The organism is Vibrio sp. Vb1018 (assembly GCF_033338775.1).
In the GTDB taxonomy this organism is placed as follows: Bacteria; Pseudomonadota; Gammaproteobacteria; order Enterobacterales; family Vibrionaceae; genus Vibrio; species Vibrio alginolyticus.
The window spans coordinates 1-54,158 of record NZ_JAWOTI010000030.1; the positions used below are offsets into that span (position 1 = coordinate 1).

51 protein-coding genes, 2 pseudogenes and 1 riboswitch are annotated in these 54,158 nt (G+C 45.3%); of the genes and pseudogenes, 17 read left to right on the forward strand and 36 right to left on the reverse strand.

Annotation, left to right across the window (positions count from 1 at the left end; translation table 11 throughout):
- Positions 1 to 539 precede the first annotated feature (539 nt).
- Positions 540 to 995 carry an RNA-binding protein gene (locus R7Z10_RS21760; protein ID WP_017636066.1) on the forward strand — a complete coding sequence of 152 codons (456 nt, stop codon included), beginning with the start codon at positions 540 to 542 and terminating at the stop codon, positions 993 to 995.
- Here R7Z10_RS21760 and murI read toward each other — a convergent pair.
- Genes murI through btuB form a run of 3 tightly spaced genes read right to left on the reverse strand, consistent with a single transcriptional unit; the run spans position 958 to position 4,380 of the window.
- Positions 958 to 1,761 (reverse strand): glutamate racemase, encoded by an 804-nt coding sequence (murI, locus tag R7Z10_RS21765; protein WP_005389694.1) that lies wholly within the window; start codon positions 1,759 to 1,761, stop codon positions 958 to 960. The two genes, R7Z10_RS21760 and murI, sit on opposite strands and share 38 nt — an antisense overlap.
- 31 nt (positions 1,762 to 1,792) lie before the next feature.
- Positions 1,793 to 2,485, reverse strand: coding sequence for an ATPase (locus tag R7Z10_RS21770; protein ID WP_318105931.1), 693 nt, complete (start codon positions 2,483 to 2,485; stop codon positions 1,793 to 1,795).
- Positions 2,486 to 2,544: 59 nt separating this feature from the next.
- Positions 2,545 to 4,380, reverse strand: coding sequence for a TonB-dependent vitamin B12 receptor (gene btuB / locus R7Z10_RS21775; RefSeq protein ID WP_318105934.1), 1,836 nt, complete (start codon positions 4,378 to 4,380; stop codon positions 2,545 to 2,547).
- A gap of 55 nt (positions 4,381 to 4,435) precedes the next feature.
- A riboswitch (cobalamin riboswitch) is annotated at positions 4,436 to 4,636 on the reverse strand.
- Between the two features lie 184 nt (positions 4,637 to 4,820).
- Between btuB and trmA the strand changes: the two genes are divergently transcribed.
- Entirely contained in the window at positions 4,821 to 5,930 is a 1,110-nt protein-coding gene (gene trmA, locus R7Z10_RS21780) for a tRNA (uridine(54)-C5)-methyltransferase TrmA (protein WP_017636070.1), read from the forward strand.
- 66 nt (positions 5,931 to 5,996) lie between these two features.
- Here trmA and R7Z10_RS21785 read toward each other — a convergent pair whose 3' ends face one another.
- Both R7Z10_RS21785 and fabR read right to left on the reverse strand, forming a co-directional pair.
- Positions 5,997 to 6,362 (reverse strand): YijD family membrane protein, encoded by a 366-nt coding sequence (locus R7Z10_RS21785; RefSeq protein ID WP_005378634.1) that lies wholly within the window; start codon positions 6,360 to 6,362, stop codon positions 5,997 to 5,999.
- Positions 6,362 to 7,003, reverse strand: coding sequence for an HTH-type transcriptional repressor FabR (gene fabR, locus R7Z10_RS21790; RefSeq protein ID WP_005378632.1), 642 nt, complete (start codon positions 7,001 to 7,003; stop codon positions 6,362 to 6,364). The genes R7Z10_RS21785 and fabR overlap by 1 nt, the downstream gene beginning before the upstream one ends.
- A gap of 263 nt (positions 7,004 to 7,266) precedes the next feature.
- On the opposite strand from fabR, the gene sthA reads away from it, so the two are divergent.
- The gene (sthA, locus tag R7Z10_RS21795; protein ID WP_005389689.1) at positions 7,267 to 8,697 is read left to right on the forward strand and encodes a Si-specific NAD(P)(+) transhydrogenase; all 1,431 of its coding nucleotides are present in this window, start codon (positions 7,267 to 7,269) and stop codon (positions 8,695 to 8,697) included.
- Between the two features lie 57 nt (positions 8,698 to 8,754).
- On the opposite strand, the gene dinF is transcribed toward sthA, so the two are convergent.
- From dinF to lexA, 3 genes are all read right to left on the reverse strand, one after another.
- Entirely contained in the window at positions 8,755 to 10,104 is a 1,350-nt protein-coding gene (dinF, locus tag R7Z10_RS21800) for an MATE family efflux transporter DinF (RefSeq protein ID WP_017821292.1), read from the reverse strand.
- Positions 10,105 to 10,159: 55 nt separating this feature from the next.
- Positions 10,160 to 10,954, reverse strand: coding sequence for a class I SAM-dependent methyltransferase (locus R7Z10_RS21805; RefSeq protein WP_005378679.1), 795 nt, complete (start codon positions 10,952 to 10,954; stop codon positions 10,160 to 10,162).
- Positions 10,955 to 11,138: 184 nt separating this feature from the next.
- A complete protein-coding gene (gene lexA, locus R7Z10_RS21810) occupies positions 11,139 to 11,759 on the reverse strand; it encodes a transcriptional repressor LexA (protein WP_005378682.1) in 621 nt (206 codons plus the stop codon).
- Between the two features lie 368 nt (positions 11,760 to 12,127).
- Between lexA and plsB the strand changes: the two genes are divergently transcribed.
- The gene (gene plsB, locus R7Z10_RS21815) at positions 12,128 to 14,554 is read left to right on the forward strand and encodes a glycerol-3-phosphate 1-O-acyltransferase PlsB (protein WP_033907264.1); all 2,427 of its coding nucleotides are present in this window, start codon (positions 12,128 to 12,130) and stop codon (positions 14,552 to 14,554) included.
- A gap of 64 nt (positions 14,555 to 14,618) precedes the next feature.
- On the opposite strand, the gene ubiA is transcribed toward plsB, so the two are convergent.
- Together ubiA and R7Z10_RS21825 are read right to left on the reverse strand one after the other, a co-directional pair.
- Positions 14,619 to 15,473, reverse strand: coding sequence for a 4-hydroxybenzoate octaprenyltransferase (ubiA, locus tag R7Z10_RS21820; protein WP_005378684.1), 855 nt, complete (start codon positions 15,471 to 15,473; stop codon positions 14,619 to 14,621).
- Complete coding sequence (locus R7Z10_RS21825) at positions 15,474 to 16,013, reverse strand: chorismate lyase (protein WP_005378686.1); 540 nt, start codon at positions 16,011 to 16,013, stop codon at positions 15,474 to 15,476. It abuts the gene before it with no gap.
- 161 nt (positions 16,014 to 16,174) lie between these two features.
- Here R7Z10_RS21825 and R7Z10_RS21830 point away from each other — a divergent pair, with 161 nt between their 5' ends.
- Positions 16,175 to 16,585: a flagellar basal body-associated protein FliL gene (locus R7Z10_RS21830; RefSeq protein ID WP_005378687.1), complete on the forward strand. Its 411-nt coding sequence runs from the start codon at positions 16,175 to 16,177 to the stop codon at positions 16,583 to 16,585.
- 63 nt (positions 16,586 to 16,648) lie between these two features.
- Here the strand turns inward: R7Z10_RS21830 and glpG are convergent, their stop codons facing one another.
- From glpG to ftsY, 6 genes are all read right to left on the reverse strand, one after another.
- Positions 16,649 to 17,491, reverse strand: a complete 843-nt coding sequence (gene glpG, locus R7Z10_RS21835) for a rhomboid family intramembrane serine protease GlpG (RefSeq protein ID WP_017636076.1) — start codon at positions 17,489 to 17,491, stop codon at positions 16,649 to 16,651.
- On the reverse strand, positions 17,491 to 17,811 hold the full coding sequence (glpE, locus tag R7Z10_RS21840; protein ID WP_005378691.1) for a thiosulfate sulfurtransferase GlpE: 321 nt from the start codon (positions 17,809 to 17,811) through the stop codon (positions 17,491 to 17,493). Before glpE ends, glpG begins: the two co-directional genes overlap by 1 nt.
- Positions 17,812 to 18,304: 493 nt before the next feature.
- Entirely contained in the window at positions 18,305 to 19,162 is an 858-nt protein-coding gene (gene rpoH, locus R7Z10_RS21845; RefSeq protein ID WP_005378693.1) for an RNA polymerase sigma factor RpoH, read from the reverse strand.
- Between the two features lie 176 nt (positions 19,163 to 19,338).
- A complete protein-coding gene (gene ftsX / locus R7Z10_RS21850; RefSeq protein ID WP_005378695.1) occupies positions 19,339 to 20,307 on the reverse strand; it encodes a permease-like cell division protein FtsX in 969 nt (322 codons plus the stop codon).
- The gene (gene ftsE / locus R7Z10_RS21855) at positions 20,297 to 20,971 is read right to left on the reverse strand and encodes a cell division ATP-binding protein FtsE (protein WP_005378697.1); all 675 of its coding nucleotides are present in this window, start codon (positions 20,969 to 20,971) and stop codon (positions 20,297 to 20,299) included. Before ftsE ends, ftsX begins: the two co-directional genes overlap by 11 nt.
- A gap of 22 nt (positions 20,972 to 20,993) precedes the next feature.
- Positions 20,994 to 22,244: a signal recognition particle-docking protein FtsY gene (ftsY, locus tag R7Z10_RS21860; protein ID WP_115386362.1), complete on the reverse strand. Its 1,251-nt coding sequence runs from the start codon at positions 22,242 to 22,244 to the stop codon at positions 20,994 to 20,996.
- Positions 22,245 to 22,474: 230 nt separating this feature from the next.
- On the opposite strand from ftsY, the gene rsmD reads away from it, so the two are divergent.
- On the forward strand, positions 22,475 to 23,074 hold the full coding sequence (gene rsmD, locus R7Z10_RS21865; RefSeq protein ID WP_005378702.1) for a 16S rRNA (guanine(966)-N(2))-methyltransferase RsmD: 600 nt from the start codon (positions 22,475 to 22,477) through the stop codon (positions 23,072 to 23,074).
- 25 nt (positions 23,075 to 23,099) lie between these two features.
- Positions 23,100 to 23,366, forward strand: coding sequence for a DUF1145 domain-containing protein (locus R7Z10_RS21870; protein ID WP_005378704.1), 267 nt, complete (start codon positions 23,100 to 23,102; stop codon positions 23,364 to 23,366).
- Positions 23,367 to 23,423: 57 nt separating this feature from the next.
- On the opposite strand, the gene R7Z10_RS21875 is transcribed toward R7Z10_RS21870, so the two are convergent.
- From R7Z10_RS21875 to R7Z10_RS21890, 4 genes are all read right to left on the reverse strand, one after another.
- A complete protein-coding gene (locus R7Z10_RS21875; RefSeq protein WP_005389671.1) occupies positions 23,424 to 24,008 on the reverse strand; it encodes a YhgN family NAAT transporter in 585 nt (194 codons plus the stop codon).
- A 106-nt stretch (positions 24,009 to 24,114) separates the two neighbouring features.
- On the reverse strand, positions 24,115 to 24,336 hold the full coding sequence (locus R7Z10_RS21880) for a YecH family metal-binding protein (RefSeq protein ID WP_005378711.1): 222 nt from the start codon (positions 24,334 to 24,336) through the stop codon (positions 24,115 to 24,117).
- 69 nt (positions 24,337 to 24,405) lie between these two features.
- A complete protein-coding gene (locus R7Z10_RS21885) occupies positions 24,406 to 25,026 on the reverse strand; it encodes a lysoplasmalogenase (protein ID WP_005389670.1) in 621 nt (206 codons plus the stop codon).
- Positions 25,027 to 26,107: 1,081 nt separating this feature from the next.
- Positions 26,108 to 26,476 (reverse strand): hypothetical protein, encoded by a 369-nt coding sequence (locus tag R7Z10_RS21890; RefSeq protein WP_005378717.1) that lies wholly within the window; start codon positions 26,474 to 26,476, stop codon positions 26,108 to 26,110.
- Between the two features lie 327 nt (positions 26,477 to 26,803).
- Here R7Z10_RS21890 and R7Z10_RS21895 point away from each other — a divergent pair, with 327 nt between their 5' ends.
- Positions 26,804 to 27,133: a DUF2500 domain-containing protein gene (locus tag R7Z10_RS21895; RefSeq protein ID WP_047103983.1), complete on the forward strand. Its 330-nt coding sequence runs from the start codon at positions 26,804 to 26,806 to the stop codon at positions 27,131 to 27,133.
- Here the strand turns inward: R7Z10_RS21895 and R7Z10_RS21900 are convergent.
- From R7Z10_RS21900 to rhtB, 7 genes are all read right to left on the reverse strand, one after another.
- Complete coding sequence (locus tag R7Z10_RS21900; RefSeq protein ID WP_213886922.1) at positions 27,130 to 28,143, reverse strand: acyltransferase; 1,014 nt, start codon at positions 28,141 to 28,143, stop codon at positions 27,130 to 27,132. The genes R7Z10_RS21895 and R7Z10_RS21900 overlap by 4 nt on opposite strands.
- A gap of 283 nt (positions 28,144 to 28,426) precedes the next feature.
- On the reverse strand, positions 28,427 to 29,644 hold the full coding sequence (gene arsJ / locus R7Z10_RS21905) for an organoarsenical effux MFS transporter ArsJ (protein ID WP_005378722.1): 1,218 nt from the start codon (positions 29,642 to 29,644) through the stop codon (positions 28,427 to 28,429).
- Between the two features lie 255 nt (positions 29,645 to 29,899).
- Entirely contained in the window at positions 29,900 to 30,394 is a 495-nt protein-coding gene (locus tag R7Z10_RS21910) for a cyclin-dependent kinase inhibitor 3 family protein (protein WP_005378726.1), read from the reverse strand.
- Positions 30,395 to 30,406: 12 nt separating this feature from the next.
- Positions 30,407 to 31,408, reverse strand: a complete 1,002-nt coding sequence (locus R7Z10_RS21915) for an ArsJ-associated glyceraldehyde-3-phosphate dehydrogenase (protein WP_005378729.1) — start codon at positions 31,406 to 31,408, stop codon at positions 30,407 to 30,409.
- A gap of 42 nt (positions 31,409 to 31,450) precedes the next feature.
- A complete protein-coding gene (locus R7Z10_RS21920; RefSeq protein WP_005378730.1) occupies positions 31,451 to 31,786 on the reverse strand; it encodes a metalloregulator ArsR/SmtB family transcription factor in 336 nt (111 codons plus the stop codon).
- Positions 31,787 to 31,940: 154 nt separating this feature from the next.
- The gene (locus tag R7Z10_RS21925) at positions 31,941 to 33,164 is read right to left on the reverse strand and encodes an EAL and HDOD domain-containing protein (protein ID WP_005378731.1); all 1,224 of its coding nucleotides are present in this window, start codon (positions 33,162 to 33,164) and stop codon (positions 31,941 to 31,943) included.
- A 24-nt stretch (positions 33,165 to 33,188) separates the two neighbouring features.
- Positions 33,189 to 33,806, reverse strand: a complete 618-nt coding sequence (rhtB, locus tag R7Z10_RS21930; RefSeq protein ID WP_005378732.1) for a homoserine/homoserine lactone efflux protein — start codon at positions 33,804 to 33,806, stop codon at positions 33,189 to 33,191.
- A gap of 65 nt (positions 33,807 to 33,871) precedes the next feature.
- Here rhtB and R7Z10_RS21935 point away from each other — a divergent pair, with 65 nt between their 5' ends.
- A complete protein-coding gene (locus R7Z10_RS21935) occupies positions 33,872 to 34,882 on the forward strand; it encodes an alpha/beta fold hydrolase (protein ID WP_005378733.1) in 1,011 nt (336 codons plus the stop codon).
- Positions 34,883 to 35,126: 244 nt separating this feature from the next.
- Entirely contained in the window at positions 35,127 to 35,951 is an 825-nt protein-coding gene (locus tag R7Z10_RS21940; RefSeq protein ID WP_017636084.1) for a Cof-type HAD-IIB family hydrolase, read from the forward strand.
- A gap of 50 nt (positions 35,952 to 36,001) precedes the next feature.
- On the opposite strand, the gene R7Z10_RS21945 is transcribed toward R7Z10_RS21940, so the two are convergent.
- Positions 36,002 to 36,472 (reverse strand): EVE domain-containing protein, encoded by a 471-nt coding sequence (locus tag R7Z10_RS21945; protein ID WP_182039479.1) that lies wholly within the window; start codon positions 36,470 to 36,472, stop codon positions 36,002 to 36,004.
- Positions 36,473 to 36,519: 47 nt separating this feature from the next.
- Here R7Z10_RS21945 and R7Z10_RS21950 point away from each other — a divergent pair.
- Both R7Z10_RS21950 and R7Z10_RS21955 read left to right on the forward strand, forming a co-directional pair.
- Positions 36,520 to 38,069 (forward strand): annotated as a pseudogene (locus R7Z10_RS21950) (COG3650 family protein).
- Positions 38,069 to 38,665 (forward strand): tRNA-uridine aminocarboxypropyltransferase, encoded by a 597-nt coding sequence (locus R7Z10_RS21955; protein WP_042523926.1) that lies wholly within the window; start codon positions 38,069 to 38,071, stop codon positions 38,663 to 38,665. The pseudogene R7Z10_RS21950 and the gene R7Z10_RS21955 overlap by 1 nt, the downstream one beginning before the upstream one ends.
- Before the next feature lie 83 nt (positions 38,666 to 38,748).
- On the opposite strand, the gene R7Z10_RS21960 is transcribed toward R7Z10_RS21955, so the two are convergent.
- From R7Z10_RS21960 to R7Z10_RS21990, 7 genes and pseudogenes are all read right to left on the reverse strand, one after another.
- The gene (locus tag R7Z10_RS21960) at positions 38,749 to 41,235 is read right to left on the reverse strand and encodes an EAL domain-containing protein (RefSeq protein WP_213906367.1); all 2,487 of its coding nucleotides are present in this window, start codon (positions 41,233 to 41,235) and stop codon (positions 38,749 to 38,751) included.
- A gap of 138 nt (positions 41,236 to 41,373) precedes the next feature.
- On the reverse strand, positions 41,374 to 42,090 hold the full coding sequence (yigB, locus tag R7Z10_RS21965) for a 5-amino-6-(5-phospho-D-ribitylamino)uracil phosphatase YigB (protein WP_053350826.1): 717 nt from the start codon (positions 42,088 to 42,090) through the stop codon (positions 41,374 to 41,376).
- A gap of 8 nt (positions 42,091 to 42,098) precedes the next feature.
- The gene (xerC, locus tag R7Z10_RS21970) at positions 42,099 to 43,031 is read right to left on the reverse strand and encodes a tyrosine recombinase XerC (protein WP_064368853.1); all 933 of its coding nucleotides are present in this window, start codon (positions 43,029 to 43,031) and stop codon (positions 42,099 to 42,101) included.
- Positions 42,997 to 43,728: a DUF484 family protein gene (locus R7Z10_RS21975; protein WP_017636089.1), complete on the reverse strand. Its 732-nt coding sequence runs from the start codon at positions 43,726 to 43,728 to the stop codon at positions 42,997 to 42,999. Before R7Z10_RS21975 ends, xerC begins: the two co-directional genes overlap by 35 nt.
- A complete protein-coding gene (gene dapF / locus R7Z10_RS21980; RefSeq protein ID WP_005378744.1) occupies positions 43,722 to 44,552 on the reverse strand; it encodes a diaminopimelate epimerase in 831 nt (276 codons plus the stop codon). The genes R7Z10_RS21975 and dapF overlap by 7 nt, the downstream gene beginning before the upstream one ends.
- Positions 44,553 to 44,562: 10 nt before the next feature.
- Positions 44,563 to 45,816: a diaminopimelate decarboxylase gene (lysA, locus tag R7Z10_RS21985; RefSeq protein WP_005378745.1), complete on the reverse strand. Its 1,254-nt coding sequence runs from the start codon at positions 45,814 to 45,816 to the stop codon at positions 44,563 to 44,565.
- 61 nt (positions 45,817 to 45,877) lie between these two features.
- A pseudogene (locus R7Z10_RS21990) lies at positions 45,878 to 46,089 on the reverse strand (lipoprotein).
- Here R7Z10_RS21990 and cyaY point away from each other — a divergent pair.
- Positions 46,069 to 46,383, forward strand: coding sequence for an iron donor protein CyaY (cyaY, locus tag R7Z10_RS21995; protein WP_017636091.1), 315 nt, complete (start codon positions 46,069 to 46,071; stop codon positions 46,381 to 46,383). The pseudogene R7Z10_RS21990 and the gene cyaY overlap by 21 nt on opposite strands.
- Positions 46,384 to 46,452: 69 nt before the next feature.
- Here cyaY and R7Z10_RS22000 read toward each other — a convergent pair whose 3' ends face one another.
- Positions 46,453 to 48,981 carry a class I adenylate cyclase gene (locus R7Z10_RS22000; protein ID WP_054702152.1) on the reverse strand — a complete coding sequence of 843 codons (2,529 nt, stop codon included), beginning with the start codon at positions 48,979 to 48,981 and terminating at the stop codon, positions 46,453 to 46,455.
- Between the two features lie 346 nt (positions 48,982 to 49,327).
- Between R7Z10_RS22000 and hemC the strand changes: the two genes are divergently transcribed.
- The 4 genes from hemC to R7Z10_RS22020 are packed head-to-tail and all read left to right on the forward strand — an operon-like array spanning position 49,328 to position 53,407.
- The gene (gene hemC / locus R7Z10_RS22005; RefSeq protein WP_104979848.1) at positions 49,328 to 50,266 is read left to right on the forward strand and encodes a hydroxymethylbilane synthase; all 939 of its coding nucleotides are present in this window, start codon (positions 49,328 to 49,330) and stop codon (positions 50,264 to 50,266) included.
- A 2-nt stretch (positions 50,267 to 50,268) separates the two neighbouring features.
- Positions 50,269 to 50,997 carry a uroporphyrinogen-III synthase gene (locus R7Z10_RS22010; RefSeq protein ID WP_005383386.1) on the forward strand — a complete coding sequence of 243 codons (729 nt, stop codon included), beginning with the start codon at positions 50,269 to 50,271 and terminating at the stop codon, positions 50,995 to 50,997.
- A 17-nt stretch (positions 50,998 to 51,014) separates the two neighbouring features.
- Complete coding sequence (locus tag R7Z10_RS22015) at positions 51,015 to 52,226, forward strand: uroporphyrinogen-III C-methyltransferase (protein WP_005378751.1); 1,212 nt, start codon at positions 51,015 to 51,017, stop codon at positions 52,224 to 52,226.
- Positions 52,226 to 53,407, forward strand: coding sequence for a heme biosynthesis protein HemY (locus R7Z10_RS22020; protein ID WP_042523916.1), 1,182 nt, complete (start codon positions 52,226 to 52,228; stop codon positions 53,405 to 53,407). Before R7Z10_RS22015 ends, R7Z10_RS22020 begins: the two co-directional genes overlap by 1 nt.
- The last annotated feature ends 751 nt before the right edge of the window (positions 53,408 to 54,158 follow it).

The window sequence follows — 54,158 nt, forward strand, 5'->3', positions numbered from 1 at the left end:
CTCAATGAATACTGAACATTACATAAGTAATGTTTGAATTGACTGTGCTGAATCCGAAGATTCAATGGTCACTTCGTTTCATTGAAACCTAATTTGATACCGAGGTATCTAATTGGATTATCATCAACGAGTGCCCACACAGATTGATAGGTTCTTATTTTTAAAGAGCTTTTCTAACATTTTCAGCAACTTAGTTGCTCGTCGTTAGGGGGGCGTATCTTACTTCACACCGTGAGAGAGTCAAGCATTTTTTTCAAATTCTTTTTTCTCTCTTCTCGACTTGCTGTGTGACTTTCGTCTCACTCCGTGTCGGTGGATGCGCAGTATAGGGGGTTGAGAAATTAGTACAAGCGTTTTTTGCAAATAAAAAACCAACCGGTCACAAATTATCCAAAAGTGCGATATTTGCATATTTCTTCGTCACATTTGAGACATATCACAGCAATTGGTTGGAAAAACACCAACCATATACGTAAGATTCATGTGTCTATTCTGTTAATGGACAATCGATCTCTTTATCACTATGTGTAGTAATTAAAATGACGTCTAAAAAAAATCTGATTTTATGTGTTGGGCTGGCCATCGTTGGGGGAATCATCTTCTCTCAATTCATCATCCCACCAGCCTTGAGCTTCCTCATTGGTGTTATCGCTACTGCTTTTCTTTTTTCATTTTCTAGCAAAACACCTGTTCTTCAATCTTCGGATCCTGATCCTTCAACTAAAACGCTGTATGTCGGCAACCTTCCTTATAAGGCCAATGAGAGTCATGTTCGCGATTTGTTTGCTGAATATGGACAGGTCTATGCGGTACGCTTAATGAAAGATAAGCGTACTGGAAAAAGAAGAGGGTTTGGTTTTGTAGTGATGGCTGCGGCAGATGCCAAGCCAGCTATCGCTAAACTTAATGAAAAGGAATATATGGAGAGAACGCTAAAAGTGAGAATTGCGAACGATCCTAAACATCCGGATGGTGGTAAACCTGAACAGGATTAAAACCTAGCTTCTTTAAACAAATGTTCAGTGCATCTTCCTGCCAAGGAGTTGCACTGGCATAAATCGACTTACTTCCCTCTTCTGTATCCTCAATTTCATCACTTAATAGCAATGCTTTTACTCGACGTGCAATCGCTGCGCCTGAATCAATTAAAGTAACGTCCCCACCCAAAGCTTGATGAATCTCCTCTTTGATTAAAGGGAAGTGAGTACAACCGAGCACCGCAACATCGACTTTATCGCGAAGGGGAAGCAGGATATTTGTCAGTTCGTCGAGAGAAACGCTGTTGCCCCGCAATTTCTCTTCGGCCATATCTACCAAGCGAGTTGATCCCACCAGCTCAACTGGTTTACCTTGCGCAAAGTCCCGTATTAACTCGTGAGTATATTGGCGTGTTACTGTCGCCGGAGTGGCGATCAGCCCTACTCCTTTTGATGCTAAAAGCGATGCGGGTTTAATCGCAGGGACAACACCAACAACGGGAATCGATAAATTTTCGCGTAAGGAAGGAAGCACTATGGTGCTCGCCGTGTTGCAAGCAATGACAACAATGTCGACTTGGTGTTCTTCGACTAATGAAGAGACCAGTTGGTTAACTCGTGAAATGAGTACAGCCTGATCGAGTTCACCATAAGGGTAAGCCTGATTATCGAATAAGTATAAGTAGTCTAGCTGGGGCAATAGGCGATGTATCTCTTGGAATACAGAAAGGCCACCAACACCGGAGTCAAAAACTAGGACTTTTTTCTTACTTGCTACTCGCACGAGCCTTACCTAAAGAACAGAAACGTTGCGATCATACTGCGTAGATTTGTTTTGGCAATGCTTTAGCATGGTATCTTTGACGGCTGAATCTATCTCCAGATTCTACATCTCGCTTCGTCAACTCGATATGTCCTTGAAAAGATGGCGAAGACGTGACCAATGTGTGAAATTCACCATTTTCCCCACAGGGATCAATTTGACTTGGTAATGACTCTATTAGGGCTTTGTCATACCAGCGACCACACCATTCTGGAGGGAGAACTCTTCCGTCGATGGTGATTAACATCGTTTGAATACCACGCTCTATGATTTCCATCGCTAGTTTTTCGCTGCTCTCCCCTAATAGAGGAAAGACGCATTCCCAGCCAACAGGTTCAATATAGCTGCGTCGGTAATCGGCAATGCCATTACAAAACATATCACCAAATGCGACAGCTTCTATGTTCAGACCACTACTTTGTAATGCATTAACGATGGTCGATTGATAAATGTCGTTACTTGGAAAGATTTCAGGTAGCTCGATAGTAATGAGCGGAAGCGCAAGTAAGTCTGCTTGCATTTGTACGACTTCAAGCGGAGTTGCTTGGAAAGGGACTTCTTTCCCTACGTAAGTCGTGTACAAACCGACAACTTGATAATTTGGATTCTCGTTAAGGCGCTCAAGCGTTAATGTCGAATCTTTACCACTGGACCAACTGATCACCACTCGCTTGGGTTTCTTCATTCGATTTTCCACCACAAAATATTAAAAACCGCCCGAAGGCGGTTTGTGCTCATTCACGATTAGAATTCGTAGCCAACGTTGATATAGTACGCTCGCTCTGCAGCGGGGTAACCTTTTGCCATCTCATACTCTTCATCAAGTAGATTATCGATACGAGCGCTAATAGAGGTCGACTCATTCGGATAGTAAGTCACCGCCGTATCAACCAACGAGTAAGAAGAAAGCGTAATATCTTGTGAAGGCCAAGTGCTGTAATCCACATCTGAACGCTTACCGACGTACTGATAGCTAACCGACCAATCCACTTTATCGAAGCTCACTAAAGCATTCCACTTATACATTTCTTTAGCGCGGCGCTGCAACTGATGCCCTTTATCGTCTTCAGCATCTTTGTAATCTGCACTCAACTGGTGCTGCACAATCCCTGTATCAAACTCAGCAACAAGCTCCACACCTTGGATATGTGTTTCACCATCGACATTCAAATATTTGTATGTGGTTGGATGGTAATCGATAAGATTCGTGATTTTATAGTCATAACCCGTTACGGACCAAAAAACGCCTTGGACATCACCGCTGAATGCTAGCTCCCAAGCATCTGACTCTTCCGGCTTCAGATCTTTCTCACCGTATGTTGGGTCATACTGTTGATATAGGTTTGGAGCCTTAAACGCAGTACCAAAAGAGGCTTTAACCCCAAACTCTGGTACAAACTGGTAACCAGCCGCTAAACTGTAAGTGAACTCACTACCGTATTCTTCGTTATCATCAAGGCGAGCACTGCCCTCGAGCATTGCTTTATCAATACTAGTGGTTGCCATACCAAACAGAGCGCCATTAGTCCGATCAAACGTTTTATTCGCACTCTTGTCTTTATAAGACTCGTTGCGCCAATCAATACCACCAGCCAACGTCGTATTGTTGTTTAGCAAGTAACTGTTGGTCCACTGGACATTTTGCTGCTCAAGTTCATCTTCAGTACCTGAGTGTTTGCCTTTTGCTTGCTCATAGTTCCAAGACTTCTGTTTCTGTGCCGTTACTTGCAGTTCTGACATCACATTATCAGACTGATACTTACCGCCCAGAGTGACAGAAAGATCGTCTTTTTCTGCTTCGTAGTAACCGCGACTGCCGTAGCTGCTGTCATATTGATAAACATTTTCGTAAGCACGTAGGTTACCAAATGCAGACCACTGGTCATTGAAGTTGTGCACGTAACCTAGCAGACCATTCTTTGTATCAAAGCCATGGCGATCGCCGTCATTAACTCCCAGTACAGGACGAACGTTATAACCATCATCACTTTCACTACCAAGCGCGATATTTAGCTGGCCGCTCTCTGTGACTTTAATACCAGATGCCACACTCAATTCCTGGTAATCTAAGCTGCCTAAACCCGCACTTAACTTCGTTCCTTCTTCGTCAGCACGCGCAATGGTGATGATATTGATCACGCCACCAATCGCTTCTGAGCCGTAAAGTGACGCACGCGCACCACGCACGTACTCAATACGTTGAACGTAAGTAAGTGGGATTTGGTTAAAGTCCACAGCGCCCTTCGCTGCTCGTGCAAAACGTACGCCATCAACCAGTACTAAAACTTGGTCGGAACTGGTTCCACGAACAAATAAAGACGCTAACTGACCACGACCACCATTTTGTGAAACTTGAATTCCGGTAAGGCGACGCAATACATCTGGTAGGGTTTTCGCTTGAATGCGATCGATGTCTTGTCGAGTAACTACTTCGACATCTGCCAACGTACGGCTTTCGGCTTGCTCAAAACGGTTTGCAGTAACAACGATGGTTTCGTCAGTGGAGGTTTCTTGGGCCTGTAGATAAGAGACAGGTGAAAGCAGCGATGCCAAAGTGATCGCCAGTGCGGATTTTCTCATTGTATTGTCCTAAATCGCGTAATTCCTTCCGAGCCCTGTCATCATGACAGTCCAGTGCTGTGGCTCAGTTGTTGGCAGGTATTCGGACTCAAGAGCACGGGTGTACCGCCTACTTGCTCGACTTCCCACATAAACTAATGCAGTGTCTGATGAGCGTTCGTTCTCTTTTACCGCTGCGCGTCAGTTCTGGATTCACACCAGATTCCCATTTCAGCCATCTAGATTGCTAGATAGCACCAACTTGAGGCAAATATTATTCAGCTATTGATTATTTGTCCAGCCAATATTGCCCTTAGAAGTTGTAACGTTTTGATTGATTTTGCTTTCTACTCTGCCTGTACGCACTATCTTTAAATCAATTCCAGTACAAAACTGGACATCCTATTGAGATTGAATAAAATCTGCGCTCTTAAATTGAATGCACCATAAAAGGTAAGATCATGGCTACTCTTGATGTAAACCCACAACGCTACCAAGAACAACTGGCTGAAAAAGTCGAACGTCTCACTGATATGTTCGCGCCATACAACGTGCCAGAACTGGAAGTGTTTGAATCACCAGAGCAGCATTACCGTATGCGTGCTGAGTTCCGTGTTTGGCATGAAGGTGAAGACCTGTACTACATCATGTTCAACCAAGAGACTCGTGAGAAATACCGCGTAGACCAATTCCCAGCAGCCAGCCGTCTGATCAACGATTTGATGCCGCTATTGGTTGAAGCGATGAAAGACAACGACTCACTACGTCGTAAACTGTTCCAAGTGGATTTCCTATCGACGCTAAGTGGTGAGATTCTGGTTTCACTCCTTTACCATCGCCAACTTGATGAAGAGTGGATTGAAAACGCGAAAGCCCTTAAACAGCGTTTAAATGATGAAGGCTTCAATCTAAACATCATTGGTCGTGCTCGTAAGATGAAGATTGTCCTAGACCGCGACTACGTGATCGAGAAGCTCGATGTAAATGGTCAAAGCTACATCTACCAACAAGTAGAGAACAGCTTCACTCAGCCGAACGGCAAAGTCGCAGAGAAGATGCTGGAATGGGCGGTCGACTGTACCCAAGAAAGCACTGGTGACCTACTAGAACTTTACTGTGGTAACGGTAACTTCTCGCTGGCGTTGGCACAGAATTTCGACCGCGTACTGGCAACTGAGCTAGCGAAGCCATCTGTGGTATCTGCACAGTACAACATCGCTGCCAATAAGATTGATAACGTACAAATCCTACGTCTATCAGCAGAGGAATTTACTCAAGCGATCGAAGGTAAGCGTGAATTCCGTCGTCTACAAGATGCAGGTGTAGATCTGAAGAGCTACAACTGCAATACGATTTTTGTCGACCCACCACGTGCTGGGATGGATGTCGATACTTGTAAAATGGTGCAAGGTTACGAGCGCATCATGTACATCTCTTGTAACCCTGAGACTCTAAAAGAGAACTTGGACACTCTATGCGAAACACACAACGTAACGCGTTTTGCTCTGTTTGACCAATTCCCTTATACCCACCACATGGAAGCGGGCGTGCTATTGGAACGCAAAGCGTAACCCACCGCGTCAAATACAAAAAAAGCGAGCTCAATGGCTCGCTTTTTTTAATTTGATTCGTTTTGCTTATTCCGCAGAAGTCTTCTTGCTGACAAAACCTAGCTTCTTACCAATCCATGCGAGTAAAATCATTGAAACCATGATCGCAAAGAAGTTTGAGCCTGCTTCTGGGTATTGCGCTTTAATAAACGCAGAGTGACCAAACGCACCTACGAAGAAACACGCCAAGCCAACTAATGGGATATCTTCTGATACCGGATTATTTAGGTACTCTTGGTAAAGAGCTTGTACAGCCAGTACGAGTGCAATCAATGGGAAGATTGAAAACGATACTTCACTCATGGTCAACCATGACAACAAAGCATCACCACACATACCTGCAACCAGTGCCAAAATCAGCGTTTTCTTTTCAGATTTATTTCCATTCGACATTATTCTATCCCGCCTTTTAATCGGTTACGTTCACGTTCTTTGCGATACCAATAGGCCCCTTTGGCTATCATTCGCAATTGCATGATCAATCGCTCGGCGAGTTCATCGCGCTCACGTCGATCTAAATCTAAAGCTTCAGCCCCCGAACTGAAAACCAAAGTCACAGACGCTTCTGCTTGAGTATACGCCTCTTCTCTGGTCACGCCGGTGCTCATTAAATACTCGGTTAATTCTGCCGCAAAATGCTGGATTTCTCGAGCAACAGCGGTACGAAATTCAGCAGAAGTGCCGGAGCGCTCACGCAACAACAAACGAAAAACGTTCGGACTACTTTCAATGAATTCCATAAAGGTTTCGACCGAGGTACGAATTACGCTACCTTCTTTCACAATACGTTGACGCGCCTGACGCATCAGTTGACGTAGTAGCAAACCGCCTTCATCGACCATGGTTAAGCCTAGCTCATCCATATCTTTGAAGTGGCGGTAAAAAGAAGTCGGTGCAATCCCTGCCTCTCGGGCGACTTCTCGCAAGCTAAGGCTGGAAAAGCTGCGATCCGCACTTAACTGACTAAATGCCGCATCGATCAATGATCGACGTGTCTTCTCTTTTTGCTGTGCGCGGATTCCCATCGATTTCATTCTTAACTTGCTCTTTTTCTGTAGGGTACAAGAGCCTCAATATAACGCAATTTGCTCCTACGGAGAAAGATATGTTGCTTCGCTCGCTCTGAGCGCCGAGAACGTTACTATTGGCATGCATCTAATTGCAATGTTCTCGATGCAATTTATAGACATACAACATACCAAATCACCCTTTTGGTCGATTCTGCGTGATCACTTCCACTCTCTAACAGGCATTACGTGTACCAATAGAGTAAATGAGTTAAAATCGCGCTAAAGCAATGTTAAGCAAATATAACAAGGAAGGCATCATGGCGCATGTTAATCACTATGACGTGATCGTAATCGGTAGTGGCCCTGGCGGAGAAGGGGCTGCAATGGGATTAACCAAAGCGGGACTGAATGTTGCCATTGTCGAGAAAGAAAGCAGTGTCGGCGGCGGTTGTACTCACTGGGGTACCATTCCATCAAAAGCACTGCGTCATGCCGTTAGCCGCATCATCGAATTTAATAGCAACCCGCTATTTTGTCGAAACAACACCAGCGTTCATGCAACATTTTCTGACATTTTAGGTCATGCTAAATCGGTCATTGATAAGCAAACTCGACTTCGTCAGGGCTTTTATGACCGTAACTCATGCACACTTTTGTTCGGAACCGCGCGATTTATCGATAACTACTCAATTGCAGTGATGCAAAGCGACGGTACAGAAGAAATCTATTCTGCGGATAAGTTTGTCATCGCGACGGGTTCTCGCCCGTATCAGCCTAACGACGTAGATTTCTTGCATGAGCGCATCTACGACAGTGATTCCATTTTGAGCCTGAAACACGACCCTCGCCATATCATCATTTACGGTGCGGGCGTTATCGGTTGTGAATACGCTTCTATCTTCCGCGGCCTTGGAGTGAAAACCGACCTTATCAATACCCGCGACCGCTTGTTGGAGTTTTTGGATAACGAAGTGTCAGATGCGCTGTCTTACCACTTCTGGAACAGCGGTGTAGTAATTCGTAATGATGAGACCTATGAAAAAATCGAAGGCACAGAAGATGGCGTGATTATTCACCTACAATCTGGCAAGAAGATGAAGGCAGACTGCTTGTTGTATGCGAATGGTCGAACAGGTAACACCGATAAGTTGAATTTGGGTGCAGTGGGTCTGGAAGCGGACTCTCGCGGACAACTAAAAGTAAACCGTAACTACCAAACCGATATCGAACACATTTACGCTGTAGGCGATGTCATCGGTTACCCTAGCCTTGCAAGCGCCGCTTATGACCAAGGGCGATTTGTCGCACAAGCCATTACGAAAGGTCAGGCAGAAAACTACCTGATTGATGATATTCCAACGGGTATCTACACCATCCCAGAGATTAGCTCTGTGGGTAAAACCGAGCAAGAGCTAACAGCTGCGAAAGTACCGTATGAAGTAGGACGCTCTTCGTTCAAGCATCTAGCTCGTGCACAGATCGCAGGGAAAGACATCGGCAGCTTGAAGATATTGTTCCATCGTGAAACCAAAGAAATTTTAGGGATTCACTGCTTTGGCGAACGTGCTGCGGAAATTATCCACATCGGTCAAGCCATTATGGAGCAAAAAGGCTCAGCGAATACCATCGAGTATTTCGTCAATACCACCTTCAACTATCCAACAATGGCCGAAGCGTATCGTGTCGCTGCGTTGAATGGTTTGAACCGCTTGTTCTAATCTATGCTTCTTGATAGCAGACAGAAAAACAGCAGGCTTGGACCTGCTGTTTTTATATCAACATTGTGTTAGGAAGGTATCCTTGTGCCATTGGTAGAGAAAGATAACCCCTAAACCAATACCCCGCATCAACATAAAGCTCATCATTGCAAACCACAGCGCGTGATTTTCCCACTCGGCGAATAAGTAAAAGACAACGAAGAAACTGCTGGTCGCGACAAACATACTATTGCGCATGTCTTTGCCTTTGGTTGCACCGACAAAAATGCCATCCAATAGAAAGCACCACATCGACGCAAGTGGCATCACCACCAGCCAAGGTAGATACACCGCTGCTTGCTGTTGTACCACCTCAATTGAAGTGATCATGGCGATCAACTGCGATCCCGCCAAACCAAAGAGCGCGGTCAGTCCTAAGCAAATAACCAAACTCCAAAAGAAAGTGCCGACAAGCGATGCACTCAATTGTTGCCTATCTTTGGCACCAATCGCCTTCCCGACCATGGCCTCGATTGCGTAAGCAAAGCCATCCATGCCATACGAGATAATCATCAGGAAGCTCATCAGAACCGCATTTGCAGCGACAACCTCATCACCAAAGCTCGCACCTTGGAACGTCATAAAGCTAAAAGCCGCTTGCAGACACAAAGAGCGCAAGAAAATATCGCGATTCAATTTCACGAAGCGCCCTAACCCATGCTGAGTGTCAGCAAGTAATTGCTTGGGTGACGGCAACTGACGTGCTTGCCATGTCTTCCACACGCAGACCAAACCAAACGCCATGCCTGAGTAATCAGCAATCACGGATGCAAGCGCAGCACCTTCAACTTTCCAACCTAAGCCCATCACAAATAACAAATCGAGAGCGATGTTGGTGACATTGGTGATGATCACCATCCACATTGGTGCTTTGGAATTTTGCGTTCCGAGCAGCCACCCCAACAACACAAAATTCATTAGTGCTGCGGGGGCACTCCACACACGGATAGAGAAATATTGCATGCCGTAGTGTTTTACCTCTGCGCTGGCGTCACTCCAGCCAAAGATCAAATCAGCTATCGGGGTATGGGCAATAAGGAAGACTAACGCAAACAGCAGCGCCATAAGTGAGCCTTGCATAAACACCAAGGCAAGTTGCTTTCGGTCTTCACCCCCATAGGACTGCGCCGCCAACCCAGTAGTCGACATACGCAAAAAACCAAGCAGCCAAAACGTCACGCTGATCATGGTGCTGCCCAACGCAACACCACCCAAATACCAAGCGTGGTCTAGATGACCAATCACCGCAGCATCGACCAAACCGAGCAATGGAACAGTAATATTCGACAGCACCATAGGTATCGCTAAAGCTAAGACTTGGCGATGAACTTTTGGGTTAGATAAAGGAGAGAAGATTGAATTTGTCACAGGCACCTCATCAGTAAGATCGACGAGTGTACCTGAGCGCTTAACGACTAGCCAATTACCACTTGATGTGAACGAGGACTGGCGTGAGGCGATGCTTCAACATTGGAATCTTATTAAGCCAACGCTGCCAAGCTTTCCAACGAGAACAGAATCTATCGAATGGCGAGAAAGCTTTCACCCATTGTGCCCATGGTAACCATTGCAATATCTGTGCTGCAGGCGCTTCAAAGCCATGAGCATAACGATCAGAGCCAAGCTTTTGCCCCCACTTGGTTTCCGTTAAATCTCCTGCCAGCACCATACACAGTTCAGCAGAAACAAAATGTCGACCCAAGGTTTGAATAAATTTCGCGACTTGGCGCTCTGTGCAATCGAGCAGTGCCATTTCACATAAAATGAGTACTGGTGCTTGCTCTGGAATGGCTAACGTCTCTAGCCACGACATTTCATCCACACTGCCACAGCGATGTTCATAGCGTTCATTTTTGTGGAACAAGCGCTGACGCCATACCAAATTTTCCGTCACATCCAACTCTATCCAATGGCAGCGTCCATTATCCAAACGATAAAAGCGGGTATCCAGCCCCGCTCCGACATTGATTATCCAAGCATCGGGATACTGCTGTAAGAAGTGACTAACCTGCTGGTCACAAAGCTGAGTCAGCGTCACGTGCAGCAATTGCTTCTGCGCAATATCACCACTCAAACAGTCCGGCGCCATCTTACAGCTCAAACACGCTTTAGCAGCTATCGGATCGTACACCAAGCCATTGTCGACCATGCTTTCACGGCTACGCAATAACAGTGGCTTTAATAAATGGTTAGGAACTTGATGTTTAGACTGAGACATGGGCATTTCCTGCGCCAGAGAGAAAACATAGACATTAATAAAGATGATAATAAATATCAATTACATTATCAAGCTTATAAATTGGTCAAAAAAAACAAGGTTAAGATGATGAGCAAGCTTTTGGAGGAAGTAGAAAAAGAGAAAAGACAAAACAGCCCAGATCAACTGGGCTGCTTAAATACACTTACATCCAATCGGTATTACGAATAATACCAACGGCTAAACCTTCAATCGTAAGGTGCTGAGACGTTAAGTCCACTTGAATTGGGGCAAACTCTTCATTCTCAGCATGCAGTAATATGGTTGAACCTTTGCGCTCCAAACGCTTCACAGTCACATCATCATCAACACGCGCAACGACAACTTGACCGTCTCTCACGTCTTGGGTTTTATGCACCGCGAGCAAATCGCCATCCATAATCCCGATGTCTTTCATACTCTCGCCATTTACACGAAGTAAGAAATCCGCTTGCGGTTTGAACATCGCAGGATCGACTTGGTAGTGCGCCTCTACGTGCTCTTGAGCCAGAATTGGCTCACCCGCTGCAACTTGACCAATCAATGGCAAACCCTGCTCATCATTGGCTGCGTCTTCAAGCAGGATACGAATCCCACGAGAAGCGCCTGGAATAATTTCAATTGCTTGCTTACGAGCAAGCGCTTTTAGGTGTTCCTCTGCGGCATTCGCAGAGCGGAAGCCAAGCTCACGCGCAATCTCTGCACGAGTTGGTGGCATTCCGGTGTCGTCGATTTTACTTTTAATCAAATCGAAGACTTGTTGTTGGCGTGGCGTTAACGGCTTCATGTCTCACCTGTCTTTTTATACAGTTAACTGTGAGTATATCCAGTAAATGCTCAAATGAAAACCCAATTGGTTGTTTTTTAATTTATTTGTGGGGAGCTTTCAGCTTACCAATTAAGTTCATTCTTTATTCGTTTAAAACACCGACTTTTCAGTTAATCAAGTCAAAGCAATAACTTAGGGGTTCGACTAATTTACAGCCAATAAAATTAAAAGGTTTGACCAGTTTCTGGTATCCTTGCAGCGCTTAAATTTTATCGCCTAGGCTTATTTCTATTGCCGTACTCATCTCTTTTTATAGAGAAGACATGCAAAGCGGAAACTGAAATAAGGTTAGGCCTGTTTGAATACCTATTGAGGCTGTGAACTTTATGTCTTCTGGACAATCATTTTCACGTTCATTACTAAAACTACCTTTATCGGTACTGGTAAAGGGCACCGCAATCCCGTCGAACCCGATTGAAGATCTGAACATCGACCTAACTAAACCGATTGTATATGCCCTGCCGTTCCGCTCGAACGTGGATTTGCTGACACTGCAAAAACAAGCCATGAGCCTTGGTCTACCCGACCCGCTCAGCCCGCTGGAAATCAATGGCAAAACGCTGAACCGTTTCGTCTTTATCGCTGCGCGTCCAACTGTGATGAACAACGATAATGATGTCCCAACCGATTCTGTTTCTCTGTTCACTGACTTACTGGAACTGCACAAGCTGGATAGTGAGTTGGATGTTCAAATGATCCCTGCAACCGTGCTTTGGGGTCGTAAGCCAGGTAAAGAAGAGAACCAAAAGCCTTACCTTCAACCGATGAATGGTCCGCAAAAAGCCAAAGCGGTAATGGCGGCGGGACGCGACTGCTTAGTTCGCTTTAGTCCCGTGGTATCTCTGCGTTATATGGCAGACTCCCACGGTACCGACAGCGCAATTGCGCACAAACTGGCTCGCGTGGCGCGTATCCACTTCTCACGCCAGAAACTGGCTGCTTCAGGCCCAAACCTGCCACAACGCCAAGTGTTGTTTGCTCGTTTACTAAAGTCTCCAGCTATTGAACTGGCGATTGCTGACGAAGCCAAGAGCAAAAACATCTCGATTGATAAGGCACGTAAAGAAGCCCACGACATCATGGATGAAATCGCTGCCGACTTCTCCTATAGTCTGGTGAAAAACGGCGACCGCATCCTGAGTTGGTTATGGACAAAACTATACCAAGGTTTGCACATCAATAACGCCTCGACTGTGCGTCGTTTAGCGCAAGACGGCCACGAAATTGTGTACGTTCCTTGTCACCGTAGTCACATGGACTACCTGCTTTTGTCTTATGTTTTATACCATGAAGGCATGGTGCCTCCGCACATTGCGGCAGGCATTAACTTGAACTTCTTCCCGGCCGGTCCTCTTTTCCGTCGTGGTGGGGCGTTCTTTATTCGTCGTAGTTTTAAAGGCAACAAACTGTACTCAACCATTTTCCGTGAGTATCTAGCTGAGCTGTTTGCCAAAGGCTATTCAGTCGAGTACTTCAGTGAGGGTGGTCGTTCACGTACAGGTCGCTTACTGCAAGCGAAAACGGGTATGCTGGCTATGACCATCCAAGCAATGCTACGTGGTCTAAACCGCCCAGTAACACTAGTGCCGGTCTACATCGGTTACGAGCACGTAATGGAAGTAGGCACTTACGCGAAAGAGCTGCGTGGCAAACGCAAAGAGAAAGAAAACGCAGGGCTTGTACTGCGTACTCTGCGTAAACTGCGTAACTTTGGTTTGGGCTATGTGAACTTCGGTGAGCCAATTCAGCTCAACCAATACTTGAACGAGCATGCTCCTGAGTGGACGAAAGACATCGACAGCATGGGTGGTAACAAACCACAATGGATGAATCCTGTGGTCAACGACCTTGCTAATAAGATGATGACGCACATCAATGATGCGGCGGCAGCAAACGCGTTGACCTTGTGTGCAACCGCACTGCTTGCTTCTCGTCAACGTGCACTTTCTCGTGACTCGCTGATCAATCAGATCGAGTGTTACTTAAAGCTACTCAAAAATAACCCGTACTCAAGCACCTCCACTATCCCTACCGAAAGTGCTGAGGAGTTGGTCGATCATGCAATTTCGCTTGATAAGTTCGTGATTGAAACCGATAGCATGGGTGACATCATTTCGCTGGACCGTAGCCAATCGATCCTGATGACTTACTATCGCAACAACATCATTCACTTGTTCGCTCTGCCGTCATTAATTGCCCAAATGCTCATTCGTCAGCGCAACCTTTCGGTAGCCAAGATTCAAGCGAATGTCGCGCAAATCTACCCATTCTTGAAGAAAGAGCTGTTCTTAAGTTACCAAGAAGACGAGTTAGATGAATTGGTCGTTAAAACACTGCATGAATTTGCCGATCAGAAAATGATTAGTCTTGATGGTGATAAGCTAGAGATCAATCAATCGAACAACCAGCCTTTGGTTCTGTTAGGTCGAACGATAACTGAAACGCTGCAACGCTACTCTATCGCGATGAACTTGCTTGTTGCTTACCCTGAACTCGGTAAATCGGACCTAGAGCAGAAGAGCCAAGATATTGCTCAGCGCCTAGGGCGTTTGCACGGTATTAATGCGCCAGAATTCTTCGATAAAGGTGTGTTTACCGCGATGTTCAATACGCTCAAACAGCAAAAATACCTCGATAACGATGGTAACTGTGACACGAAGAAAACGCAGCAATTTGCACGGCTACTGTTCACTCTGCTTTATCCAGAAGTGAAACTGACGATCGAAGAGAGTATTCACCAACTTCGGTCGTAACCGTTTTACCTTCTTCCAATAAGAAAAAAGGCATCCAATCGGATGCCTTTTTCTATTTCTTCGCTTACCAAAATGCGACCAGTAACCCTATCGCTATCACCATGCCAACATAATTGTTGTTAAGGAAAGCCTTAAAGCACAACTCACGCTCACGGTGACGAATTAAGTGCTGCTGATAAACAAACAACGACGCTGCAATCAAAAGGGTCCAGTAGTAACTTTGTCCCAATTGGTAGAACTGCCCTAACCAAACCAACATCGCGAGTGTAATAAGTTGCAACACACCAATAATAAGCTTGTCATGACGACCAAACAGAATTGCCGTCGATTTAATGCCAATCTTTAGATCATCATCTCGGTCTACCATCGCATATTGAGTGTCGTACGCAATGGTCCACAAAGCGTTAATGAGGAACAAAAACCAAACAATCAATGGTAATTCCCCAGTTTGTGCAGCCCACGCCATTGGAATCGCCCAGCTAAAAGCCAAGCCTAAAAATAGCTGTGGAATATGAGTGTAACGCTTCATAAATGGATAGATGAACGCCAACACAATGCCAGCGAAGGATAGCTGAATCGTCAGCGGGTTCATGGTCAGCACTAACAAAAACGAGCTGATACCCAAAACCAAAAATAATCCAATCGCTTCTTTTGCTGTCACTTTCCCTGATGGCAGTGGACGTTGCTTAGTACGCTTTACATGGCCGTCGACTTTGCGATCTGCAAAATCATTAATCACGCACCCCGCACTACGCATTAGGAAAACACCCAATACAAACACGATGAATACATCCCAACTTGGCATCCCTTGGGCTGAGATAATTAGCGCCCAAATCGTTGGCCACATCAGTAACAGTGAACCAATCGGGCGATCCATGCGCATCAGTTGCCAATATGCTTTGGCTTTTTCTGCGGACATTTACACTGTCTCCTTAGCGTAAACTGGTGAATTAGATAAGAATAACTCGGCGACTAGCATCGGTTTGTGATTCATCCACAACCTTGAGCGTCGTGCTAACAAACGTCCTTCTGGTACGGCTACCCATCCCATTTGCAAAGAGTCCCGCTCAACGTTATCTGCGCTAAACACAGTTAGTCCTAATGGGATATCCCCTTGTTGAGCCAAATCATACTGCTGATCAACTAAGGTTGAACGAGGAATCAATGTCCGCCCAATAACCCAGTTATTATTGTCACCGCACAAAATTACCTCTCTCAGTAAGCAATCTTGTTCGGACAATAACTGGCTTTCGTCCTGTTTTAATGTCGCTGCAGTGACGATCTGATTTTGTAGCAATTCTACCGTTAACGCTTGGCAGTGCTGTTTTAAACGACGTGACAAAGACCCTTGCTCTTCAAGCCAGTGCTTGGCAAATTCATTTGGAAATTCGAATTCTTCGGGGTTTTGCCACTCTACTTCCAATAAAGAAGCAAGATAGAGTGATGTTGGCTGATTCATACTAGTATTCAATTGGAGGCTTTATGCGTACAATAAAGCAACAACTTACCGTCCATAGTAATGTATGTAACCGTAAGTTCCGTTATTTGTTATAGACGGCCCATTGTATCAAGACTGAAGCGATTCGAATATCGCGATCCAGAGAAAGAAAAGTTAGAAATATGTACAAACGTTATATAGCCCAAATTATTTTTGCGTTAACCATACTATTCGCCGCACCAAGTTGGGCTGAAACGGAAGAAGCTGGACCTAAGTTGGCATACTTTACCCTAGAGCCTGACCTCACTACTAACTTTTATACCAAAGGCAAAAAGTTAGGTTATGTGCAAGTGCGCATCGACATCATGGTAATGAGTCAACAAGATTTATCAGTTGTTGAGCATCACCAACCTTTGATTCGCGATGCAGTGATTGAATTACTGGGTAAGCAAACAGAAGATACGATTAAGTCCCTGTCTGGCCGAGAAGATCTGCGCAAAACCTTAGTGACGACCCTCAACGAAACGCTTTTGCCTGAAACAGGTAAAACCATCATTGCCGATTTGTTGTTTACAAAATACCTTTATCAATAAACCCAAATCCGTTTTGAACATAAAAAAAGACCGCTCTTAAGCGGTCTTTTCATTTCATCTGCTTTAGGCTTGCTGTTGGTATTTCATCTTGCCTGAATCAAACAGCGCAATCGCCATCCCCGACAGTAGCCCAACTAAGTGAGCGGTGTTTGCAATCGCCATAAATGGCTGCACAAAACCAAGAACTAACCATACCAACATAAAGACGATAATTGGCTTGGGTAGCGTAAGGCCTAAATGTGGCAAGCGGTAACCCAATATCCACAAATAACCAAGCAGTGCATAGACCACGCCAGACAAGCCGCCGAAGTTAGCCCCTTCAACATAGAACTGGCCAGCCCCTGAAAGCGCTGCCGACACCACAAAGAGTTGCAATAGCTTACCGGAACCGAGACGACGTTCGATGTCGCCACCCAACTGCCACCACCATAGTAAGTTAAACACGATGTGAGTTACTGAAAAGTGCAGTAACGCATGACTTAGCCATCGCCACACTTGCCATTGTTGCCCCTCAAAAGCCGGGAAGTGCAACAACTTAAACACGCCATTGCCAAAGCCAAACATTTGTAACAAGTAGATGATGATACAGACTGTCATGATCAGTAAAGTCATGGGGCCAGCTTTCGCTTTGACCATGCTCATGATACTCGGGCTGGAATAATGAAATGTGCTCTTACGAGTATCGGCAACGTCCCACGAGGCGGCGCTGTATTTTGAATCAGACGGGTTAGCAAGGAACAGCTTAAGTTCGGCTTCCGCTTCTATTTCATGCTGGCTATCAGTCAGCCACAGCGCAAATTGCCCATCCCCTTCTGGCATCATTTCGATGTCAATTTGGCGAGAGGCCATATAATCAATAAAGGCTTGCGCCATACGTGGATTATTTAACGTTACCAATCTCTTCATTAACTTCTCACTATCGGTAGTTCTGCTCGATGCCAGGCTTCAAAGCCACCATCTACACTGTACACCTGTTCAAAGCCTTGGTTAACCAAATATTGCGCCGCACCTTGGCTACTAATACCGTGGTAACACATCACTAGAATAGGTTGTTCGAACTCCACTTCATCCATAAACGCAACGATCGTATCGTTAGTTAAGTGATACGCGGACTCCGCATGTGCAACGGCAAACGATTGAGGGTCACGGATATCTACAAGCTTCGCATCACCCTGCTCGAGCAGCGCTTGCGCACCTTGTACATCGATATGCTTAAACTGATCCATTTACTTTCTCATTGTCTTATTAATATACCCAAGCAACCTCGAACCTAACGTACTAATCAGCACCCGTGGTACAGCATAAAATCCATATTTGAAGCTGCTTGGGTATACTGCCGCTATTGTAACCTATCCAACGGCAAACTTAGACACATGGATAATCAGGCTTTTCAAAAGTGTACACATTCCAACCATTTGTGGATAAAGCTGTGAATTGCGTTGATAAAGTGTATTTGGATCTTTTGATCCACAATATGTAGTGATGATCCTGATCTAACTGTGTGTATATCTATAACTATCCCCAGATGGAAAAGTGCTTGAATCCCTTATTTTGTCCGGGTTTCGAACAGTTGATAAATAATTACTTCACAGAGTTATACACAGGTAGCACATAAAATCCGGATCGCAAACGCTATCGATTTTCGATCGACAATAAAAAAGCCGAGATCACATGATCTCGGCTTTCTATGAAAATCTTACTTTCAATTAGCAGTGGAAATTAAAATTCACCCACAGCCAATTTTAGTTTCTTCATTGCATTTTTTTCTAGCTGGCGAATACGCTCGGCAGAAACACCGAACTCATCAGCTAAGTCTTGCAATGTTGCTTTCTCATCATCTAACCAACGAGAACGCACGATGCGCTGACTACGCTCATCCAAACTCGCTAATGCATGACCCAAGCGATTGTTGGTATGCATTTCCCAGTTGGCGGCTTCAATGTTGTCGGCCACATCAGACGATTTGTCTTCTAGGTATAGCATCGGCGCTGTGTAAGCGTTTGAGCTGTCGTCTTCATCAGTTGGCATATCAAAGGTTGAATCCACCGCCGCTAAGCGTGATTCCATCTCGCGAACTTCAGAAGGCTCAACACCTAACTCGCGCGCAACGGTTTCTACTTCACCGTTGTTAAACCAACCCAAGCGCTTTTTCGACTTACGCAGGTTGAAGAACAATTTACGTTGCGCTTTAGTGGTCGCAATTTTCACGATACGCCAGTTACGTAGCACGTATTCGTGGATCTCTGCTTTGATCCAGTGGACAGCGAAAGAAACCAAGCGAACCCCTACTTCTGGGTTAAAACGCTTAACGGCTTTCATTAGACCGATGTTACCCTCTTGCACAAGATCCGCCATTGGCAAACCGTAGCCAGAGTAACCACGAGCAACGTGAACAACGAATCGTAGGTGCGAAAGAATTAGACCTTTTGCAGCCTCAATCTCACCTTTATAGTGTAATCGTTCTGCCAGCTCACGCTCTTCGTCTGCAGTCAGCATTGGGTAGCTGTTTACTGAGCGAATATAGCTATCAAGGCTATCTTGCGTGACTAGAGCCATCGGATACGCTTCTTTTGTCATTCAATTCCTCATCAATCTCTGATCTGGAGCATTACATTGCAATTTAGCTTCGATATCTTGAACTCAAAATGAACAAGTTTCAAGAAGGGGAAGCAATTATCCATAAACATTTGGTCTAAGCAAGGGTTCAAAATTAGCTAGTGCTAATGAAATCCAAGTAATAAGACCGCCATCACTTAAACTGGTTCAATTTCTTTTAAATGTCGTTGCGCAGAAAAACGCGCCGCAATACATCCCAAAAGACTCCCAATGATGATTAATAACAAAGATTCATCCCAACTTAGACCAATCAGGCGGAACTGGCTATCGTACAACGCAGCAAGGTCTTCCACCGCACTATTCATGACAATGGTCACTAAAGCCGTTACCAACCACGCAATAGTGGCACCTAACACGCCAAACCACATACCTGTGTACAAGTAAGGGCGCAGAATAAAACTGTCCGTCGCACCGATCAGTTTCATGGTTTGAATCTCTTCTTTATTCGCCAGCACATTAAATCGCAATGTATTGCCAACGATTAAAAATACCGCACCGAGCATCAGCACTGTCAGGGTAATGACAATAATACTCGCGAGAGTTTTGATGGCATCAAGACGCGCCAGCCAGTCTTCGTCAAGTCTCACGTCGGTCACATCTTGTTGCTCTCGAACGTCTTTGGCTAATGACTGAATATCACTTTTTAGCTCCGAATCTGGCGTAATCACCAACACACCAGGTAGCGCATAGCCACTTAAAAGGCTGATAGCTTGGTCGAACCCTGCATATTGGCTTAAATCAGATAGACCTTGTTGCGGTGAAATATATTCTACCTCTTTTACCAAAGGCCAAGTTTCAATTTGATCTTTGAGAACCATCACTCGTGCATCCGGCATGCCTTCAACTAAGTAAGCACTAACTTGTGAAGGAGAAGCGACATCTTCCGCTGCCCCCGCAACGTTTTTCCCCAATAGATACAAACAAGCTGGCATGGCAAGTGCCATGGAGATGACCGCTAGAGTCAGAATGTTGCCTAGTGGTCGTTGCCATAAGGCGCTAAAAGAGGATTTAGCTTGTTTTGCGTGGACAGAGAAAAAACCATCGGTATTCGCACGCTTGGCACTGCGGCCTTTCCCCTTCTTTTGGGAGTGCTTGTTACCTGCCATAGTCTTCTACCTCACTTAGGAAGCCTTGGTTCAATTCAAAATGACGATACTGTGGGCGAGTGTTTACTAACCCCACATCGTGCGTGGCAAGTAGGATAGTCACGCCCGCACGGTTAAATTCTTCGAATAGACGCAACACACGGTTGGATAATTCTGGGTCAAGGTTACCCGTAGGCTCATCAGCCACCAGCAACGTTGGTCGATTAACCACAGCACGGGCAATACCGACGCGCTGCTGTTCACCACCAGAAAGTTGACTAGGTAGACAACGAGCTTTATCGAGTAAGCCCGTTTTATCTAACGCCGCAGAAACACGGCGTTTGATTTCGTTTTCAGAAATCGATTCGATACGCATTGGTAGAGCGACATTGTCGTACACACTGCGATCCATCAATAGGCGATGATCTTGAAAAACAATCCCAATATTGCGGCGCAAAAAAGGGATGTCTTTGCCTGGAATACGCGTGATGTCGTGGCCATTAAAATGGATTTTGCCATCGGTTGGTCGCTCTATCGCGCAGATCAATTTCAGCAAGGTACTTTTACCAGCCCCGGAATGTCCGCCTAAAAACGCCATTTCACCGCGCCTCAGGTGAAAATCGACTTTTTGCAGTGCTTGTCGACCACCTCGGTAAGCTTTGCTTACTTGCTGAAATTTGATCACCGTTGATTTCCTCTAACTCTTTTTATTCTTCACGACTAAACAGTGCGTCAATAAACTCTTGAGTTTCAAATGGACGCAAGTCTTCGATACCTTCACCCACACCAATGTAACGAATTGGAATACCGAACTGATCAGCAATAGCGAAAATTACGCCGCCCTTGGCTGTACCATCCAGCTTAGTCAAAGTAATCCCGGTTAGAGGGGCAACATCACTGAAAAGTTTCGCTTGGCTAATGGCATTTTGTCCTGTACCTGCATCAAGCGTTAGCATGATCTCATGTGGTGCAGAGTCATCAATTTTCTTCATCACACGTACAATCTTACGCAGCTCTTCCATTAGGTTCGCTTTGTTCTGTAGACGACCTGCTGTATCAGCAATCACCACATCCACACCACGTGCTTTTGCCGCTTCAATCGCATCATAGATAACAGAGGCACTGTCTGCTCCAGTATGTTGAGCAATCACAGGAACATTATTACGTTCACCCCACACTTGTAGCTGCTCAACCGCTGCGGCACGGAAAGTATCGCCCGCTGCAAGCATCACTTTTTTGCCTTGAGTTTGGAACTGCTTCGCTAACTTACCGATGGTCGTGGTTTTACCCACGCCATTTACACCCACCATCAAGATGACGTAAGGCGTTTTGTTGCTATCGATTTCTAGTGGCTGTTCAACTTTAGAAAGAATCTCAGCCATTTCTTCTTTCAACAAACCATAAAGGGCTTCGCCGTCTTTCAGATCGCCACGTGTGGCTTTTTCTGTCAGGTTGTTGATGATTTTTGTTGTGGTATTCATGCCCACATCAGCAATAAGCAGTTGCTCTTCTAGCTCTTCAAATAAGTCTTCATCGATTTTCTTACCGCTGAACAGACCGAAGAAGCCAGCACCAATATTTGCTTTTGTTCGGCTTAGGCTGCGTTTAAGACGAGCAAAAAAGCTTTCTGTTGGCTTTTCTTGTTCTTGAACACGAGGCGCGGCCGATACGACTTCTGGCTCCTCTGCTTCTGCTTCTGCTTCTGCTTCTGCTTCTGCTTCTGCTTCTGCTTCTGCTTCTGCTTCTGCTTCTGCTGGGGCAGCCTCTGATTGTTTCGCTTCTTCTTCAAGTTCTGGCGTTGCTTCCGCTTGCTCAGCAACCGCTTCGGTTTGCTGCTCTTCAGAAGGCGCTTCCACTGCTTCTTCTTTTACTGTTTCTTCAGTTTTTGGTTTTGGGCTTTGTTCTTCGTCACCAAAACCTAGCCACGAAAGTAATCCGCGCTTCTTTTTTTCCGTCATCTGGGGCTATCCTAGATTGTTCTTTTATCTATTAATGACTCTTTTTTGACAAGATTATTATCAGTCTAAAAAAGGCTAATGACAAAGTTCTGAAAACTTTCCGATTAGGTAATTCTAATCTTATTAGTGTTACACTCTGTCATCTTGAATATTCTGGGCTGTATCCAATCTCCAAGCTCATTGCTTGGGCGATTAGATATAGTATCACTTTATTAGCGGTCAAAAAATCTATGGTAAGACGTCGCCAGCAAAACTCATCACAAAAAAAGCCAACAACGGGCTTTGTTCGCATTATTAGTGGCTTATGGAGAGGCAGAAAACTTCCTGTACACGATGCTGAAGGCTTACGCCCCACGACAGATCGCGTCAAAGAAACGCTGTTTAACTGGTTAGCTCAAGATGTACCACAGGCAAAATGTCTCGACTTGTTTGCTGGCTCTGGCGGCTTGGGATTTGAGTCAGCTTCGCGCCAAGCAGAGCAAGTGACCATGGTTGAGCTAAACCCACAAGCTTTCCAACAGTTACAAAAGAATGTTGCCTCTCTTAACGCGAACAACATCCAAGTGGTAAATACCGACGCACTGAGTTTTTTGAAGCAACCGGGTTCTGCTCACCATGTGGTGTTTATTGACCCACCGTTTCGCAAAGGTCTATTGGATGAGACCGTGGCTCTGCTAGAACAAAATGGCTGGCTCGCGGAAGATGCGATGATTTATATTGAAACAGAAAAAGAACTCAATATTGCCGACTTACCAGAAAACTGGCAATTACATCGAGAAAAAACAGCAGGCCAAGTGAGCTATCGTCTGTACGAACGTACCTCCGCATAACGCCTCGATTTAAAAGGATACTTAAATGAAAGCACTAATTATGCTGGCCAAAGCGGCTATCGCCTTTGTTTGGTTAGTATTAATCCTAAATATTTTTATGCCCTTTCCCGGCAATGCCGCGATTGCGCTATACATCATGACCGCTTTTTTGTTCATCATGCACGGTTTACAAATGGCCATCTTCATTGGTGCATTTGGCGACAAAATAAAAATGAGCAGTTGGGAAAAATATTCAATCCTGATTTTTGGTATTTTTGCCCTACTCGATATTCGTCGTAAACACATGATGTAATCGCTCAGATACGAAAAAGCCGCTCTTGTGAGCGGCTTTTTTTCTGCGTTTCGTTCGTCACCCAATGTAACTTTTTACACCATCCAAGAACATTTGAGTGGAGATCATCACCAGTAACAAGCCCATTAAGCGTTCTACCGCCTTCAAGCCACGTTCACCCAACAAGCGATTAAAGAAGCCATAAAACATCAGTATAAAAAATGTTGCGCCCCACGCAATTACGACTGATGCTGACATTTCCAACATTTTCTCTGGATGTTGCGAAGACAGTAAAAGCAAGGCTGCAATCACTGAAGGGCCCGCGATCATAGGAATGGCCATCGGAACAATAAAGGGCTCCTCGCCTGCTGCCAGTCCAGTGATGCTGCCAGCACTCGGGAAAATCATCTTAATCGCAATAATGAAGAGAATAATGCCACCTGAAATGCTGAGCGTTTCTGGCTGGACATGCAAAAAACTTAAGATGCTTTGTCCTGCAAACAGAAACAACATCAAAATCAGTAAGGCAAACAGTAGTTCACGAATCAATACCTTACGACGACGCTTGGGATCGATATGTTTGAGAATAGACAACACAATCGGCAAGTTACCGAGAGGGTCCATGATTAGAAACAGCATGGTCGCTGCAGAAAGAATGTCCATATTCTGGCCTCACCTAAAAAATGGCGGCCAGTGTATAGCAAACTGACAACATGAGTATATGACTGAGGGTGAAAACACCATAGTCACCCTCGATCTTAGCCGCCGTTTAGTGATTGCAAACTCGCGCCATATTGACCACAAACTTACCTTCAAGCTCACGAATTTTGTCGCGCTTGAGCAAAAATGCTAGTAATGCATCTAAGTCTAGATCATTCAGTTTACAGGTGTGAAAGCGAACGCTAGCACCAAAGTGCTGTGTGAGGGCTTCGCGATCCATTGGTGTTTCTCTAAGTAGGTTTAGCAGCTCGTGAGCATGGATTTCACTCATTATTGACTCCAGTTATTAAGAACAATGCGTTCAGTTTACTGAAATCCTCAAGAGCTGCTTTGACTTAAATTAGTAAATGATTGAGGCAACAATGAGGGCATGAGCAAAAAAGTAACTGCCACTCACCCACAAATAGGCGTGTTTCATCGGTTTTCGATAACCGTGTATCGCGTATGCCAGCGCCGAATAGATGAGAACTAAGGTTCCGCTAAAGCCGATAGCATTGGCGTAACTCGGCACTTGTAACCAAACTTCACCGGCTGCCCAAGCAAGTTGAACCAGCATCATCCCCATGATCACAACAGGGAATACCAGAGAGTCGAGTTGAGGTAGCAACAAAAAGAACGCCACGATACTCGCTGCAAGCAGCAGGGCCAACAGCCACCAGACAATCTCACCATTAAGCTGCACCCAAAATGACTTGCTGTAGCATACCTGGGCAACCAGATAAGCCGTAAAATAGATTAGCTTACGAGTTTTAAACGAGTGCAGCGTATCTGCCACCATAGACACAATAAGCCCACCCGCAATCCAGTAGGTATATGTTGCGGATGCACCTTGAGTTAACACCAACACAAGAAGAAGTAGCAGAGTAAAGATTTTAAACACGAGGGATTGTGTCGGGTTAGCTTGCTTTGCTCCCAACACGGAATACACACCTGATAGCCCTATCGCCAGCCAACTCCACATGCAGTATACACCTTTTACTTAAACTCGCCGCTAGTCTAGGTAGACCAGTTTTGATGTAAAGACACAATCTACGAAAGTTGGATCTCGCTAGCGATTCGAAACATTTTGTAACCCTCAGCCTACGTAATAATAAAGCCGATGAGCCTGAATGATGCCACTAAACATTGGGGCCAAGCTTTGCTCATCAGCCGAACCCATCAAATCACACGACACAATAACCAACGCTTTCTAAAACTATTTAACTGAAAAACAGATAAGTGCTCCAGGTAAGCCGCCATTTCACAAACTGACGATTAAACCACCAGGATGTATGTAATGCAGGCAACAAGAATAAATAACAGACACAAAATAGAAAATAGTCTTAGTAGCGCTCTAAGAGAGGAGAAACCACTGATGACTAGGGGTAAAAACTAAGAAAACCGACCTTAATTCAGTAAAAAAAACATCAGACAAGAAAAGTAAGTCAATGATAAATAAAACCATAATTTCAATAACAGATAAAAGTGCGGACTTCATAAACCATAAAATCACTAAACACTTTTGAAGCCCATATTTTCTCATAAGGTAAGAAAATCTCACTCCATGCTTTCGATTTGACGATGCAACCTCATAGCACATTTTTTAATTTTCTCAATTTTTGAGAAATACAGACAAAATAAACACCCAACATACCATTCGAAACAAAAAACAATTACAAAGCCAACATCACAAACCATTTAACATTATAAAATCATATACTTAAAACAAAAAAGGATAGAAACAAAACAATGTGAACACTTTAAATACAGCACAAAAAACATAGTTTCATTAGTCAGAATCACGTAAAACCAGACAAGTTAAGTGTGATTTTTGAAAAGATTAACGAGCATATGTTGATCAAACCCCAAAAACAGTGCTATATTAAATTCATCGAGTTCATCAAAGATTAAGGGGTAGTGTTATGATTTCATCTTCTCAAAAACAAGGGCTGGTTATGATTGCAGTGGTTGTGGGTTTAATGACACTGCCAATGATGTACTAACCCAATGATTTAAAATAAAAAAGGACGCAAATGCGTCCTTTTTTATTTATCTGTATAGCTCTACTGAATGTGCTTAGACAAAATATCCCAGTGCATATAGTAGAAACCAAGAGCGGCCAGCGTAATCAACGTCATTAGCAAAATTGCTGTACGCCAAATAAAGCGAGAGCTTCTTGGTGTCAGCTCTTTTTCACAAGCATCACATGCCGCCATAAAGCCTTTACGATCATCCAGCTTGTAATCGTCTTCGTGCACCACTTTGTTACGCACGGTTGCGATGAATCGAAGCTTTGCTATCACGTCATGCGGTAAACGTTCTTCACAACTATTAATAAGTTGGTGCAACCCTTTCCCTTCTGCATGGTACTGAGTACGCAAAAGTTTTTCGATCGTTCGGGTACGCATGACTACTTTTTCAATATCTGACATCGTAACCCTCCTTACCAGACCCTTCCTATGTTCATTATTTTTATTCTTCTATAAATTTAGAGCTTTTTCGAGCCGTTAAGTGCAATTTTACTTTCAATTTGTGCCCTTGAGCTCATATAGCCTAACAAGTGAAAGCCGCTTCGTTCAGCTTTAGTGACTTCGCTTGCAGATGAAGCGACGATTTCATCGTGCATCATTAAGATAAATCGTGAAGTGCGCCGAATAATCTCCATATCCCTTTCATTAGATTATGAATAAGCTACCTCAACTCATCGTTTCGTCAGCGAGTTCTGTAGAATGGGACCCGATAAAACATTGGAGGTTAATATGCCAATCTCACTTATTGTCGCCCTATTCGCCCTTATTGCCTTGGGCGCGTGGGTGTTTTTCCGTTTTTATAGTAAGCACTATGTGGGCGAAGACGCTCCAGAGCAAAGCGCGCAGGTAACGGTTTTAGATAAACAAGCGCTAGACATACCAAACGCACCACCAGGTCAAGACGATAAAGAGTATTGGATTTACGTTCAACGTGGTTCTATCGGTCCAAAGCGTGAATTCCAAATTGGAGTGCATTACTACCATGCACTCAACCCTGGAGATAAGGGAACACTGACCTATCGCGGCAACAAGTTCCTTCACTTCGCTATCAAACGTTAAGGCAGTAACCAACGAGTCTTGGCAGAACGAGAAAAGAGATAGCTCATCGCCAAGGCTCCAGCTCCACTTAGAACGATCCAGACTGGAATCACCCACGCAGGATGTCCTGTGTACCAACCGAACTCTTTCATCGGCCATAAGAAAATAGGGTGAAGTAAGTAAATCCCCAAGCTGTGCTGACTGATCACACTTACCACTTTTTGTACTTTTGGTGATAAGCCTTCACCAAAGTAACGCCCGATCATAAAAATCATCGAAGCCGCTAGAATCACATTCAGTGTTTTATAAGAGAGCCAGCGCCCAACCGTATACTTCTCCGCCTCTAAGCTATTTGTCACAACCATCGTAAAGGTCACTGCCAACGCCACGAGTCCTAGCCCAACAAATAAGGTCACCATAGAGCGATTCAAAGGTACCTTTTGAAATAAAACATACCCCAGTGGAAGGTAACCCATATAAAGCCACATCTGATTACTCCAAGGGCCATCAATCTTGAACAAGAACAGTGTGCTGGTGAAAAGCCAAAATGCGAGATAGGTATACAAGACGTTGTCATCCACGTTGCGTACCATCCATTGAAACAGCGGAATCACAAAATACAGTGGTATAAAGTAATAGAAAAAGCCGAGATGGTAATACGTTGCGTGGAATGGGCTATTGCTTAATACCTCTTTTACGGTTTCAAAATTAAAGCCTTGAGAAGTCCAACCTGAAAGGTATGCATAAAACATCGACCAAATAAGAAATGGAACTAAAACTTTGCCCAAACGCCTTTTGATATAATACTTACCGTCAAATGGTCGAGTGTCACTGAGCATTAGCGCTCCGGTGATCAAAATAAAAACTGGCACTGCCCAGCGGGTTACGCTATTCACGCCTACCGCTGTCAGCCATTGGTCAAATGGAATCACTCCTAACTCATTTCGATACGGTGCCAAGACGTGAATGGCGATCACTGCTACCGCTGCGAAGCAGCGCAATAAATCAAAAAACAGAACCCTTTCTCTCATACCTTTCCCTACTTTGAGTCGCTTATCGTTTATAGCATAGGGTAAATCTCAACCAGTGAAATGGTTAACAATCTGTTTTTGCTTATTTTTAACTCAACAATGACCTACAACGGGGATTTCATCACCACTCTAATCACTTAACGAGAACCAAAAACCAAGCATCAGTATTCACTCTCGATGCCAAACCGACACAATCTGATTACAGCAAACGGCGCATAAGAAACAAAAATGGCTCCGATTTGGAGCCATTTATACCATCTACAGATAGCGATACTGGGGGTAGTTACGCAGTAGCAACATTAGCTTTTGGCAACTTAATTGAAATCAGCGTCGTCAGTGCCAAGAAAGCAAAAGAAACCCATAAGCACGCTGCAAGACCAGCCTCTTGGTAGATCCAACCCGATAATACCGTGCCAATCAAACGTCCCATCGCATTGGCCATGTAGTAAAAACCGACATCCAACGAGACGCCATCGCCTTTAGCGTAGCTCACTATCAAGTACGAGTGCAGCGAAGAGTTAATGGCAAACACAGCGCCAAAAATCATCAAACCTACCACAATCACCAATTCAGGCTGCCAACCGATTTGCACACCATAAGCAATACCAGCCGTAATTAACGCTAGGATTCCTGCCCACACCAATGCTGCACTACCATCAGGCACACGACCTTGCGCTTTGCCAGTAATACGCGGCGCAAAGCCTTGCACAAACCCATAAGCAATGACCCACGCTGCGAGAAAGCTACCAACCCACAAGTGATCCCAGCCAAACACGCTACCAAGATAAATAGGCAGAGCAACGACAAACCACACATCACGAGCACCAAACAAGAACATGCGTGCTGCGGATAAAATGTTTATCGATTCAGACTTGGAGAATATTTGGCGAAACTTAGGTTTACTCTTTGCTTTACCCATGTCCGCTTCTAGCCAGATCATGCTGCAAACAAACACTAATGTAAGTACACCCGCCATAATAAACATCGAGTTTTGAAAACCCACCCAAGACAGCAGCAAGCCACCAACAAAAAAGCCCGCTCCTTTGAGTGCATTCTTCGAGCCAGTCAAAATCGCTACCCATTTGTAGAGCGCACCTTGCTGTTCGTCTGGTACTAGCGTTTTAATCGCGCTCTTAGCACTCATTTTGTTCAGATCTTTGGCAATCCCCGACAGAGCTTGCGCTGCCATCACCCAAGGAATGGTCAGCCATGCATTTGGTACTGCGAGCATCAGCAACGCAAACACTTGCATCGCTAAACCAATGTTCATGGTTTTATTTAGGCCTAACCTTGCGCCCAACCAACCACCAACTAGGTTTGTCACCACACCAAAAAATTCATAGAAAAGGAACAGTGAGGCAATAGCTAACGTGGAATAACCTAAATCATGAAAATAGAGCACCACTAGCATACGCAGTGCGCCATCGGTCACCGTAAAGTTCCAATAGTTAAACGTCACTAACATGTACTGACGAATACTTTTGCTTAATTGAGAAATCATATTGACCTCATATGTACAGCGATAGAAGCATTTAGATCATCATGTTCTAAATACTTCCTAACCTGTACAGCAACATTGACCAATACAATGTTGCTGTGATTTTCAAAAAAATGCCCCAACATCAATGAAAAGAAAAATACACCTTAAAAACAATGCATTAGTTAATATTAATGGCATTTTTTGTAAACAGTCGTATCCTGAAGAAGCTTGAATTTAGCTTTTGGATCATGATGAACCAAAAGCTATTTAAGCTGATCAAGCGTCTTGAGCCACGCGTTCGATGTACTCAACTTGCACAGGTTTTGTAAATGCACCAGGGCGCAATGCCTGCACTTCTCGCACGATATCTTCTAACTGCCATTCCTTTTCTAGGAGTAGGTGAGCAGCGAACAAACCTGTGCGCCCCGAACCACCCATGCAATGCATCGCAATTTTGCCACCTTGAGCAAGAATCGCGTGCAGTTCCGGACTGGCTTGTTGCCACTTCGTCGCAAATTCTTCATTTGGTGCGCAGTCGTCTTCAATCTCGATCTGGAACCATTTCATACCCAGTTGCTGAGTGGCTTCACCCAATGCAGAGACATTCTTCGCAGCTAATTCACTATCATCTAATGCAGTAACGACCGCTTGAACACCCTGCTCTTTCAAATGTTCTAACGACGCGTGCAAATCAACGCCTTTCGTTCCTGGGCACGGTGTTAAGATTAAAGCACCGGAGTCCAAATCTAATTGCCATGTAGGATGAGACATTGTGACCCCCTTTTAAGCCAAACCAACGTTACGAACCAGCTCTGCTGTGCGCGTTGCATAACCCATTTCGTTATCGTACCAAGCGTAAATCTTAACCATACGAGAACCCACAACCATGGTTGATTGCGCATCAACGATGGTTGAACGTTGGTCGCCTTTATAATCGATAGAAACTAAAGGACGCTCTTCGAAGCCAAGGATGCCTTTCAAATCACCTTCAGATGCTTCTTTTAACAGTACATTCACTTCTTCTGCTGTGGTATCACGCTTCACATCAAAAATGATGTCTGTTAACGATGCGTTTGCTAGAGGTACGCGAACCGCATGACCATTAATTTTGTCTTTTAATTCTGGGAAAATTTCGACAATTGCCTTCGCGCTACCCGTCGTGGTTGGGATAAGGCTCATGCCGCATGCTCTTGCACGGCGTAGATCTTTGTGTGGCGCATCCAAAATAGTTTGCGTATTCGTCAGGTCGTGAATGGTCGTAAAAGAAGATTGTTCGATACCCAATTTCTCATGAATGACTTTAACCACAGGTGCGATACAGTTAGTCGTACACGAAGCTGCTGTCACGATACGATGTTTTTCAGGGTCGAAAATATGGTCGTTCACGCCCACCACAATGTTCGCAATACCTTCTTCTTTCACAGGTGCGCTTACCACGACACGTTTCACGCCTTGCTCTAGGTATTTGTTTAGGAATGATGTTTTGCGATGTACGCCTGTCGCTTCAATCACAACATCACAATCAGACCAGTTCACCGCATCGATATCGCGTTGTTGAGTCGTGGCGACACGCTTGCCGTTGATGACGAGCTCACTGCCTTCGACCTGAACTCCATGATGCCAACGACCTTGCACTGAATCGAATTCTAATAAGTGACCAAGCGTAGCGGCGTCACCTGCGACATCGTTGATTAACACAAACTCCAATTCTGGCCAATCAAATGCCGCTCGCAGCGCTAAGCGACCAATTCGGCCAAAGCCATTAATTCCTACTTTAATTGTCATAGTTTTACCCTCTAATCTTCTACCTTGAATCTCTATTCGCTGTTAACAGCAAGCCTCACGACTTTTATCGTGTAAGCGAGTGATGTCGTCTTGGTATTCCTGCTTCAAACAGTTTGATGCCACTAAGTCTTCAATTAACTTTCGCATCCAACCTGGTAATTGCTGTGATAACTCGTAATACACCCATTGCCCTTGGCGTTTATCCACCAAGATGCCACTGGATCGTAACTGAGCAAGATGACGAGAAACTTTCGGCTGGCTCTCTTGTAGAGCAAACGCCAAATCGCCAACGCAAGTTTCACCTTCACGGGCCACGAGCATTAAACAACGTACGCGTGTTTCATCGGATAACAGCTTAAAAAACTGATGTGGAAGCATAATGAACATACCTATATATGGATATGCGTATATGTTTATTTAATTAAGATATATCGTCAAGAGGAAACCGTCCATCGTCATAAAAGTTTCACATCTAACGAACAGCTTGATTGTAAAGAGAGAGATTCAAAGAGATAAAAGATAAGACAAGAAATTATGCAGTCGCGATGCTTTGACTCCAGCGAGCCGCTTCACCTAAGGAGAGCTTCACTTCCTCTAAAGGCAACCCCAATTGCATCGTGATTTTTTCAACCCCTGACCAATCGGCACGCTCGTAGCACTCTTCGAGGGAAATAAGTGCACCATAAACCCCTTTGCGATGTAATAGCGCTTGTTGTACTGAATGACTAAGCGGTAACTGCCTAACTAAAGATTCCACCGAAAGATCCAGCAGCGCATCTAGAATCGACAGCAAACCAACCATGAAACCTTGCTCGTTGAGGTGAGAGAATGGCTGATAGCGCGACATCAATTGGCAAAATTGAGCTCGTTGCAATGAAAGGTGATACAGCTCTCGAGGCTTGTTACTGGAGATATACGATGCCACAACCAAAGAGACAAACTGCTTAAGGTTATCCTGGCCAAGATAAATCAATGCCTGACGAAAAGAGCTGATTTCGACAGCCAAATTCGGCGCTTGCGTATTTACAAAACGCAATAATTTATATGACAACGCGACATCTTGCGTAATGATGGACTCGATACGAGTAAAGTCAGGCTCAGGAGCACAAACTTCACGAAACAGTTGCAATGCCAACACTTGCTCAGGACTGACGTATTTAGTCTGCGAGACGAGTGGCTTGCTAAAAAAATAACCTTGGAAAAATTTAAAGCCAGCCGCTTTCGCTTGCTCAAACTCTTCTGCGGTTTCAACACGTTCTGCTAAAAAGTGGTATTTGACGCGTTTGGCAAGGTGTGTTTTGACCAGTTCACAGGCCTTTTCGAGCCCCATCGCCATAATGTCGAGCTTCACAATATGCACATATGGCAAAAAACGACGCCATTCTGGTGTTAGGGTGAAGTCATCCAAAGCGATCAAGTAACCTTCTCGATAAAACTCACGAATCGCATCAAGAAGCTCATCCGTAGGTTGGCACGTTTCCAACACTTCGATGACAATTTTGTTTTTCGGCAAACTGCGCGGCAAACGTCGCACCAAGCTTTGATGAGGAAAGTTAATAAAGCATCTTGAAGAGGCAATCACTGGGTTAGTACCCAGTGATAGGAAGTTTTCGACGATCAGTCGGTATGTCGCTCGATTTGAATCAATATGTGAAGGGTATGCGTTACTCTCCCCGTCTCGAAACAACAATTCATAACCCAGCGTCTGTCTTTTTCGGTTAAAGATCGGCTGGCGAGCGACATACGTTGTATTCATGCTAAAGAAGGACCTATAAATGGCTTATGACTTTGCAGCTGCTAATAATGCACCACAACCCATGAACATTGAACCGAATACTTTGTTTATTTTTCCCATGATTTTATCGGAGCGAATAAAGCGTCCCATTTGTGCTGCCAAGCTCGTGTAACCCAACATTACACACGCATCAATCACGACCGTAGTGACGCCAAGCACCAACAGTTGCGTGATTTGGTCTTTTGCCGGGTCAATAAACTGCGGGAACAACGCCACCAGAAAAACAATCGATTTAGGGTTGGTGAGGTTAATTAACACTGCCTTGTACAACAGCGCCGTGCCTGACATCTCGTTGTGGTTTTCAGCTGCGACTAAGCTTGATGTATCGCGCCATTTCTGAATCCCCAACCAAACCAGATAAGCGGCACCAACCCATTTAATGACAGAAAATGCGGTTGCTGACTGCGCGACAAGCGCACCAATACCCGCCCCCACCAGCGCGATGTGGATAACTAAACCAATTTGTAAGCCAATAATGGCACCCAGTGATTTACGGGTACCGTAACTCAAACCATTACTGATTGAGTTCACCGTGCCAGAACCCGGAGCCAAACTAAAAACGATTGCTGTTACTACATAAGCTAACCAGACATGGGTATCCATTGCATTTCCTCACTAATTCTTCGATGATACATCGCGTAAACAACGTATCTTCAGGTAATCAACTAATGGCGACTAACCATTCACCTTTGACTTATACTCAAGAGACATTATTTGAGCAAGCAATTGGTGGTCCGATCGCAGCACTTTGGCAAACTCGCCAAGAGGGCTTTGTTAAAGGGACTGAGAAAAAGAACATTTACTGGTGCAAGCTAACCAACCCAGAGCATAAAAAAGCCGTGCTCATCGTAAATGGACGCATTGAGTCTTCCTGGAAATACCAAGAGCTGTTTTACGATCTCTACCGCCAAGGTTTCGATGTCTATTCCTTTGACCACCGCGGACAAGGTTTATCAGATCGTTTATTATCTGACTCAGATATGGGTCACGTCTATGACTTTACTGATTATATTGATGATATGGACATCGTCGTAAAAAAACACGACCTTAGCGAATATCAACAATGCTTCATCATCGCGCACTCTATGGGCGGCGCGATCGCCACACGTTACCTGCAAACTCACCCAGAACACCCTTTTACTGGTTTGATTCTAAGTGCGCCCATGTTTGGCATTAACCTGCCATGGTACCTCTCACCAATAGCGATTCCGGTCACACAAATTATGTCAGCGGTATCGACTTTGCCACGCTATGCACCAGGACATCAGGCCTACTTCCCTAAGCCCTTTGAAGATAACCCACTTAGCCAAAGTTACGGCCGCTACCAATGGTTCCGAAACCTATATACGGAAAAACCGGAACTGCAAGTCGGTGGGCCAAGCACTCGCTGGGTTTGGCAAGGGCTCATGGCCGCTAAGCAGTGCTTTTTATTAACTCGCCAAGTCAAAATACCAGTAATCCTAATCCAAGCCGGAAACGATCGGATTGTTAGCAACCTCGCGCAAAAGCGTTTTATTGATAAATTGCGGAAAACCAACCCGCACGCGGAGCTGCTTTCTATCGAAGGCGCACAGCATGAAATCTTGTTCGAGACCGACAAGTATCGTAATCAAGCGCTCGATGCGATTTTCCGCTTTATGAATGACCCTAAATCGCCATCAAACGAACAAGCACAATAAGAACTCTAGGCGACCATTTCACGACTAAGATTAAAGAGGAAATGTCTACACATCGATTTACCCTCTTTTTCATCCTCATTTTGGCGTACACTGCTTGAACTTGGCTACTTTGACACAGTGTTTAACCGCATAGTGCTACGGGCCCAAGTTCCCCCGCATTCGGAGCAGTACGATCTAGTCAGTCTGCTGTACTCCGTTTGCAATTCACCTGTTCCACACTATCCAAACCGTTTACGAGGACTTCATGAGCACATCGCTACCTTGCAAAGAGATCACCAAAATCGTTGCCTCTGATCTGGATGGCACGTTACTCGCACCAAACCATCAGCTCAGTGCTTACTCAAAAGAGACGCTAAAAGCGCTGCATGAAAAGGGTTATACCTTTGTCTTTGCAACCGGCCGTCACCACGTAGACGTTGCGAGCATCCGTCGCCAAGTTGGCATTCCAGCTTATATGATCACGTCGAATGGTGCCCGAGTGCATGACCAGGAAGATCAGCTAATGTACAGCGAGAATGTCCCTGCGGAACTGGTACAAGGCGTGATCGACACGATCAAACATGATCAAGAAATACTTATTCACATGTATCAAAATGATAGCTGGTTGATGAACAAGGATGATGAAACGTTACGTGACTTCCACGATGAATTCACTTACGTCTTATTTGATGAAGACCACGCCCCAACTGACGGTATTGCGAAAGTTTTCTTCACGCATCCAGGAGAAGACCACGAACGTTTGGTCGTATTTGAAAACAAACTACGTGAGCAGTTTGGTGATAAGCTGAACATCGCATTTTCAACGCCTTGGTGTTTGGAAGTAATGAGCGCTGGCGTGTCTAAAGGCCATGCTCTTGAAGCGGTAGCGAAAAAACTCGACCTCACGTTAGAAAACTGCGTAGCATTTGGTGATGGCATGAATGACGTAGAAATGCTGTCGATGGCAGGTAAAGGGCTAGTTATGGGTACATCACACGAAAAAGTGATGAAAGCTCTACCAAATAATGAAGTGATTGGCAGCAATGCGGAAGATGCGGTTGCACACTACCTACAAGAACACTTGCTGTAAGCTTCAATACTCCAAATTATGAAGGGCTGCACATTCGCAGCCCTTTTCTTTTATCGCTGACTTGGCAGCTTCTCTTTGCCAAGAATCGCGTCCCATTCTTCTTCTGTCACGGGCATAATCGACAAGCGATTTCCACGTTTCACCAACGGCATGTTCTCAAGTTCTGGCATCGCTTTCATCACCGACAACGGAATCACTCGCGCCATTTTACGTACAAACTCGACATCCACCATAATCCAACGCGGGTTGTCTGGGTCTGACTTTGGATCGTAATAATCGCTTTCGGGATCGAATTGGAAATGATCGGGATAGGCTTCTCTCACAACTTTAGCAATACCTGCCACGCCAACATGTTTACAAGAAGAGTGGTAAATCAGGACTAAATCGCCCACCTTCACTTGGTCACGCATCATATTGCGCGCCTGATAATTACGAACTCCCTCCCAACATGAAACCTTTTGGGTTCGAAGCGTGTCAATAGAAAAGGTATCTGGTTCAGTTTTAAATAACCAATATGCCATAATGCCATCCGATGCCGATTGAGTAACAATAATGAGGAAGATATAACATGAAGGCTTTGAAAAACCCAGTGGCGCTTGCCACCCTGCTGGTTCTGCAAGCATGTAGTTCACAGTCGCCACAATCTGGTGCCGCTGACCCAACCTCTCCACCAGCAACCTTAGATAAGCCTGAAACCATTCAACCTCAAACTTTTATGCTGCGCGGAAAAGTGATCGTCGGTCACGAGAGCCAATACATCATGCCTTGTGGCAGCGACAAGCAATATTGGTTGCAACTATCACCACAGCAAATGCAACAAGCAATTCAGTTAAATAACGAGCCTTACCAGACTATGTATGGCGAAGTTATCGGCCACCTCAACCCACCGGGCATCGATGGGTTTTCTGCTGATTTCGATGCTAACTTTGTCGTGGAACAAGTGAACTTCCTCACAACGGAAAACCCAAACCGTTGTCAGCAACCAAACAAACCAACTCGCGTGTTTGGTAATGAGCCTTCTTGGTCGGCAAGCTTTGAGGCTAATGGACTAACATTCCAGCAAATCGGCAAACAAACCACAAAATTAGCGATTAACAGCAGTCAGCTTCAACCTCGCCAGCGCACTTATCAACTGCAAGGTGGTGAGCTTCGCTTAACAGAAAACCTCTGCTCAGACACAATGAGCGATTCTTTGTATGGCTGGAAAGCAACACTAAAACATGATGGCGAGACGTATCAAGGTTGTGGTATGGCTGCAAACGTCGATGCAACGCTTGGCTGGGCTAATACCTATGTCGCGACCTCAACCCAATCACAAGGCTTTGAAGTACAAATGACCTTAAACCCAGACCACAGCGCCACAACAAAATATCGTTACGCCAATGGACAAGCACCATTAATCGAGCGTGGTTACTGGCAACAGTTAAGTCCGTCTCAGGTTCAAGTAGTCATGACGCATCATCAACAGCAAAGGCTAATGTCAGAACGACTGTTTACTCGAGAAGGCAATCAGCTCAAAGCGACCAAAGAAAAAGTCGGTAACTTAGTATACCCAATCGCCGATGGTGGTTTAGTCCTTTATCCTGCAATCGTTCGTGATGAAGGCATCATGCAACCAACCGAAAAACGCACCAACAACCCCATCGGTAGTGCTGACGTCCCTTCTAGTGCAGAGTTTGATTCAAAAGTAGATGCCGCGGTGCGCAACTACTTCTTTATCCATCAAACCACCCCCAACAATAACCAATACCGTTGGCTAACTTACGACCTCAACAGCGATGGTAACGAAGAGCTATTGGTACAGTTGGATTGGTGTGGTTCCGGAGGCTGTACATTGCTGATATTTGAACATCACGAAAAGGAATGGCGCTTTAATAGCCGCATTACACTAGTGCAAAGCCCGATTATGCTCGGCCAACAAACCTCTCATGGTTGGCGAGATCTGATTTTTAATGTCAGCGGTGGCGGAGCTAAAGCGGCTCAACACGTGATGCAATACACTGGGTTAGCTACCCACTCAACCCAAGCATGGCGCCAACGGCAACGCCGAACCAAGTCAGTGGTGTGCGTCTGTTCTCTGATGGGATAAGCCCGGTGCGCGAAGGAGTTCGTCTGTAATGTCACAACCGTGTCCAACCTGCGGTTTTCAATTCAATTGTATGTGCTCGCTAATGCCGAAACTTACCAGTGAGCACAACATCCTGCTGTTAATGCATCCGAATGAACTGAAGCGTGATACTAATACCGGCCAGCTACTAGAGCAGTGCCAACTCAACATTGAGCGAGTAATCTGGGATCGCAAACAGCCACCAGCAGAATTGCTCACTCTATTAGCTGATCCGTCGCGGTATCCGGTGTTGCTCTTCCCCTGTGAAGAAAGTATCACACTCGAACATGTGGTACTCCAAAGCCAGCAACAAACCAAAACTCCGCTGTTTATTATTTTAGATGCCACCTGGCAAGAGGCGCGCAAGATGATAAATAAGAGCCGTTGGTTAGAAGGTATCCCTACTATGGGATTGTCTGCGTCGGCGGACTCACAATATCAGCTGCGACGCAACCAACAACAAGGTAATTTGTGTACGTTTGAAGTCGCTGCACATTTGCTCGGGCAACTTGGAGAACAAAACAACCAACAACAAATGCAGCGCTTTTTTGCCCATTACCTCGCTCTGTTCCAAGCTGAAAAGAGTGGACACGCTCTTAAGCGTTAACCATTAAGCTCAGTAGAAGAACCAAACAAAAAACGCAGCCTACGCTGCGTTTTTTACGACAAGAAGTTTCACGTGAAACATCATTAAAACAGTCGAGTCGGCTTGCCAAGATAGTAACCCTGCAAATAGTCCACCCCCATGTCTTGTGCAATGGTACACACCTCCTGATTGTGGACGAACTCCGCCACCGTCTCCGCGTTAAACACCTGGCACAAACGCACCAACTGGGAAGCGATCTTGCGCTGTTTTAAGTCTTTATCAATATCACGAATCAAGCTGCCATCGAGCTTTATGACTTCTGGCTCCAACTTTAGGATTTCATCGATATTCGAATAGCCGGACCCAAAGTCATCAACAATGATACGCGCCCCTAAGCTTCTAAAATGACTGCACACTTCTATCATTCGGCCATAGTCTTTGATCTGCTCAGATTCCAGCACTTCTAAACCAATTCGCCTTGGGTCATTTAGCTGGCTAATTTCATGCTCTAAAAGTATTAAAGTTTTATCACTGAGCAAATCTTGCGGCGATAAGTTTATAGAAAAGTCACCTTGCTTATCTCGCATGTAATGCAACGTAGAATGAATCATGTGCCGACTTAGTCGAGTGTAAAGATGCGTATCAGAGATAATTGGCAGAAAACGCCCTGGCGCAATCACCGTTCCATCGGCTTCCAGAATACGAACCAAACATTCTTGGCTTGCCAATTTGTGGCTACCAGCATGCACAATGGGTTGGCTATAAGTGATGATGTTCTGTTTGAGAATGGCTCTACTGACGCAACTTAGCCATCCAAGTTGCTCTTTACGCACATCCTCACTGACTTCAATATCTTTCGCATTACAGATATGAGTATTACTGCGTACACCGGAGCGTCTCGCTTCGATGCCTTTGAGTAAGAGCTCATCCACTGAAGCGGATGGAAAATCTCGGCGACTCACTAAGCCGCCGCATAGCGAGATAGAAAGATAATCTATTTCACGTAGGCCTATTGGCTCAAAATTAGTTTGTTCTACCGCGTCAGCAAAACGCGTAAAGTGCTGTTTGATGGTTTCGCTGCTTTGGTCAGCTTTAAATATGAATGCCCACTCACCAACCCCAATACTATAAAGCTGCAAAGCCGTTGGCATGCCAAAACGCTTTCGTAATCGATTCGTAAAGTGCATTGAGAGATCTTTGAGTAATTGATCTCCCACTCGGTAGCCGTATTTTTCGTTGATATGACTAAAGTTAAGTAGCTTTAGAGTCAACAAATGCTCATCCAAATCGATGTTACTCAGCCGCTCTTGCAATGCGACCCGGTTTTGTAATCCCGTGCGACTGTCGCGTCGATAGCTTTCTTGTAACTTGCGCGTTTGGCGATCGAGTTGATATCCCATATGCGCGTTCATATGGTTGAGATCGCCGATCGCATTTCGAATCAAGCTAAACAGCGGTGAAATAGAGGAGCTAACGGGCGACTTAGGCAAGTTCAATGTTTGCACTTCGTCTCCCTCTCGCATCGCTAAATACGTCAGGCTGTGATGAAGAATTTCGGGCTGACCAATACCACCATGCAGCTCCCCCATACAGTAACTACCAAACGTCGTCGCAATATCTTTGAATGCTTGGACTTCGTCGCTGCTGTCAATAAAGTCTAACCGTGACGCGCAGTTAAAAATCATCACGACTTCAGGTTGGTGCATGGCTAACTCAACCACACCATGCCGCACTTGCTCGAGCGTTAACGAGGGATGGTTATAGCAAAATTGCACTTCGTCACCAAGACACCAGGGCCTGTCGAAGCTCATACTGCCATCAGCGTGTAGCTCCGTTACCGTACAAACTTCCTTTCGCCCTAAGCTTTCTCGATACAAAGGAAAGCTGAGCAGTTGACTCAGCGTCACGTCATGGCCATCCGCCAAGTAACGCTTGTATACTTCCAGCGCTTTCTTCTCACCTAAACAATACAAGCGCGTTCCTTTTGCATGAGTGACTTTGTGTGGCATGCCAATCGGGTTCCATTCCGAATACGCATCAGTCCATAGCTTCAAAGTATCACTGTGCAAAGCTACGGCAACCACAGCGTTATCGTAAACTCGGTTTTGATATAGCACCCAGCAGCCATCGTCAATACTCTGCGCCAACCCTCCAGAAATCACTACTTCTTCACTGGCGAAGGTTTGAAACAAGGGATAGTCACGTCGTTCAATTTGCACAGCAAAGCTGAGGATCACCTGTGAATTATGCTGCATTAGAAGAGAGCGCTTGAGCTCCCCGCCATCAATATCAGGGGAGTAAGAGTATGTTTGTACCGCAGAAGTCAGCGTGGCTTGCTCAAATTCAATCACACTCACTAGGCAACCAGAGGTAAATATCTCCCCTTCCAGAATCACATTACGCGTACTATGCCCCATAACATGAGCATTCGGCAGCGACGACAAAACGGCGTCTGCAAGTGTGGTCGTAATTTCGCGCGATTGCGTCGACAATATTTGTACTAAATATTGTTTATCTGAGGAAGTCGGAAAAGTGACTAAAAAGTCATTCAGTTGACTGACATCGTGAACCAGTTTTGAAAAAGCTCGCATGGACCTACCACTGCCGTAACACTATCTTCACCACGACGTGTGGCGTTACTATTTTTATTTAATAGAGAATAATTTACGTGGCTTTGCGCTGCTTTTCTAGACACAAAATGAGATTAGAATGGATTAATGCGAAAGCAATTAAAAAAGTGTGAGTAACGGCTGCAAACTATTGATTTCAATATCAGGTAAAGTACGTGTTTTTGAATGGTTAATGACATTTTTATTCATATCATTAAACCAACAGGCTGCAAAACCAGCCAACTTTGCACCATGCACATCCGTGGTTAGATGATCACCGACATGCAGAATATTCTCCGCAGGAATATCCAAGAATCGCTTCGCTTTAGTAAACATATCGGTTGCGGGTTTCGCCAATCCATCTGGTCCTGCTTTAAGTACCTGTTGGAAATAAGGCGTAAGACCGATGCGGTCTAAATCCACATTACCGTTGGTGATTGCTACCAACGGGATGTGCTGCGCGAGTTCCTCCAGTACATCGAGGCTTTGCTGCGGCACTTCAAAACGGTTACGCCAGTCCAACGCAACGTCTACTGCGGCTTTCGCGGCGGCATGTGCTGCGTCTTCGTCGTAGCCTACTTGGGAGAAGGCTTGCTGAAGTTGCACTAAACGCCATAAAGTGACATCGCTCTTCAGCTCGGGTTGTTGCTGCACAACACGCTGCTTGAGAGCAAACCAATCCGCTTTGTTCATATGAGCAACCGCTGGATGATGGTGCTTGAGCCAAGATAGCAACTCACGCTCCATGCGAACTATCACAGGATAGTTGTCATAGAGGGTATCATCTAGGTCAAAGGTCATTGCCTTAATAGGCTCGATACGGCGATAAAATTTCATACTTCGGCTCACTCTCCGTTCTTTTTACGTGCGCGTGGGTGGGCTTGGTCGTAGGCTTGCGCCAAATGTTGGAAATCCAAGTGCGTGTAGATTTGGGTCGTCGAAATGTTCTCGTGCCCTAAAAGCTCCTGCACCGCACGTAAGTTATTGCTTGATTCGAGCATATGTGTCGCAAATGAGTGACGCAATTTATGCGGACTAATATGGCTTGCGACAGACTGTTTCTGCCCCCATTCAGCCATGCGCTTTTGCACGCTACGATGCGAAATACGCGTTCCAAGCTTAGATACAAACAAGGCGGGCTCACCTGGAGCGGCTAAATCACCACGAACGCGTAACCACTTCCCGACCCACTCGGTTGCCATCCCAGAGAACGGCACTTTACGTTCTTTATCGCCTTTACCAATAACACGAAGCTCACCACTACGCAGTTGTACGTCACGTACATCCACACCCACCAGTTCAGCCAAACGTAAGCCGGCGCCATACATCAGCTCCATCATGGCGCGATCGCGCACAGCCAGCGGGTCGTCCTCGTTGACTTCAAGTAATTGGCTCACTTCGTCAACATCGAGGTTTTTGGGCAACGGGCGTTTTTTGCGAGGTGCTGAAACCCCTTTGGCTGGGTTAGCCGATATCTCGCCACGCAGAATAAGGAAATCGAAAAAGCTACGCAGCGATGAGAGGCGCGTTGCCAAACTGCTGGCTTTCATGCCTTCTCGCATGCCCTTACCTGCTAATTGGCGCACCCAACCAGCATCCACTTGAGACCAATCTTTGAGCCCCATTTCAGCTAGGTGCTGCGCCATAGTTTCTAGCTGCTGTTTGTAATTGCGCTGAGTATGTAGGCTAAGCCCCTTTTCGCTTCGTAAGAATTCATAGAAGCGCTCAAGAGGCTTTTGCAGACTATTTGGCAGAGGAGTGTTGGGAGTTGTCGTCATCGTAACTTTGCCATACCAGTGTTTGAGCGAGATGTGCCACTACTAATGATAGGTGACGCAAAAACAAGGTATCCATATCTGGCTGAAAATGGCCGCCATCTTCACTAGAAAAAGCAAGCACGCCCAGTGTTTGCTGTTTCACGAGCGGCAGTACCACATAGGAACCCATTTCCGGCACTTCCATGTTGCCAAACAAAGCTTCACGATCCACTTTGCGAAGACGTCCTAAGTACGCATCTTTGCCATTTAAGTGAGTGGTCGCAAAGCGTTGATAACTTTCCTTACTCAATTGAATTGATGCGTCGCATTGACTAAACAATCGAACAAACGCACGTAAGCCCAATGCTTTGGCTTTATCTTCGATAGAATGAATGACTTGTTTAAAGTCACCACACTTTAGAATCTGCCCCTGCAAATCCATAAATTCGTAAAAGGTGCGATCATTGTTCGCCGCAAGCGACATTAGTGTAGTGATCTCTTCCTCTAACTCTTCAATGCGCTGACGTTGACGATTCATTTGGATGTGCACCAAAGATACCGCGCCTAAGTCTGAGTGTGGGAAAGATAAACGATCCACAAGCTCCGGACGTTGCACAAAAAAGTCTGGATGATCTTTGAGGTACTCGGCCACGACTTCAGCCGTTAAGGCATCTGCTTCTACTTGAGACAAACCGTTTCCTTTTTCTTCAACTAGCAAGACAATTGACCATCAAATACATGCGTTGTAGGTCCGGTCATAAACAACGGCTTGCCAGGACCTTGCCATGCAATTCGCAATTCACCACCAGGTAGAGAAACCTTAACGTTTTCATCCAACAAGCCCTGCAGAATCCCAACCGCGACTGCCGCGCATGCACCACTACCACAAGCTTGCGTTTCTCCTGCGCCTCGCTCGTAAACTCGAAGACGAATATGGTCACGACTCATCACCTGCATAAAGCCAGCGTTGACGCGCTCTGGGAAACGCTCATGCGACTCAAGCAGCGGACCGAGAGTTTCCACTTCTGCCGTATCCACATCGTCGACCACGGTCACTACGTGCGGGTTACCCATGCTCACAGCACCACAAAACAAGGTATTGTCGCCTGCTCGCATGATGTAAGTTTTCTCTTTTTGCTTCGCTTTGAAAGGAATTTTGTTCGGTTCAAACTCTGGTACGCCCATGTTGACCGTCACTTCCCCATCATCTTCGATGTTGAGAATCATCTTTCCTTTCTTGGTGCTCACGCTGATGCTGTATTTATTGGTCAGCCCCTTCAAGCGAACAAAGCGGGCAAAACAGCGTGCACCGTTACCACACTGTTCAACTTCACTACCATCGGCATTAAAAATCCGATAATGGAAGTCGGTTTCAGGGTCGTAAGGGGCCTCTACCACAAGCAATTGGTCAAAACCAACGCCAGTATGACGATCCGCCAAGCGGCGGATCAGGTCTTGCGAGAAAAACACGTTCTGGGTAATACAGTCGACGACCATGAAGTCGTTGCCCAAACCGTGCATTTTGGAAAAGTGGAAATGCATTTGTTGTGTGTTACTCCGGTAGAATCTGTTCCAGCTGCCACAAACTGGTCAGCTCCTCACGCTGGCGAACTAAGTGGCTTTGTTTACCGTCCACCATCACTTCTGCCGCTCGGGTACGAGTATTGTAGTTCGAAGACATCACAAAACCATAGGCACCTGCTGAACGAACCGCGAGTAGATCACCTTCTTGCAAAACGAGTGCGCGATCTTTACCCAAGAAGTCGCCGGTTTCACAAATAGGACCAACCAAGTCGTAAGTCTGAGCTTCACCCTTTCGCGGTGAAACTGGCACAATATCTTGCCATGCTTGGTATAGCGCAGGACGCATCAAGTCGTTCATTGCAGCGTCGATAATCGCAAAGTTTTTATGCTCAGTATGTTTTAAAAACTCAACACGCGTTAGCAAGATACCTGCGTTCGCAGCAATTGCACGGCCTGGCTCAAAGATCAGCTCCAAGTCTTGGTGATTTTCAAGACGGCCTAGTAACGCTTTGGCGTAATCAGAAGGCTGAGGTGGTAATTCATCACGATAGACCACACCCAAACCGCCGCCGACATCAAGGTGACGAATGTTAATGCCTTGTGCTTTTAAATCATCAATCAGAGCTAATAAACGGTCTGTCGCGTCGATAAATGGGTCTATATTGGTCAGCTGAGAACCAATGTGGCAGTCGATGCCTTGCACATTCAAGTTCGGCAGGCTTTGCGCGAATTTATAAACATCTGGCGCACGATCAAACGCAATGCCGAATTTATTGTCGCGAAGACCAGTCGAAATGTAAGGGTGTGTTTTCGCGTCGACATCTGGATTGATACGCAGAGAAATTGGCGCAATCACACCAAGCTCACCCGCAACCTTGTTCAAACGTTCTAGCTCTGGCTCAGATTCAACGTTGAAACATTTGATACCTAGCTCAAGAGCGCGCTTCATCTCTGCCGGTGTTTTACCAACACCAGAGAAAACGACTTTTTTCGGATCACCGCCTGCGGCAATCACACGCTCAAGTTCACCACCCGACACGATATCAAAACCCGATCCCAAACGCGCTAGCGTGTTCAATACGCCTAAGTTTGAGTTGGCTTTCACCGCGTAGCAAACCAGGTGAGGATGCTGACCCACAGCACTATCAAACGCCTTCCAATGGCGCTCTAGCGTGGCTCGAGAATATACGTAAAGAGGAGTGCCATATTGCTCTGCAAGAGCTTGAAGTGGGACGTCTTCGGCCCAAAGCTGGCCATCATCCTGATAGTTGAAGTAATCCAAAATTCGCTTCCCTTATTTTATTCGACTGCTGAACCCTAATTTCACCCTAAGGTGCGGTTATTTATTGTGATTGCTCATTCTGTTGAGTGTCATCTGGAATGTATAGTGAGCCAGACTGACCACACCCCGCTAAGGTCGCGGCAACCATCACAAACAACACAGTAACTAATTTTTTCATTTCGCATATCGTGATTATTGAATCAATGCCCCCTATAATCGCACCACACTCAGGAAAAGCAATAGGATAGACGGATGAACGATACTGAATTTCATCAACTGGTGGATGCGCAGATGCAAATCATCGAAGAATCCATCGATGATTCAGGCGCAGACATTGATTACGAAGTCACTGGCAACGTAATGACATTGGAATTTGAAGACCGCAGCCAAATCATCATTAATCGCCAAGAGCCGATGCATGAGATCTGGCTAGCGTCCAAATCTGGTGGTTTCCACTTCAAACTTATTGAAGATAAATGGACCTGCTCAAAAACGGGTATGGAGCTATTTGAAATGGTGAAGCAAGAGTGTGAAAAGCACGCGGGCGAAGCCATTGATTGGGTATAATACTGGTCAATCGTCACCAAAACAAAAAGAGCACCGAAGTGCTCTTTTTGTTTATTGATAAGGGTTTAATTACGCGTTCACAGTTTTGGTCGGGCGACTCGGTGAACAACCGTCATTACGGTAAGGAATGATATACGCATTCCCCTCTTCAGGGTGAATAATTTGATAGTACTGAGGCAGGTTAAAATTAATAAACTTCGACGCGACGCGACTATCGTCTTTTACCGACGTGTAGAAACTGTTTACAGACGAAATCATTTCATCTTTGGAGCCACTAAATTGGTGATACACTTCTACTTGATTTGACTCATCCAACACATAAATATTGAAGCCATCTTCGTTATCTTCAAAGAAGAACTGCACCAGACCTTCACTGGCAAACCCATCCACCGCTTCCGGCATTTGATATTCTTGCTCACGATCGAGCATTAACAGCGGCGAGCCTTTGAGTTTGTTAGTAGAAATGCTGCGGTAGAAATCGATGGAATTTTCTAGCTTCTGCACCGACACACCACGACGTTCAAAGAACAACCCATAAGTCTGGTTACCAAGACGCATCGCTTTAAAGCGGCGACGTTTCTCTTGCTCTACTGGTTTCAAGCGTAAGTCGATACATTCAGCTAAAAGCTGGTAAACCATATTACGCATCACACCACGCATGTTCTTCGCATAGCAGAACACATCCACTGATTCTGGTGGCAACGCATCTTGGTGCATTTTGCCCAAAATGGTTTTCAGTGCATCCAGCATCGCCGTTTCCCCTTTGAAATGCAGCGTACGCACTTCATGCCAAGAGTTACGGTAAACAAGGTCAACACTGCCGACTAAATTTTTATGTTCTGGACCAAAGCTAAAAATATCGGTGTTCTTAACATCCACTTTCAACGAACGACCAGAAAGTTCAGACGTCGGATCATTTTCAAAGTTGATGAACATCGCAAGCTGGCTTATTTCACAAGGACTCGCTAGCGCCTGCATAGATGGACGACGCTTACGCAACGCAAAAGTATTTCGTAAGTCACTCACCATTTGGTAAAACTTATCAATATCTAGCTGCGCTTCACGTACCACGGCATGTAAACGAGTCGATTCAGTAATCAAGCCATTGAAGAATGCCCAAGCAACCAACTTACTCAAGTATTCATGATGCTCTAGATATGGTTGCCCCAAAATGCGGTGCGCAATAAGTGGTTGTTTATAGAGGTACCAACCAGACTTGTTCACTCCCCCTTTTTTCACTTCGATAAAGCTCAAGTCAGGCTCGTGCAGATCAGGTGAAATCTGTGGGTTTAGTAACGTTACTTTGCCCGGCAATACTTCAAAAGCAGCGTAGAGTTTACGGGCCAAAATACTGATGTCTTGCGGACTGATAGCAGAAGTGATGTCGTTACGACGCGCAAATTGAATCAAGTTACGGTAGCTTTGCATCAACGCATCCAGCAATGCATGATGTACCACCTTCACTTGTTCAACCTTCCAATTACGGCGGTCATCGAGCTCTGCAACGACACTGGCATCCCAATTCCATTTTGCAATCATATCGCTCAGCGCTTCACGACGCCAAGCTACTGAGCCAACATTCGGCTCACGAGATAGTTTTTCATGGGTTTTGAGATAGAAACAGCGACGCACCAAATCCAAACGTGTATCGTCTTGAATTCGCTCTAAGTAACGGGTTACTTTTTCCAACATTAAGTAGTACGCATCCATGCCATAGAGATCAGGCTCATGGGCAAAGAAACGACGTTTAGTGTCGATGCTTAACAATTGAGTATGCGGGTATTCCCACGAGTAAGCTTCTAGCAAGATGGCTTTTAATACCGATTTGTAGGGAGAGTCGATGCTTTTGTATAACTGCCACAAGTTCGAGCCGAAGTATTCTTCAGCAGGAATGCAGTTCAATTTACCAAAGTCGATCCATTCACTACAGTCGATGTAACCATCACTGCACAGTTGAGAAACGTACTCGTCGTAACACTCTTCCATTTCTGGCGGCACGATTTGCCATAACAAACGCTGTCCGGCAATACGCACCGCACTACGATAGAATTCATCTAGCAAAAGTAAGTGCTGAGATGAACCACAGTTATCACCCGTCATCTCTTCAGAATGATTGCTTCTAAAGCGCTCTTTATCCATTAAGAAAAAGTTCGCTTCCACGCCTTTGCTTTGTGCCCAATCCGTGATGAGTAAGCATTTATTGGTCAATAACTCACGTTCGTCACAATCCATATCGGGCGAGATACACACCCAAATATCCAAATCACTGGAAGTACTTTGACCAATCGAGGAGGTACTGCCCATGGTGTATAAACCCAATATAGCGGGCTTTTCTACCGTCTTGAGCGGCTGACCAATGGCAAGTTGAATATCATCTATGAATTGTTGCTGAATGCTATTTAGTTCAAGCCCATGCACACCAAACGGGACATCGGCATCATAATAGCCAGGAATTACAGGATGGTTGTAGTTCAACAAGGCAGGAATCAAGTGGAAGACTTGCTGGCTTTGCGAATCCATAAGCGCCAACGCGCGATCAACTCGCTGCTGATTCAAATTATCTAGTCGCTGGATGATTTTTTGGGTGTAAGCCTGCAAGGGGAATTCCTTGGTTGAACAATCACGAAAATCTGCTGACGTTTTAAACCAAAACGGCTTAAAAACGTGATCAATTTAACACTTTTATTGGTGCGGGTAAAGCTTCACGCCCGTGTATCACTCCGGATACAAAACCATACTTTAGTCACAAAATTAATCGCGCGGTAGTGTCGCTCTTATTACCTATTACTAATAATAGTCCTTAGTCTAATTGAGAATCCAGTCACACTATTTTCATAACGTCATGTAATTCCATTCATAGCCTTCAGAGATAACGAACTAACAGTAAGCATTTCTTGATGAGAATGGTAGGATAAACCCAAATCCAAACAGCATTGAGAAGATCATGACACAATCCACACCGATTCGCATTGCAACTCGAAAAAGCCCTCTTGCTTTATGGCAAGCTTACTTTGTTAAAGACGCCCTTCAAGCCGCTCACCCTGGCTTGGAAGTCGAGTTAGTAACCATGGTGACCAAAGGTGACGTGATTTTAGATACACCACTAGCAAAAGTTGGCGGCAAAGGCTTGTTCGTAAAAGAGCTTGAAATCGCGATGCTAGAAGGACGTGCAGACCTCGCCGTTCACTCAATGAAAGACGTACCCGTCGATTTCCCAGAAGGCCTTGGCCTCGTGACCATTTGTGAGCGTGAAGATCCTCGTGATGCCTTCGTCTCTAATACCTATAGCCACATTGATGATCTCCCTCAAGGTGCCGTGGTTGGTACTTGCAGTTTGCGCCGTCAATGCCAACTGAAAGAATATCGTCCGGACATCATCATCAAAGAGCTTCGCGGTAATGTGGGCACTCGCCTTGGTAAGTTAGATGCGGGTGAGTATGATGCAATCATTCTTGCTGCGGCTGGCCTCAAACGATTGAAGCTTGAAGAACGCATTCGTAGCTTTATCGAACCAGAGCAATCACTACCAGCGGTAGGCCAAGGTGCTGTCGGTATTGAGTGCCGCCTTGACGATGAAAGACTGCTTAAGCTGCTTGAGCCACTTAACCACCAAGACACCGTAGACCGCGTTTTGTGTGAGCGCGCAATGAACCTTACGCTAGAAGGCGGCTGTCAGGTACCTATCGGCAGCTATGCCCTGCTAGACGGCGACAACATTTGGCTACGCGCATTAGTTGGCGAACCAGATGGCAGCGAAATTGTGCGTGGTGAAATTCGTGGCCATCGTAAAGATGGCGAAGCATTAGGAGTGCAGCTAGCCAATGAGCTGCTAGATAACGGCGCTCGTGAAATCCTAACTAAGCTGTACGCAGATCACGAATAACCATGGCAGTGTTGGTCACTCGGCCGGGAGAGCAAGGCAACGCGCTTTGCTCTCTGCTCGAAAGGCACGGCATTTCCGCATATCACCATCCTCTGATCGACATTGTCGCCGATCTCACGGACACGCACCTCTCTAAACATCTACATCAAGCTCAAATTGTTATCGCTGTTAGTCGACATGCCGTGCAATGTGCACAGCAAATCTTAGCCAGTAACGGGATGTCATGGCCGAAACAAGCTATTTACCTTGCCGTTGGTCAAAAAACAGCACACTATTTAAGCAAATGTACCCAACAGAAAGTACACTATCCCCAAGTCAGTGATAGTGAACACTTATTGCGACTGCCAGAGCTCAACAATGTGGCACAACAACAAGTTCTTATCCTTCGTGGTAACGGCGGAAGAGAGCTGATCAAAGATGCATTGGTGAGGCGTGGCGCAAAAGTTCACTATAGTGAGACTTACAAGAGAGAATTCATCCCATTCGATCCAGTAAGCTGTATCTCACTATGGAAAAACCTACAAATTAACCAGATTATTGTCACCAGTGGTGAACAACTGGATTATTTGTGCAGCCAATTGACGTCGGAGCAATTGACTTGGCTTAATCAACAAGAGTTGTATATCCCCAGTCAGCGTATCGCTGACATCGCAATTCAAAGGGGGTTCACTCGCGTGAGATGCACGGGAAGCGCATCCAACCAAGAATTACTGGCGGCTCTCCAGCCCTAGCTACACAGGATATAGGCATGACAAGTAAAAATAACGACCAAAAAAATAACGATAAAAACCTTTCCGAAGAAACCTCATCGGCACCGCTAGTCGAAAAAACCACATCGCAGCAGGATGCGGACCTTAAAAAAGAGCAACCACAAGCGGCCGAGCCCCCAAAAACAGCAGAGCCAACCAAAGTCGAGTTTGAAGAAAAACAAGGTAAACGTGGTGTCAAACTAGGTACGGTCGCTATCATCTTATCGATTATTTTTGGCGGTGGCCTCGCGTACAAGCTGCATCAACAGCAAGCCGATTACCAAGCGCAGATCGCCCAACTAAAAAGTCAGCTAGAAAGCACTCAAGCTTCCATGAAGCAAGAACTCAGCCGGGTACAAGAAGAAACCATCGAGAAAGCAACAACCGTGACACACAAAGCGGAAGTGGTACTTGGACAGCAACAGAAGAGCATTGAAAGCTTACAGCTCGCCGTTGCCGATGTGAAAGGTCGTCGACCAAACGACTGGTTATTAGCGGAAGCCGATTACCTTGTCAAATTAGCTGGTCGTAAATTGTTCTTAGAGCACGATGTAGAAAGCGCGACTCAACTGATGGAAAGTGCAGACCAACGCATTGCAGCACTGAATGACCCTAGCCTCGTCAAACTACGTAAAGCAATGGCGAACGATATCACCAAACTTCGCACTATCCCGCTGATTGACCGTGATGGATTGGTACTACGCTTAACTGCCCTACAACAGCAAGTAGACAAGCTCCCTCTCGCCAATGCACTGCTACCTGAAGCTGAAGCCGTAGAAAACACTGAAGTGTCTGAAGATATCGCAAACTGGCAAGATAACTTAATGACCTCTTTGAAGGACTTTTCAGAAAACTTCATTACCTTCCGCACGCGCGATGGTAACGTCATTCCACTGCTTTCTCCTGAGCAACACTTTTACCTGAAAGAAAACATCAAAGCCAAATTGGAAACGGCAATAAAAGCGGTGTACCAAGAGCAAGGTGAAATTTACACCACGTCTCTAAAAACAGCAGACAAATGGGCATTAGCTTTCTTCAACCAAGACGATAATTCTGTTAAAGAGTTCAACAAAACGGTTAACCTACTAAGTCAGCAAAATATTCAAGTGGAATACCCAACAAAACTGCAAAGTCAGTCTCAACTATCAGATGTCATCCGTGAACGCCTACGTCGTGAAGTCACAACGATGACAGGCATGGAGGATAAGTAATGTTTCGTCTTATTTTCCTATTTGTTGTACTAGGCGCAGGACTATTTGTTGGCACCCAGTTTTCTGGTCAGCAAGGCTATGTACTCATCTCCATTGCCGAGAAAACGATCGAGATGAGCGTAACGACATTAGTGGTTTTCGTTATCGCTGCACTCGCAGGTCTTTTTCTGCTTGAGTACCTGATTAAGAAGTTAGTTTATGCTAGTTCTACAACATGGAACTACTTCAGTGTTCGCAAAATGCGCCATTCCCGCCGATACACCAATGAAGGCATTATTAAACTTCTAGAAGGTGACTGGAAAGGTGCTGAGAAGAAAGTAACTCGCTGGGCAAATCATCACGATATGCCGCTGCTTTGCTACTTGGTTGCGTCTGAAGCCGCACAAGGCCAAGGTGATAAAGCAAAACGAGATCACTATCTAGAGCTAGCGAGCCAACAAGAGAACGCCCATCTCGCAGTAGAACTGACTCGAGCGAAACAATTTATCCGCGACAACGAGTTCGAGTCCGCTTTCGATACCTTGCAATCGTTAAAAAGTCAGTATGCGAGTAACTCTATTGTATTGAACTTGCTGAAAACAACGTACATGCAGCTAAAGTTGTGGCAACCTCTTATTGACCTCTTGCCACAACTAACCAAAGCAAAACTCATCACGGAAGAAGAACATGCAGAGCTGATTCAAAAGGCGCAGTGCGGCTTACTCCATGAAGTAGCGCAACAACAAGGTAGCGAAGGGCTAATCTCCCATTGGAATAGTCTCTCACGTAAAGTGAAACAAGACACACACCTCGTTGCCTGTTTTGCTCGAGAACTCATCACACGAAAAGCTGATGCAGAAGCCTTTACCGTGCTAAAAGAAGCATTAAAAAAACAACCTGCCCCAGAGCTTTATCAACTACTGCCAGATCTAAATCTGCCAGATACCCACCCTGTCGTGGTCTTCTTAGAGGGCGTAGTGAAGAAAGAACCGGATAACGCCGCTGCCCATAGCGCATTAGCGCACTTCTATTTCCGTCAAGAGAAGTGGCAAGAAGCCCAAGATCACTTTGAGATCGCCTTAAAGCTTCGCTCTGACGTCTCTGACTATGCATTCCTAGCAGACACACTAGAGAAGCAAAATCTAACCAAAGCTGCTCACGAAGTCTCTCGTAAAGCTCTCACGCTCGTCCAGAACGACTAAGTAGCAGTCATCTAACCAAGCCGGCAGCTCACTGTCGGCTTTTTTATTGCCTGCTATTAACCCTTTAGTCCTTACATCAATATGTTTATCAAATTCATTGGTTCCCAAGTAATTTCCAACTTCCTAGCAACTCACTATCGTTTCACTTTCACTCTTCTCTTTTGACTACTCTGATCCTGTCATTCCAGCAGAATCCAAAAACAATTTTAAAAGATGCAGGAATACGTAACTTTAGCCTGTTGATGTATGGTTTTAAGACGTAGCTAGATTTAGGCAATAGAGCACACGCATCGCTAGACTGAGCAAAACAAAAAGATACATCAGTGAAACAGTGGCTATTTTAGTATGCTTATTATGTTCGGTCTATCCGGTAAAAGGGGCTAGAGAAGCAATGGTAGTGCTTTAAGAGAACGATAAGGCAATAGATGGTTCAACAACTTAACAAAGCATCTCCAACAACCTTATCTGGACAGCATGCAGTGATGAGGATGAACAGCTTTAGAGGCAACTGCACTTCTTAGCAAAAATCAAAACATCACAACCAATACCGATACCAATATTACTTTGTCGAAAAGTAGATCGCATATGGAATTGATTTTTGGCAAGCACAGATAGAGTAATAAAGATGTACGGAAATGAAAAAAGCCTCGCTATTTCTAGCGAGGCTTCTTAATAGTGGCGGAGAGATAGGGATTTGAACCCTAGATACGCTATTAACGTATGCCGGTTTTCAAGACCGGTGCTTTCAACC

What these genes read in the sequence shown, in the direction of transcription:
- R7Z10_RS21760 (WP_017636066.1), top strand. Translation starts at nt 540, where the DNA reads ATGACGTCTAAAAAAAATCTGATTTTATGTGTTGGGCTGGCCATCGTT.
- R7Z10_RS21770 (WP_318105931.1), bottom strand. Translation starts at nt 2,485, where the DNA reads ATGAAGAAACCCAAGCGAGTGGTGATCAGTTGGTCCAGTGGTAAAGAT.
- btuB (WP_318105934.1), bottom strand. Translation starts at nt 4,380, where the DNA reads ATGAGAAAATCCGCACTGGCGATCACTTTGGCATCGCTGCTTTCACCT.
- trmA (WP_017636070.1), top strand. Translation starts at nt 4,821, where the DNA reads ATGGCTACTCTTGATGTAAACCCACAACGCTACCAAGAACAACTGGCT.
- R7Z10_RS21785 (WP_005378634.1), bottom strand. Translation starts at nt 6,362, where the DNA reads ATGTCGAATGGAAATAAATCTGAAAAGAAAACGCTGATTTTGGCACTG.
- fabR (WP_005378632.1), bottom strand. Translation starts at nt 7,003, where the DNA reads ATGAAATCGATGGGAATCCGCGCACAGCAAAAAGAGAAGACACGTCGA.
- sthA (WP_005389689.1), top strand. Translation starts at nt 7,267, where the DNA reads ATGTTAAGCAAATATAACAAGGAAGGCATCATGGCGCATGTTAATCAC.
- R7Z10_RS21805 (WP_005378679.1), bottom strand. Translation starts at nt 10,954, where the DNA reads ATGTCTCAGTCTAAACATCAAGTTCCTAACCATTTATTAAAGCCACTG.
- lexA (WP_005378682.1), bottom strand. Translation starts at nt 11,759, where the DNA reads ATGAAGCCGTTAACGCCACGCCAACAACAAGTCTTCGATTTGATTAAA.
- plsB (WP_033907264.1), top strand. Translation starts at nt 12,128, where the DNA reads ATGTCTTCTGGACAATCATTTTCACGTTCATTACTAAAACTACCTTTA.
- ubiA (WP_005378684.1), bottom strand. Translation starts at nt 15,473, where the DNA reads ATGTCCGCAGAAAAAGCCAAAGCATATTGGCAACTGATGCGCATGGAT.
- R7Z10_RS21825 (WP_005378686.1), bottom strand. Translation starts at nt 16,013, where the DNA reads ATGAATCAGCCAACATCACTCTATCTTGCTTCTTTATTGGAAGTAGAG.
- R7Z10_RS21830 (WP_005378687.1), top strand. Translation starts at nt 16,175, where the DNA reads ATGTACAAACGTTATATAGCCCAAATTATTTTTGCGTTAACCATACTA.
- glpG (WP_017636076.1), bottom strand. Translation starts at nt 17,491, where the DNA reads ATGAAGAGATTGGTAACGTTAAATAATCCACGTATGGCGCAAGCCTTT.
- glpE (WP_005378691.1), bottom strand. Translation starts at nt 17,811, where the DNA reads ATGGATCAGTTTAAGCATATCGATGTACAAGGTGCGCAAGCGCTGCTC.
- rpoH (WP_005378693.1), bottom strand. Translation starts at nt 19,162, where the DNA reads ATGACAAAAGAAGCGTATCCGATGGCTCTAGTCACGCAAGATAGCCTT.
- ftsX (WP_005378695.1), bottom strand. Translation starts at nt 20,307, where the DNA reads ATGGCAGGTAACAAGCACTCCCAAAAGAAGGGGAAAGGCCGCAGTGCC.
- ftsY (WP_115386362.1), bottom strand. Translation starts at nt 22,244, where the DNA reads ATGACGGAAAAAAAGAAGCGCGGATTACTTTCGTGGCTAGGTTTTGGT.
- rsmD (WP_005378702.1), top strand. Translation starts at nt 22,475, where the DNA reads ATGGTAAGACGTCGCCAGCAAAACTCATCACAAAAAAAGCCAACAACG.
- R7Z10_RS21870 (WP_005378704.1), top strand. Translation starts at nt 23,100, where the DNA reads ATGAAAGCACTAATTATGCTGGCCAAAGCGGCTATCGCCTTTGTTTGG.
- R7Z10_RS21875 (WP_005389671.1), bottom strand. Translation starts at nt 24,008, where the DNA reads ATGGACATTCTTTCTGCAGCGACCATGCTGTTTCTAATCATGGACCCT.
- R7Z10_RS21880 (WP_005378711.1), bottom strand. Translation starts at nt 24,336, where the DNA reads ATGAGTGAAATCCATGCTCACGAGCTGCTAAACCTACTTAGAGAAACA.
- R7Z10_RS21885 (WP_005389670.1), bottom strand. Translation starts at nt 25,026, where the DNA reads ATGTGGAGTTGGCTGGCGATAGGGCTATCAGGTGTGTATTCCGTGTTG.
- R7Z10_RS21890 (WP_005378717.1), bottom strand. Translation starts at nt 26,476, where the DNA reads ATGTCAGATATTGAAAAAGTAGTCATGCGTACCCGAACGATCGAAAAA.
- R7Z10_RS21895 (WP_047103983.1), top strand. Translation starts at nt 26,804, where the DNA reads ATGCCAATCTCACTTATTGTCGCCCTATTCGCCCTTATTGCCTTGGGC.
- R7Z10_RS21900 (WP_213886922.1), bottom strand. Translation starts at nt 28,143, where the DNA reads ATGAGAGAAAGGGTTCTGTTTTTTGATTTATTGCGCTGCTTCGCAGCG.
- arsJ (WP_005378722.1), bottom strand. Translation starts at nt 29,644, where the DNA reads ATGATTTCTCAATTAAGCAAAAGTATTCGTCAGTACATGTTAGTGACG.
- R7Z10_RS21910 (WP_005378726.1), bottom strand. Translation starts at nt 30,394, where the DNA reads ATGTCTCATCCTACATGGCAATTAGATTTGGACTCCGGTGCTTTAATC.
- R7Z10_RS21915 (WP_005378729.1), bottom strand. Translation starts at nt 31,408, where the DNA reads ATGACAATTAAAGTAGGAATTAATGGCTTTGGCCGAATTGGTCGCTTA.
- R7Z10_RS21920 (WP_005378730.1), bottom strand. Translation starts at nt 31,786, where the DNA reads ATGCTTCCACATCAGTTTTTTAAGCTGTTATCCGATGAAACACGCGTA.
- R7Z10_RS21925 (WP_005378731.1), bottom strand. Translation starts at nt 33,164, where the DNA reads ATGAATACAACGTATGTCGCTCGCCAGCCGATCTTTAACCGAAAAAGA.
- rhtB (WP_005378732.1), bottom strand. Translation starts at nt 33,806, where the DNA reads ATGGATACCCATGTCTGGTTAGCTTATGTAGTAACAGCAATCGTTTTT.
- R7Z10_RS21935 (WP_005378733.1), top strand. Translation starts at nt 33,872, where the DNA reads ATGGCGACTAACCATTCACCTTTGACTTATACTCAAGAGACATTATTT.
- R7Z10_RS21940 (WP_017636084.1), top strand. Translation starts at nt 35,127, where the DNA reads ATGAGCACATCGCTACCTTGCAAAGAGATCACCAAAATCGTTGCCTCT.
- R7Z10_RS21945 (WP_182039479.1), bottom strand. Translation starts at nt 36,472, where the DNA reads ATGGCATATTGGTTATTTAAAACTGAACCAGATACCTTTTCTATTGAC.
- R7Z10_RS21955 (WP_042523926.1), top strand. Translation starts at nt 38,069, where the DNA reads ATGTCACAACCGTGTCCAACCTGCGGTTTTCAATTCAATTGTATGTGC.
- R7Z10_RS21960 (WP_213906367.1), bottom strand. Translation starts at nt 41,235, where the DNA reads ATGCGAGCTTTTTCAAAACTGGTTCACGATGTCAGTCAACTGAATGAC.
- yigB (WP_053350826.1), bottom strand. Translation starts at nt 42,090, where the DNA reads ATGAAATTTTATCGCCGTATCGAGCCTATTAAGGCAATGACCTTTGAC.
- xerC (WP_064368853.1), bottom strand. Translation starts at nt 43,031, where the DNA reads ATGACGACAACTCCCAACACTCCTCTGCCAAATAGTCTGCAAAAGCCT.
- dapF (WP_005378744.1), bottom strand. Translation starts at nt 44,552, where the DNA reads ATGCATTTCCACTTTTCCAAAATGCACGGTTTGGGCAACGACTTCATG.
- cyaY (WP_017636091.1), top strand. Translation starts at nt 46,069, where the DNA reads ATGAACGATACTGAATTTCATCAACTGGTGGATGCGCAGATGCAAATC.
- hemC (WP_104979848.1), top strand. Translation starts at nt 49,328, where the DNA reads ATGACACAATCCACACCGATTCGCATTGCAACTCGAAAAAGCCCTCTT.
- R7Z10_RS22010 (WP_005383386.1), top strand. Translation starts at nt 50,269, where the DNA reads ATGGCAGTGTTGGTCACTCGGCCGGGAGAGCAAGGCAACGCGCTTTGC.
- R7Z10_RS22015 (WP_005378751.1), top strand. Translation starts at nt 51,015, where the DNA reads ATGACAAGTAAAAATAACGACCAAAAAAATAACGATAAAAACCTTTCC.
- R7Z10_RS22020 (WP_042523916.1), top strand. Translation starts at nt 52,226, where the DNA reads ATGTTTCGTCTTATTTTCCTATTTGTTGTACTAGGCGCAGGACTATTT.